Source organism: Janthinobacterium sp. JC611, from assembly GCF_018682595.1.
In the GTDB taxonomy this organism is placed as follows: Bacteria; Pseudomonadota; Gammaproteobacteria; order Burkholderiales; family Burkholderiaceae_D; genus Janthinobacterium.
Genome location: NZ_JAFLJN010000021.1, coordinates 619,951 through 675,971 on the forward strand (window position 1 = coordinate 619,951; position 56,021 = coordinate 675,971).

Genomic DNA, 56,021 nt, shown 5'->3' on the forward strand with positions numbered 1-56,021 from the left:
GACGGCCATGTCGTAGCGCTCGCGCATGCCCTTGCACAGCATTTCGCACAGGGCCGTCTTGCCCGAGCCGACGGGCCCGCCGATGCCCACGCGCAGCGGATTGGAGGATAGTGAGGTCATGTTTGCTCTCTCATAAAATGATTCAGGAACGGTACAGGCGGCTGTACTGCACTTCGTGCCGCATCGACAGCAGCGACAGGCCGGGCGCCCAGTTGCCCATCTCGTCGTCCTGCAAGGTTTGCGCCGCCAGGGCCGCCGCTTCCAGTTCCGGCCGCAGCGACAGCAGCAGGCGCTGGCCCGCCACCTGCCCCAGCGGCACGGATTTCACGCAGACGAGCACCTGGTTTTCCGCCCACGCGAACAGCATGGCCAGCAGCGCCTCTTCGCGCGGAATCGCCAGCGCCGCCACGGCGCACGCATAGGCCGTGGGCAGGGCCACTTCAGGCTGCCCCTGCAGCATGTCGATCAAGACGCCGTCGGCCACGCCCAGCTCGGCCAGGAGCTTGGTCAGCGAATAGCCCATCTGGATGGTTTCGGCGCGAAATTCCGCCGTGTCGCGCGAGGCGATGAAGCGCTCGCTCCAGCGCGCGACCGCGTGCAGGTCCTGCGCCTCGAACGCCTGCATCAGGCGCCAGCACAGGGGCGCTTCCCAGCGCGCCACCACCTGCGCCAGATGCTGGGCGATCCAGTCCCGCGCCGTGGCCGCGTCCTTCACCAGGCCCGATTCCAGCGCCGCTTCCAGCCCCTGCGAATAGCTGTAGGCGCCGATCGGCAGGGCCGGGCTGGCGAATTGCAGCAGATGCAGCAGGGCCGACGCCTGCATCATGCGGCGCCTGGCACGTCGCCCGGACGGTGGATTTTCTGCCGCAGCGGCACGGGTGCCAGCAAATGCTGGCCGTGGCCGTCGTGATGGCCATGGCCGCCGCCGTACGCGCCCGCCTCCGGCTCGAACGGCGCATCTTCTTCCATGACGCTGGCGTGCAAGCCTTCCAGCATCTCCTTCAGCACCACGTCCTTGCGGATGCGCAAAAAGCCGTCGCCCACCTGCGCCTGCGTGTGGCGGTTCCCCAAATGAAAAGCGCAGCGCAGCAGCGTGTGCGCATCCGCGCAGCGCACCAGGTAGGTCGGCTCGCGCGCGGCGACGATTTGCACCACCTGGCCTTCCGGTCCCGTCATGCGTTCGCCGTCGCGCAGCACCGTGCCGCGCACGGTGAACACGGCGACGTCGTCGCCATTCGACAGCACGGCGCGCAGCCGGCATTTTTCGCGCTGGTCGTAGGGCAGCACCAGTTGAGCAACGGCGGCGCGGTGATCGTCCGCCGCCAGTTTGGTATGCAAAGTGAGCATGCTTGTCTCCCGCTTAGAATAGAAAATAACGCTGCGCCATCGGCAGCACGGCGGCCGCCTCGCACACGAGCAGCTGGCCGTCGGCCCGCACGGCATAGGTTTCCGGGTCCACTTCCATGTGCGGCGTGGCGCCGTTGTGGATCATGTCGGCCTTGCGCAAGCCGCGCATGTTTTTCACGGCGATGACGGATTTATTCAGTTTGAGCTGATGCCCGATATCGAGCTCGCAGGCCGCCTGCGAGACGAAGGTAAACGACTTTTTCAGGCCGCCGCCGAAGGCGCCGAACATCATGCGGTAATGCACGGGCTGCGGCGTGGGAATCGACGCGTTCGGGTCGCCCATCTGCGCGGCGGCGATCATGCCGCCCTTGAGTATCATCGACGGTTTGACGCCGAAGAAGGCCGGCTTCCACAGCACGATATCGGCGATCTTGCCCGCCTCGATCGAGCCCACCACGTGCGATATCCCATGCGTGATGGCCGGGTTGATCGTGTACTTGGCGATGTAGCGCTTGGCGCGGAAGTTGTCGCTGCGCGCCGTGTCGGGCGCCAGCGCGCCCCGCTGCACCTTCATCTTGTGCGCCGTCTGCCAGGTGCGCATGATCACTTCGCCCACGCGCCCCATCGCTTGCGAGTCGGACGACATCATGGAAATGGCGCCGATGTCGTGCAGGATATCTTCGGCGGCGATGGTTTCGCGGCGGATGCGCGACTCGGCGAACGCCACGTCTTCGGCAATGGCCGGGTCCAGGTGGTGGCACACCATCAGCATGTCCAGGTGCTCGTCGAGCGTGTTGACGGTGAAGGGGCGCGTCGGATTCGTCGACGACGGCAGCACGTTGGCCTGCCCCACGGCGGCGATGATGTCGGGCGCATGGCCGCCGCCCGCCCCTTCCGTGTGGAACGTGTGGATGGTGCGGTCCTTGAAGGCGGCCAGCGTATGCTCGAGGAAGCCGCCTTCGTTGAGGGTATCGCTGTGCAGCGCCACCTGGATATCCATGCGGTCGGCCACCGACAGGCAGTTGTCGATGGCGGCCGGCGTGCTGCCCCAGTCCTCATGCAGTTTCAGGCCGATGGCGCCCGCGCGCACCTGCTCTTCCAGCGGCAGCGGCAGGCTGACGTTACCCTTGCCCATGAAGCCCAGGTTCATCGGGAAGGCGTCGGCCGCCGCCAGCATGGCGTGCAAATGCCACGGTCCCGGCGTGCAGGTGGTGGCGGCCGTGCCGACGGCCGGTCCCGTGCCGCCGCCCAGCATGGTGGTCACGCCGCTCATCAACGCTTCCTCGATCTGCTGCGGGCAGATGAAGTGGATATGCGTGTCGACGCCGCCGGCCGTGACGATCAGGCCTTCGCCCGCGATGATCTCGGTCGCGCCGCCGATGGCCAGGGTCACGCCGGGCTGGATGTCCGGGTTGCCCGCCTTGCCGATGCCGAAAATCAGGCCGTTTTTCAGGCCGATGTCGGCCTTCACGATACCCCAGTGGTCGAGGATGACGGCGTTCGTGATGACGGTGTCCATCACCTCTGCCGCGCAGCGCTGCGACTGGCCCATGCCGTCGCGGATCACCTTGCCGCCGCCGAATTTCACCTCTTCGCCATGGATCGCGTAGTCATGCTCGATCTCGATGAACAGTTCCGTGTCGGCCAGGCGGATGCGGTCGCCCTTGGTGGGACCGAACATCTCGGCGTAAGCGCTGCGGGGAATGCTGGCCATCTCAATCCTTTCCCGGTGGGGTGTCTTGCAGTTCGCCCATCACTGCGCCATTGAAGCCATAGACCTTGCGCTCGCCCGCCAGCGCCACCAGTTCCACCGTGCGCTGCTGGCCCGGCTCGAAGCGCACGGCCGTGCCGGCAGTGATGTTCAGGCGCATGCCGTAGGCGCGCCAGCGCTCGAAGGCCAGCGCCGGATTGACCTCGAAAAAGTGAAAGTGCGAGCCGACCTGGATCGGCCGGTCGCCCCGGTTGGCCACCACCACGGTGGCCGTGGCGCGCCCGGCATTCAAGCTGATTTCGCCTTCTTCCAATTGGTATTCGCCTGGGGTCATGAGGGGCTCCTGTCAATGTCGCTTGGTTGGTTACGGTATCGGGTGGTGCACGGTCACCAGCTTGCTGCCATCGGGGAAGGTCGCTTCCACCTGGATGTCGGGGATCATCTCGGCGATGCCGTCCATGACGTCCGCGCGCGAGAGTATTTTCGTACCGTCCGACATCAGCTGCGCCACGGATTTTCCATCGCGCGCGCCTTCCATGATGGCGGCGCTGATCAGGGCCACCGCTTCCGGATAATTCAATTTCAAGCCGCGCGCCAGGCGCCGTTCGGCCAGCAGGGCGGCCGTAAAAATGAGCAGCTTGTCTTTTTCGCGGGGAGTCAGGTCCATGGTTTTCCTTGCGTTTCTTTCCTGATCAAGTGTTCCAGATGCGGGGCACGACGGCGTCGCGTCCCAGCATGGCGGGGCGCAGCAGCCGCCAGGCGGCCAGCATGATGCGGCGCGCCGCCTCGCTGTCGCCGCACAGCAGGCGCACCACCACCAGCGCTTTCATGTGCGTGGCGCCAAACGCGGCACCGGCCGGCACGGCGATCTCGCGCACGGCCGCCAGCACGGCGGCCGATACGGGCGTGCCGACGGCGATCAGGGTGGCGCACACCGTGTGTCCCCCCAATCCCAGCGGGCTGGCCATCAGGGCGCCGCCGCCGGCCAGCTCGCCCTGCTCCCACCACAGCAGCCTGCCGCCGCGGCGGATCTGCACCTGCTGGCCGATGCTGCCCGTGTTGAAGATTTCGCCCGAGGCGCCGCGCCCCAGGCAGACGATGTCGCAGCCGATGTAGCCGGCGTCCGGAGCCAGTTCCACCTCGTGGCGCAGGCGCACGCAAGCCTGGTCGAAGAAGATGCTCTCCTGCGGCAGCCACTCGATGGCCGCGCCCCTGCCCGCGCGCAGCACGAGGTGCTGGCCCGAGACGTGGCCGTTGGCGCGGTACCATTTGGCGGCGCCCGGCGACGTGAGCAAGGCGTGCCCGCCCTCGCCCACCGTGGCGTCGACGGCCAGCTGATCGCCACCCACCACGCCGCCGGGCGGATGGATGATGATGGCGTGGCAAACGGCATCGCCTTCCGGATACAGGGGCTTTTGCACGCGCAAGGGACCGCTGTGCGTGCGCTCGACGAGGCGGCTGACGCCATCGTGCAGCGCAAAGCCCAGGCGCAACTGCGCCTGCCAGGCGCCGTGTGGGCTGGCCGCGGCCTGATTCGGCATGGCTGGATGGGTGCTGTCTGGCATGCGGGACTATCGCGTAAATAAGCGATTACCTAAGCAGGATATGTGCCAGCGCCAGGGAAAGGAAAAGTGAGAATCGTGCACCGCGCCGCAGCGGACGCACCGGCATGGTGCATCCGTTGCGGCGCGACGCTCACGCCAGGGGCAGCGTGCGCCGTTCGCGCAGCAGCGCCGTCAAGGCTTGCGCGGCCAGGGGACGGCTGAAATAATAGCCCTGCATTTCGTCGCAGCCGTGTTCCGTCAGGAAGGCCACCTGCTCGCGCGTTTCGACGCCTTCGGCGATGACGCGCATGTCCAGGTTGTGCGCCAGCGAGATGACGGAACGGGCGATGGCCGCGTCGCTGCTGCTGGTGGTGACGTCGTCGACGAAGGATTTGTCGATTTTCAGCACGTCGATGGGAAAGCGCTTCAGGTAGCCGAGACTGGAATAGCCGGTGCCGAAGTCGTCGAGCGAAATGCCCACGCCGATATCCTTCAGGCGCGTCAGGGCCGCCACCGCCTTGTCCGGGTCGCCCATCACCGTGCTTTCCGTGATCTCGATCCCCAGGCAGGCGGGCGCGATGCCGTATTTGCGCAAGGTCGCCTCGACGAAAGGCACCGTGCGGTCCTGCGCGAACTGTTTGCCGGACAGGTTGACGGCCACCTTGATGCTGCCCAGGCCCGCGTCGTGCCAGGCGCGGATCTGCGCGCAGACGCTTTCCAGCACCCATTCGCCGATGGCCGTGATCGAGCCGTATTCCTCGGCCAGCGCGATGAACAGGCCGGGCGGCACCTTGCCCAGCACCGGATTTTCCCAGCGCAGCAGGGCTTCGGCGCCCAGCATGGCGCCCGTGCGCAAGCACATCTGCGGCTGGTAGTGCACTTCGAATTCATCGCGGCCGATGGCGCCGCGCAGCTGCTGCTGCATCGCCAGGCGGGCGCGGATGTCGCTGCCCATGCGCTCCGTGAAGAAGGCGTAATGGTCGCGCCCCATTTCCTTGGCGCGCACCAGCGCCGTGTCGGCGTGGCGCAGCACGTCGTCGAGGCTGTCGCCGTCGGCCGGGCACATGGCGATGCCGATGCTGGTCGTCAGCGCCAGGCGCTCGCCATCGACGCTGAGCTCTTCGCGCAAGCCGGCCAGGATGGTTTGCGCCAGCGCCAGGGTACGCCCCAGCAGGGCATCGTCCTGCAGCAGGATCTGGAACTCGTCGCCACCCTGGCGCACCACCGTGTCGCCTTCGCGCACGCAGCCGGACAGGAAGCGCGCCACCACCTGCAGCGCCTTGTCGCCCACGGCCTGGCCGTGCGAATCGTTGATGTTCTTGAAGCGGTCCAGGTCCAGGCACATCAGCACCACCTGCTGGCTGTCGCGCACGGCGTTCGCGCGCGCCTGTTCGAAGCGCTCGCGCAGCAGCACGCGGTTCGGCAAGCCCGTCAGCGCGTCGTGGTAGGAGAGGAAATCGATCAGATGCTGTTCGGCCTTGCGCTCGCTGATGTCGAGGAAGACGCCGATGTAGTTGACGACGGCGCCGTCCGGGCCGTGCACGGTGGAGGCGCTGAGCAGGCAGGGATAGGTGTCGCCGCTCTTGCGCCGCGTCTGCACCTCGCCCGACCAGCAGCCGCTGCTGCGCAAGCCCTGGCGCATGGCCTGCAGCACCGCTTCGCCCGTGTGTTCGGCGTGCAGGCGCAGGATGTCCGTGCCCACCACTTCCTGCGCCGCGTAGCCGGTGATGCGCGTAAAGGCGGGATTGGCCGTGACGATGACGCCGGCCGGATCGGTGATCAGGATGGCGTCCTGCGTCGCCTCGAAGACCTGGCCCGACAGGCGCAGCAATTCTTCATTGGCGCGGCGGATCTGCACTTCGCGCGCCAGGGTGCTGGCCACCTGTTCCAGTTCGGCCGTGCGTTCGGCCACGCGCCGCTCCAGGTTGGCGCGCTCCTGCGCCAGTTGCAGCTGCGCCCGCGCCAGGCGCACGTGCGCATCGGTGCGGGCGAGGATTTCCTCGGCCTGGAAGGGCTTGGCGATAAAGTCGACGGCGCCCAGCGCGAAGCCGCGCACCTTGTCGTCCGTATCGTACTGGGCCGACAGGAAGATCACCGGCACCTGGCGCAGGGACGGTATCTCCTTCAGGCGCCGGCACACTTCAAAGCCGTCGAGGCCCGGCATGCGCACGTCGAGCAGGATCAGCTCCGGCGGGCGCGCCTGGGCCGTCCACAGGGCCAGTTCGCCGTTCGGCGCCTGGCGCACCGCATAGCCGGCGCCGCCCAGCAAATCGCTCAACAGCTTCAGCGAAGCCGGCGTATCTTCAACGATCAGTACTTCGCCCCTGGCATTCACTTCGGAAAAATCGCGGTGCATGTAGCAGTTCTCTCAGCTTTGGATGAGGCGCGGCGGTCGGTTGCCGCGCTGGACAAGACATTTCTTTGCGATGAACTACGTACTATCATCATAATCTTTATTGCAATTTAGCACCATCCATCGGCGGCACTTAGTCCGTCTTTTCAGTCAATCCGATGTTGTCAGCCCACACTTTTCAAGCGTGCGCCGGCACGCCCTCGTTCTTCAGCAAATCGCACAGCTGGCGGTACTGGTGCTGGTCGAGCATGGCTTGCAGCGGCGCCAGCACGGGTGCCGCCACCGGCGGCAGGGCCGCCAGCAGCAAAGCCACCCTGGCCAGATTCAATTCACGCAGCGCCACCAGCAAGGCCGCGCGCTCTTCCCCGGCCAGCAACAGCAAGTCTTGCGCCCGCAGTGCCGGCGGCGCCTCGGGCGCCGGCGCTGCGGTCAGCGGCATGGGCGCCTGCACGGGCGCCTCGGCCGCCTGCGCGGGAATGCTGAAGCGGAAGGTGGCGCCCTGCCCCGGCATGGACTCCAGCGTCAGTTCGCCTTTCATCAATTGCACGAATTCGCGCGAGATGGCCAGGCCCAGGCCCGTGCCATCCTTCGGTCCCGCGCTGTCGGCCTGCACGAAGGGTTCGAAGATGCGCTGCTGGTCTTCCGGGGCGATGCCGATGCCCGTGTCGCTGACGGCGAACGCCAGCATCCATTGAGCGCCATCGCGCCATTCGCCGCGCACACGCAAGGTGACCTCGCCGCCGCCGGCGAACTTGACGGCGTTCGACATCAAATTGAGCAGCACCTGGCGCAGGCGCGTCGCGTCGAGCAGCACGGCCGCAGGCACGTCCGCGCAATCGAGGCGCAAGGCCAGCCCCTGCTGCTCGGCGCGCATGCCCAGCATGTCCATCACTTCCTGCAGCAGGGGCGCCAGCGCCACCACGGCCGTCTGCGCGTGCAGGCGCCCCGCCTCGCCCTTCGACAGTTCGAGGATCTCATTGATCAGGGTGAGCAAGTGAGTGCCGGAGCGGTGGATGATGGCCAGGTTGCGCTTTTCATCGTCCTGCATGTGCGGAGAAGCGGCCATCAGGCGCGAAAAACCGATCACGGAATTCAAGGGCGTGCGCAGTTCATGGCTCATGTTCGCCAGGAAGGTGCTCTTGGCGCGGTTCGCCGCCTGCGCCTGGCTGACGGCCACCGACAGGGCGCTCGTGCGCTCGGCCACCAGTTCTTCCAGGTGGTGGCGGTGGCGCAGCAGTTCCAGCTCGGCCTCGCGGTGCGCCGTGATGTCGTAGTTCGAGCCCACCAGGCGCATGGGCCGGCCCTGGCCGTCGCGGAAGATCACGGCGTCGGCCTTGATGTAGCGGATGGCGCCATCGGGCCACAGGATGCGGTACTCGTGCGTGAAGGCCTGGCCGGCGCGCAGCGCGGCGCGCAGGGCCCGCTTGGCGGCCGGCACGTCGTCCGGCACCAGCGCCGCGCGCCAGATCGCCGCCGGCGCCATCGTGCTGTCGGCATCGGCCCTGAACTGCGCATACATCTGTTCATCCCACTGCAAGGCGTCGCTGACGACGTTCCAGTCCCAGATGCCGATACTGGCCGCGCCGGTGGCCATCTGCACCCGTTCCTCGCTGCGCTGCAAGGCGCGGTAGCGGCTGTCGAGCAGCGCCACCATCTCGCGGATGGAACGGTACAGCGTGCGCAGCTCGCCCAGGAACCACGCTTTCGGCGGCGTGCCGAACGCCTCGCCCTGCCCCGCCTGGATGCCAGCCGCATACTGGCCGATCGCCTTCAGTGGCTTGAGCATCAGACACCACATCAGCAGCCAGATGCTGGCCACCAGGATCACGTCGAGCGCCACGATCATGGCGCCGATGCCCAGCGCGCGCTGGCGCAGCTGCGCGTGCAGCAGGGCCGGCGTCGCATACACGGCCACGCTGCCGATGACTTGCCCGCCCATCGTCACGGGGCGCCGCTGAACCAGCCAGCCAGGTTCGGCGGACAGCGACGCGAAACTGCCGATGGCGCCAGTGGCCGTGCGGCGCAACACCAGCGCTTCCTTGCCGATGCCCGGCGTCAGGGAGCTGGCCACCAGCTCGCGCTTGCCCAGCGTGCTGCGCATGATGGCCTGCATCTGCTTTTCATCGAGATTCCACAAGGGCAGTTCGATGGCCACGGCCAGCTGGTCCGCGCTGACGGCCAGGCTGCGCTGCAGCTGCTGCCAGCGCTGTTCGCGTTCGGACTGGTAAAACAGCACCGCGAACACCAGCAGCAGCGCGGTGACGACAAAGGTCAGCGCCACGCTGACGGCCAGCACGATGGACACGCCGCCAAGGCGCGCGCCGCCGGATGCGTGAACCGTCATGCGTCTTCGCCCTGCGGCTCGCTGGCCAGCTGCGCCAGCAAGGCGCACAGCGGCTGGTATTGATGCTGTTCCAGCATGGCGGCGACGTGTGCGGCCAGCTGCGGCAGGCTGGTCGCCACGCCGGCCAGCACGATGGCGCTGCGCCGCAAATCGAGGGCATGCACGGATTCGAGCAGCGCCTGCCGCTCGGCCGCGCCCAGCTGGCCCAGTTCCCGCCGCAGATCGAAGGCGATCACCGGCACGCGCGGCGGCGTGGCGGCGGTACGCTGGAAACACACGCCCAGCTGCTGCTCCAGCATGGCGAACAGGTGCGCCTGCTCGATCGGCTTGCGCAGGAAGCCGTCGGCGCCGGCCGCCAGCGCCTCCTGCTTTTCTTCCTCGAAAGCGGAGGCGGTCATGATCACCAGGCGCGGCTGCACCAGCGCCGGCTGCGCGCGCAGCCAGCGCGTCAGCGCCAGGCCGTCCATGTCCGGCATGCGCCAGTCGCTCAGGACCATGTCGTAGCGCCGCGCCGCCAGCATCGCTTGCGCCTGCACGCCGCCGGCCGCCTCCTGCAGCTGGAAACCCAGCGGCGCCAGCAAGCCGGCCAGCAGCTTGCGGCAATTGTCGTCATCGTCGACCAGCAGCACCATGCGCCCGCGCTGGGCCGGCGGCAGGCGCGCCACGCGGCCCGGCGCCAGCGACGCCACGGCCGCTTGCTGCAGCAGCGGCGCGCGCAGCTCGAAACTGAAGCGGGAGCCGGCGCCCAAGGTCGATTCGACGCGCAGCTCGCCGCCCATCAGGCGCACGAATTCGCGCGAGATGGTCAACCCCAGTCCCGTGCCGGCCTGCGCCACCGCGCTGTCGGCCTGCACGAACGGTTCAAAGATGCGTTCCAGGTCTTCTTGCGCGATGCCGCTGCCCGTGTCGCGCACGGCAAACGCCAGCGCCGCCTGCCCATCGCCGTCCGTCCGGCAGGCCAGCGACAGGGTCACGCTGCCCTGCTCGATGAACTTGAGCGCGTTCGACAGCAAATTCAACAGCACCTGGCGCAGCTTGGCGCCATCGAGGCGCACCAGCGGCGGCACGCCGTCGCGCTCGAGCCGCAGCGCGATGCCCTGGTCGCTCGACCGCATGCGCACCATCTCGAGCATCTCATCGAGCAAGCCATTCAAGTCCACGGGACCGGCCTGCAGCTGCATGCGGCCCGCCTCGATTTTCGACAATTCCAGGATATCGTTGATCAAGGTCAGCAAATGATGGCCGGCGCGGTTGATGATCGCCAGGTTATGCTTTTCTTCCTCGAACATGCTGCTCGAATCGGCCATCATCTGCGAAAAGCCGATCACGGAATTCAAGGGCGTGCGCAATTCGTGGCTCATGTTGGCCAGGAAGACGCTTTTCGCGCGGTTCGCCGATTCGGCCTCGGTGACGGCCACCGACAGGGCCGCCGTGCGCTGCTGCACCAGTTCCTCCAGATGGTCGCGGTAGCCGAGCAGCTCCTGCTCGCTGTGCTTGCGCTCGGAAATGTCGACGATACCGCTGCGCACCAGGCGCCGCCCTTCCATCGGCAGGCGCACCAGCCGCACCTCGCAAGGAAAGACGCTGCCGTCGGCGCGCCGCACATTGCGCTCAACGAGGATGGGTTCACCCAGCATGGCGCGGCGCAGATGCTCTTCCATCATCAGTCCCAGCGGCAGGCCGTCGGGTTGCTCGCCCGTGTACAGGTCGAACGGCCCACGCGCCAGCAGCGCCTCGCGCGACATGCCCAGCATGCGCTGCGCGCTGCTGTTGGCGTCGATGAAGCGGTCCTGGTCCAGGTCGTACACGACGATGGCTTCGGGCGCATGCTCGACGAGGATGCGGAAGCGCTGTTCGCTTTCGCGCGCATCGCTCTCGGCGCGGCGCAGGCGGCGGCGCTGCAGCAGCAAGGCGCTCAGCAGGCTCGCCATGGCGAGGAACACGGCGCCCACCGACAGCACGGCGACGCGGTGTTCATGCCACAGCTGCGGCGGGCGGTTGAAAAACAGGGTATGCGGCGGCAGGCGGCTGATGTCGGCGTCCCAGCGCTGCAGCTGTTCCCAGTCATACATGGGCACCGGACGCGCCGGCGGCAGCAGGGCGCCGGGCGCGGCAGGCGCCTTGCCGGCCAATACGGCCAGCGACATCCGCGCCACCTGCTGCGCGGCCTGTTCGATAGGCAGGAGGGAGCCGCCCAGGATGCCCTTGCCGACCGTCGCGTTATACATGCCGAAGACGGGCACGTTCGCCAGCCGCGCCAGTTCCCCGGCAAACTGCACGGGCGTGGCGAGGTTGCCGTCCACGTCGCGGTTGACATTGCCCGCCACCAGCAGCGTATCGGCGGGCAAGTGCGCCACCGCCGCGCGCATCTGGTCCAGGCTCAGGTCATCGAGATAGCGCATGGCCACCTTGCCCTGCCACGCCTGCGCCGCCTGCCGCATGTCGCGTTTCAAGGCCTGGTCGGCCTCGCTGGCGCCGACGGCCATGACGATGGTTTTGGTCTCCGGGAACAGCGCCATGGCTTGCCTCAGGGTGCCGGGAAAATCGACGTTCGCCTTTTGCTGCCAGATGGATGCCGGGCTGCCGGCCGGCAAGGCCTTGCCCGAGGTGTTGATCGCCAGCACGGGCACGCCGCGCGCCAGCGGCGCCAGGTCCGACAGCAGAAAATCGAGCGCCGGCTGCTGCATGGCGATGATGAGGTCAGCCTTGCGACCCATCATCTGTGTGTATCTTAAAAGCAACAAATCCCGCATCTCATTGCGCAGCGCCGGGTCGCCCTGGGTATTCAGGTTCAGGTGCTCGACCATGATGTCTTCGCTGGCCAGGCCCGCGGCGGCCATGGCGGCCACATAGGTGCGCGTGTACGATTCGACGCCGGCACGGCCGTAATCGTAGGCATTGAGGAACAGCACGCGCTGGCCCTGCTGCTGCGCGGCCGGCATGGCGGCAGGGGCCGCGGCAACACAGAATACCAGCAGCAACGCGCGGCAGCAGCGGCGCACCGCTGCCCTGCCCATCCCGCCGCCAGGCACCTCACGCATCCTTCGCCATGCCCATGCTCACTCCCGCCTGTCACCATGTTTCAACTATGCGCTGACTGCTCAGCCACCGACACTTACAAAAACATGATAACGTCAACTGCAGGGGCAAGTCCATTCCTTAGGGCAATCTTTTCACGATACGTACGCTCGCAACGCCAGGCACCGTTACGCGGCCGTGCTACTGATCCCGAACAATTCCAGCTTCAGCCCTTGTATGCCGGACGGCACATAAATCGCAATCGCCTGGGCCTTGATCATGCTGTCATAAAGACTGCCCTTGTTATCGATCGAAAAGTAATACGTATTGGGCCGTACTGGGACCTCGGCGGGAACCTGGGCCATATGGCGCAACTCGGCGCCTGGAAGCGCCCGGCCCAATAAGAGGTCGATACTGTCCGGAGATGAAATCTTGAACTGCAACGGCACCGTGGCGATCAATTCCAGCGCCGGCATATCGGCGTTTACCGCAAGACAGAGTTCGGTCTGACGGTCAATCCGCTTGGCATCGAGCAAGCCGTGATAGTGGGTGTTTTGTTGCGCGTCGTTGGACAACGCAATCGGGAAGTAACGCGACAGGAGCACGGTATCGATCAGGTCGCGAATGATGCCATCGAGCTTGCCGAAACCGGGAGCCGCGTCAGCGTGACAATAGGCCGGCAAGTCGCTCAGCGTGTATTTTTTCGAAAACGTCATCAAGCCGCCAGCCAATGCCATCAATTTTTCGAACAGATATACGGGATGATGGTGCCGGTAACTGGCGCAATGATGGAGCGTGGCGCTGGCCGTGCTCAAGGTATGGAGCATCCAGAACGAGGAAGCATCGCCGCCATGAAATTCAACCGCATTGTGACCGGGCTGACGGAGGCGGCTGTACAGCGCCTCGATTTTCGCGCCCATGCGGTCGATCAGCGAATCGAGCATTTTCTGCAGCGCAGACTCGGCGTTGATGGCCAGGCCAGGCGGGATGAAGGAGGTGTCGATTTCAAAGCCGCCATTGCCGGCGCGGTACAAACGGATCACCGGGATGGCAAGATAATCATGCAGTGGGTCCAGTTGCGACAGCAGATGCACGCGTTTCTTCAGGTAAGCCACGTTTATGCTGACTGCCTCGCTGTACAGGTCCGGGGTTTCGATATCCGCCTGGACATAGCGCGCGCCTGCGGTGCTCACATTGCCGCCATGTGCCTGCAGCGCCGGAAGCGCGGCATAAAAAGTAAAACCATGTTCGCTGGAAGGCAGCTTGGACAGGTCAACCGCACCGGGCAATACATCGCCAAGCGGCGCTTCAAACAGCTCTCCATCCTGAAAGACGAGCGACATGCTGTCCGCCCGCAAGCTATTGTTGGCCAGTGCATCCGCATTCCAGCGAATGCCGTGCACGCCCCACAAATGTGGATTGATGAGTGAGGCCAGACGTTGCAGACGCGCCTCATGGTAGCGGTCCAGCTGCTGGAATTGCTGGGGACCGATGGCCAGGCCCTCGGACCAAAGTAATTTGGACGGCAATGTCATTGCGTTCTCCATGTTGACCGTTGGAATCATGCTGCCTAGCCAGTCTGATGTTGCCAGCTTGGAAGTCCTTGATATTGCGCAGCAACCCTGTCCAATTATTTGCGCAAACGCAATTTACCTTTGAGCAAACGCTCGGATACTGGCCATTCCGCCGCAGAGAAACAGGAAAAAAGATGGAGGACTTGCTGCCGTATTTCGAGCGCGAGCTGGTGATGCTGCGGCGCCATTGCCGTGAGTTCTGCGAACGCTATCCGAGAATCGCCGGCAAACTGCACATGTCCGGCGAATCTTGCGAAGATCCGCACGTCGAACATTTGATCGAATCGGTGGCCATGCTGGCGGCACGCATCTCGAAGCGGCTCGATGACGATTATCCGCAATTTACCGAAGCCTTGTTCGAAGCCCTGTTCCCCCATTATCTGCGCCCCTTTCCATCGTGCACCATCGTGCACCAGTCCCCTCCAGCGGCTGGAGCGGGCGTATTGCACCTCCCGGCCGGCAGCGAAATGGACGCAACGCCGGTGCGCGGCGTGCGCTGCCGCTTCAAGACTGTCTACGACATCACGACAGGGGTGTCGGTACTGGACAGCGCGGTTTTCGATACGGTGATCAAGCCGCCGCCAGGCGTACGCCTGGCCGCGTCGGCCAGCTCCGCACTGAACATCGGCATCCGGCATCTCGATGCGCCGCCCGCATCACTGCGCGTTTTCATCGATGGCGAAGCGTCGTTTTCCGCCGCATTGCGCGATGCCTTGTTCATGCATGCAGTCTGCGCGTTTGTGTCGATCGACGCGGGGCAATGGATCGCCTTGCCCACCTTGCCTGTGACGCCCGTCGGCTTCAACGACACGGACGCATTGATACCTTTCGGTGCCCGTTCGCAGCCGGCCTACCGCATCCTGAGCGAGTATTTTGCGTATCCGGAAAAATTCAATTTCTTTGACATCGATATCGCGGCGCTGGGTGCCGCCCTGCCGCCTGCTTGCCAGCGTTTTACCCTGCATCTGTGCATGGCAGGCTTGCGACCCGATTCCGCCGCGGCCCGCATGTTGTCCAGTATTTCCAGCGACAACCTAAAGCTGGGCTGCAGCCCGGCGATCAACCTCTTCCGCCAGGAAGGCGTGCCCATCGCCGTGACCCGGCAGAAAACCGACTATGCCGTGCTAGCCCATGCTACCCATGCCCATGGCTACGAAGTCGTCAATGTCGAGGCGGTGCGTCTATTGCGCCAACGCGGCGGCGAAAGCACGCTGACCGAATTTCGCCCGCTATACAGCCTGCGCCATGGCGAAGGTGCGGCGCAACAGGGCCATTACTGGGTCGTTCGTCACGACATGGCCTTGGCCATCAAAAGTCCTGGTCACGAAAAGAAAATCACGCTGGTCGATGGCGACTTCAATCCCTTGATCCAGGAAAAGGCCAGCCTGTCGTTGTCGCTGACCTGCAGCAACCGCGACCTGCCGCTGTCGCTCAAATACGGCCAGCCGCAAGGAGACTTGCAACCGTGCGACGGCGGACCCGCGCTGCACATGCTGCGACGCCCCTGCCAGCCGCGGCGCTTTTCACCTGGCGCTGGCTTGCACTGGCGCCTCATTTCTCACCTGACGCTGAATCATCATGCGCTGGTCCAGGAAGGCTTGCCGGCGCTGCGCGAAATGCTGACGCTGTATGACTTGTCCCAATCGGCAAGCTCGCAGCGCCAGATCGGCGGCATCGTCGCGCTGGCGCACTCGCCGACCACGACATGGCTGCGACACAGGCGCGGCACCTCGCTGGCGCACGGCGTGGAGGTACGCATCACGCTGGACGAGGAAGCGTTCGTCGGCAGCGGCATGCACCTGTTTGTGCAGGTGATCGATCACTTCCTTGGGCTGTATGTGCAAATCAACAGTTTCATCGAACTGGTGGTGCTGTCACTGCAAAGCGGAGAGGAGCTGATCCGATGCAAACCAAGAAGCGGACTGCAGAATCTGGTGTAATGCCGGACTTGCTGGCCGAGCCCTACCGCTACCAGTTCGTGCAGGCGGTGCGTATTCTGCTGTGTTGGCTACGTCGCCAGAACGTGTCCCATGCGCAAGCCTTCAGCCAGGTGTTGCGCTTCAAGAACAGCCTGTCCTTGCGTTTTCCAGCCAGTGAAATTGAGCAGCTCACGCTCGACGACAATGAACAGCTGACCCTGACACCGACGTTCATGCGTTTTCTGGGTGTCGGCGGCACCTTGCCCTTGCACCACTCGGAACGCATCGCCACCCACCGCTGGTCGAGCAAAGATGACGGCGTCTCGGCCTTTCTCGATATCTTTTCGCACCGCATGGTCGTGCTGTATTACCAGGCGTGGGAAAAATATCGCATCGAGTCAGCACTCGAAACCCGGGCACAAGATGAGCAACTGCCTTTGCTGATGGCACTGGCCGGCGTGCGGCGCACTGCACTGCCGTCGAGCGAGGAAACTGATGTCGTGACGCAGGACGTCGCGGCCTGGTACGCGGGCCTGCTGCGCTGTCGTCCCGTCTCCGCGCAAGCGATTGCCCCCGTGCTGGCCGAGTACTGCGGCGTACCAGTTTCACTGCAACAATTTGTCGGTGGCTGGGACTATCTGGAAAAAAACCGGCGCAGCCTGCTGGGCAGCGTCAACTTTACCCTGGCGCGCGGCGCAACTATTGGCCTGCGGCTGTGGCGCCAGGACATGCGCGTCTGCCTGCATATCGGCCCGCTGGATCCCGCCGGCCTGCAACGCTTCCTGCCGCGCAGCGCAGGCGCGGCGGCGCTGGCAAAGATGCTGGCGCTGTTCGGCGTACCCGACCTGCAATATGAAGTACGGCTGATATTGAGTCCGCCATGCATTACCCCCCTGCTCCTGAGCTCCAAGCCATCGGAAAGACGGCGCCTGGGCTGGACGACGTTCCTGCGGACAGCACAAGCCGAGGTACGCGGCGCTGAAGTACGTTATCTGCTGCAGTTGACTTGAGCACTTCACACCTGGAAAGCGAGGCAAGCATGAAACATGAGGGACGCGGCGTCATCCGGCTCGGCGACGCAACCGATCACGGCGGCAAGGTCACCAGCGCATCGTCCGGCAGCACCGTGATGGGGAAGCCGGCGGCGCTGGCCGATGACACGACCTTCTGCCCGAAGTGCAAGGGCAGCTTTCCGATCACGCCGGACGGCGCAGGCGCCAAACACATGGGCAAGCCGTACGCCTATGACGGCGATGCCACCGCCTGTGGCGCCCACCTGATCACATCGCTATGACGGAGGCAAGCCATGCATGCAAGCATCCAGGCGGCACTGTCGGCCTTCGACCTCGCCGCGCAGGAACGGCGCCTGCTGAAGATCGAGTTCCCCCATGAAGATGGACCGGCAAGCGCCATTCTGCTGGTCAATGCGCTGACGGCCAGGGAGGAGGTGTCGCGCGACTTCCGCTTCGAGGCCGAATTGCTGTCCGATGACGCGCACATCGCGCTCAAGGCCATGATGGGCCGCATGGTCACCATTTCCCTGGTGCGCGACGATGGTTCGCTCCGTTACTTTAACGGCTACGTGGGCGAGTTTTGCCTGCTGCGCGCCGATGGCGGCTTTGCCTGGTACCGCATGGTGCTGCAACCTTGGCTGGCCTTCGCCCGGCTGCGTCAGGACAATGTGTCCTTTCATGGCCAAAGCGTGATGCAGCTGACCGAAACAACGCTTGCCCACTATGAGCAGCGCGACTGGAAAACCAGCATCCATGGCGACGATCCGCAGCTCACCTGCGCCAACCAGCACAACGAGACCGACTACAACCACCTGCACCGCCGCTGGGAAGCGCTGGGCTGGCATTACTGGTACGAGCACCGCGCCGATGGTCATACGCTGAGGCTGGCAGACAACAGCACCTTGGCGGACATGATCGCCACGGTGTCCGGCGACGGCGCCATGCCTTTTCACTCCGCATCCGGTTCCATGGAAGACGATGGCCTGCAACAGTGGCAAGCCGTACGCCGGATCGGCTCCGGGCAGCTGACACTGGCCAGTTTCGACTATAAAAATCCCCAGCCGCGCCTGGCCAGCGGATACTCATTAAATCGCCAGGGCGATGTATTTGCGCACGAACTGTATGAAAACACGGGCGCTTATGGCTATAAGAATGTCGATGAGGGAGAAGCGCTGGCACAGCGCCGCATGGAAGAAAGCGACCATCTGCGCCAGTACTTCGAGGCGGCCGGCAATCACCGTGGTGCGCAACCAGGCCTTTGTTTCCGCCTCGATGGACACTTCAGCGGCGAGGAAAAACGCTATCAGCCGGGCCAGGAACGCCCCGACAACATTGCCGAACGCGAGTACCTGATCCTGTCGGTCGAACATAGCGCCAGCAACAATTATCAGGCGAGTCCCGGCACCCCCTCGCACTACGCCAACAATATGACGTGCGTGCGCCGGGACATCCGTTGGCGGCCAGGCCGTGGCTACAACAGCACGCCGTGCGTGGTTGCCGGCGTGCAGACGGCGCTGGTGGTCGGGCCGGCCGGGGAGGAAATCCATACCGATGCGCTGGGTCGCATCCGCCTGCAATTTCACTGGGACCGCCTTGGTCAATTCGATGAGCGCAGTTCACCATGGATACGGGTCATGATGCCGATGGCGGGCCCGCAAATGGGCCACATCGCCTTGCCGCGCGTGGGTCAGGAAGTTGTCGTGCAATTCCAGGACGGCAATATCGACCACCCGATCGTCATCGGCGTGGTCTACAACAGTGCGAACCTGCCGCCGTGGCAACTGCCGCAGCAGCGTGCCCTGTCCGGTGTGCGCAGCCGCGAACTGGGCGCCCGCAGCGCCAACCACCTGGTACTCGACGATACCAAGGGTGCCATCCAGGCACAGCTGCGCAGCGAGCAACAGGACAGCCGCCTCTCATTGGGCAACATCACGCGCATCGACGACCATGCCGGCCGCAAGGAGGCGCGCGGCGTGGGCTTTGAACTGGCCAGCAATGCCTGGGGCGCCCTGCGCGCAGCCAAAGGCATGCTGATCACCACAGAAACATCCACAGGAACGGGATCAGTCAAACAGCTCGACGAAACTCAGGCCCGCCTGGCGCAAGCGCGCCAACTGCAAGAGGGACTAGCCGGCATGGCCGTCGACGCAGGTGCGCAAGACGGCGCCGCGCAACAAGGCGCCGTGGCCGATGCCATCCAGCGGCAAAACACCGCCATCAAGGGGAGCGCGGGAGATTTCCCGGAGCTGTCCGAACCGCATTTGCTGCTGGCCAGTCCAGCCGGGATCGAGCTGAGCACGGCACAGTCGATCCACCTGGCCGCCAGCGAGCATGTGGCGCTCACCAGCAGCAAGCATATTTCACTCGCCAGCGGCGACAGCATCTTTGCCAGCATCGCCAAATCCTTCAGCCTGTTCGTGCACAAGGCCGGCATGAAACTGATCGCCGCCAGCGGCAAGGTGTCCATCGAGGCCCACAGCGACGAGGTGGAAATCCTCGCCCGGAAAGAGCTGTCGCTGATCAGCGAGGCGGACTGGGTCAACATCAAGGGCAAGAAAGGCGTACGCCTGCACGGCGCCAACCACATGCTGGAAATCAGCGACAAGGTGCAGTTCTTCACTTCCTCACCCGTACTCTTCAACGGCAACCTCGAAACCTTGGCGCCGAAAAGCGTGTCGCAGGAATTCAATGAACGGCCACACAGCAGTTTCGATCAGGAGGTCTTGCTGGTAAATGCCGACGATACGCCGGCCGCTGGCATTGCTTTTGAAATCCTGCGCGATGACGGCAACGTGGCTGGCAAAAGCAGTGACGACGGCTCGACGAACCTACAAAAATCCACCGGCATGGACAGCTATGTGATTCGATACAAGGGAGAACTGCCATGAGTAAATGTGATGACTTGAATAACCGCGGCAATCATCCTGCAAAATTTACTCAAGGCGTGGGAGGCTGGGCGGAACTCGCCGTTTCGATGACGGAAACAACAGATACCGCCCGACATGACGTCACTGTGCCGCCAGGCAAAGTAATTCCTGTCATTTTCCTGCCAGGCGTGATGGGCAGCAATCTACGAATGAGCAAGGTACGCCAAGAGGAATTGCGCCGGCCAGACAATCGGGCCTGGCGGCCAGACGATATGATGGGTGCAGGGGGCAAGACGGCTGTCCTCACAGGCAACGGCTTGGGTGGCTGGTTCAAAAGTGCGTCGCCACGGCAGCGTCAATTGGTGTTTGATCCCACTGAAAACGAAGTGGAGTACTACCACTATACGGAGAGCAACAGCCGCTTCGATCCAGATGGTGTGGAAACCAGGGCTGCAGATGCAAGGCATCAAAATGTGCCAGACAGCTTTACACCGATTCCTCCTTTGATGGGAACGAACAGGATCGCGACAACAACACGGCCGAATCAAGGTAGAGCCTGCGCATATCAAAGCCCGGCACAAATAGCCCGTTGGCGAGGATGGAGTGAAGTGTTATTTGCAGGTGCGTACGGAACAATGTTACGGGCTGCCGAATTGCATCTCAATAACATGATTTCCGACGGTAAGCCACATCCTGTCTGGCGTCAAACGAGTGGGCTTGGCGCACTGCTTTTGCAAGATCCCACAAATTTTGGCGCGTCATCTGGCAAAGCCATTAGCGTCAGCGATTTAAAGAAAATTTCTCCCTGTTGGTATCCCGTGCATGCGATGGGCTATAACTTTATCAAGAGCAATGGTGAATCTGCCGTCACGATTGCAGAACGACTACGCGGCCTGGTCAAAGGCTACCAGCAACGCGGCTTCAAATGCAACGAAGTCATCATCGTCACGCACAGCATGGGGGGCTTGCTGGCCCGTGCATTGATACACCCCAGCTATGGAAAGATGCTTGATGATAAAGATGTAAAAATCCTCGGCATTTATCACAACGTGATGCCCACCATTGGAGCCGCAGGGGCATATAAACGCATGCGTTTTGGCTTTCAGGAAAGAGAAGGTTCGATAGCAGAAATAGAAGCCAGCATTCTAGGCATCGACGGTATGCATGCTACCGCCATTCTGGCTAACGCACCAGCGCCACTGGAAATGTTGCCAGGTGCGGCATATGGCCAGAATTGGCTGAAAATTGTGGATGCACAGGATAAAGTTTTATGGAGCTGGCCTCGCGACAAGGCGACGGCACTAGACAGTATTTATCTTCAACCACCCAATGCATGGTGGCGACTAATCAATCCAAACTGGGTAAATCCAGCACGCATTCCACACGATAAAGGTGGAGGCCTTAAAATGGTAATGCGTCGATTAAAATTAGCTACGGAATTTCTATTCTCCATAGAAAAAACATTTCATCCGAATACTTATGCAAGCTATTGTGCATCGAGAAATTTTTTAAGTTACGGCGACGTCGTATTTAAATTAATTGACGGTCTTCACAGCGGCTCTAACGATCCATGGAATAAATTTGAGCCGCTACCTGAAAAATGGAAATTACTTGAAGATGATGCAAAAGGACAACTCTCGGTTCAAGCCGGAGGGAAAATATTAAAATTAAGGCTACAGCCAGCCAGTGCACGCGGTGATGGAACAGTACCATCAGATCGTTCGGCTCAACACATCGCCGGTACATTATTCATACACGGCATAACGGAAGCGACCGGCTATGAACACCAAAATAGTTACGCCGATCCGAATGTACTGGCATCCATGTTGTATTCCATCGTACAAATCGCAAAAAAAGGCAAATGGGATTAAATCATGAAGAACGATAAAGGAAGTGGAATAAATTCAATAGCTATATTTATAATAATATTTATTTCTGCATGCTCGCAAAAGAATCTAAATAAGGAAGCCAAGATGTCTGACAACTTAAAAATTAGCAAACGTCTTGAAGTACTCTTTTTAAAAACAAAAATTGTATGTTTCGGACGTTATTCCATTAAAGTCCCACAAGAGGCAGAATTGATATATGGCAACATATCAGCCCCTTCAAGAATTGATATCATAAAAGGAGGGGTTACTGCAAAAAATGAAAAAATAGCAGAAGATATAAGAAAAATAAAAACTAGTGATTCATCTTCTGAAATTATATACAACGGAAATGGGCCCATAGAAAATAGTTGGCAATTTCACTACTTCGAAAATAAATTTTCCAAAGAGGATGGCGACGTTTTTTTCAGAACATACATCAACAAAGGAGAAATTACATTCGGTCTTAGCGGCTCGATTCCAAAAGGTGGAACAGTTACAAGTGCGGTTGCCACACAGTCAACACGAGCAAATAGTTTACGTCTACGCGAAAAAGATGAAATTCCTGCAGAACCCGGCCATTGCTTAGAAGGTGGCTTTATGGGCGACAGCAATTATAATGATCAAGAGATGGCAGATGCTGGCTTATATTTCCCAAGTTTCCCGGATGTCACGTTTTCTATTACTTCAAATAAGGACGCCTACGGCGATTATCCTCCTGCTGAATATGATGCAAAAGTACGCGGGAAATTATCATTGCTTGCCCGCATCCAGGAAGCGAAAGACCAGCAAGGCAAGAACTACCCCCCTCGCACTCTGCTACGCGAAGGCAAGCGTGACGTGCAGCACTGGCATGGCGAGGAATCGTTGATACGGCGTACCGATGGCGTGCACGATTTTGAATGGACGCTGGTGGGTACGCCGCGCGATATCGCCTATCCAGCGGTATTGGAAGCATCCATGTACACCAAAGTCGCCCACAACATGGTCGGCGCCGCCGAAGCATCGTCGCTGACGGACGAGGAGGCCATCGCCTTGTGGGACAAGCTATTGTCCGGCCTGAAGTTCCGGGTGAAGGTGCCGGGTGCGCCGCCAGGGTCCTACTACATCGATCCGGACCAGCCGGCGCAGTGACGGCTGGGAAGCTCGTGCTGGCGTCTTGCAAGCCGTTGCGCTAGCATGAGTTTTTTCCCGAAAGTGCCCATGCCCATCACCCTGCGCCCCGCCCTGCCCTTTGACATAGCCGCCCTGTGGGCACTGCGCACGGTGGCCGTGCGCGTCGGTTGCGCCACGCACTATGCGCCGGAACAGATCGAAGTGTGGACGGCCTCTCCCGTGCCGGACGGCTATGCCGCCATGCTGGCCGCCGGTGGCGGCGTCGTGGCGATGCAGGGCGAGGCCATTGCCGGCTACGCCATGCTGGATATCGATAAACACGAAGTCGATGCCGTATTCGTCGATCCCGCCCTCGCGGGCCTGGGCATCGGCAGGCGGCTGCTGGCGGCGCTGGAGCAATTGGCGCGCCTGCACCTGTCCGCGTCGCTGAACGCCGTACCGTTTTACCAGGCTGCCGGTTTTGTTGCCTTGCGCGGGGAAGCGTATGCACACCCGAGCGGCATCAGCCTGGCCAGCGTGGCGATGGAAAAGGCGCTGGCCCCCGCCTGAGCCGTCAGCCAGGCGCCGCGCCTGCCTCGGACTCGGCCAGGCATTGCTGCAGCCTGGCGATCAGCGCGCGCACTTCGTCGTCGCCCAGGTCCAGCGGGTCGCCCTGCGCGCCGACGGCGATCAGGCAGATGGCCGAGCCGTCGTACCAGGCGTCGAGGCGTTGTTCACTCATACTGCTCTGCCTCCTGCTGCAAGTCCGCCAGCAAATCGTAGGGCGCCGCGATGCTGGCGCTGCCTTGCGGCACGGGAAACACGGAAGCCAGCTGGTCATTGCCCGCCATGCCGGGCAGCCACTTGTTCAGAAAATCGTCGAGCGCGATGGCGCGCGGCTGGCAATGCGCCCAGTCGCCGCTGGCGCACGCTTGCGCGAACGCCGCTTCCGGCCAGAACGGAATGGCCACCTTGCCATTGGCGTGCGCCGTGGCCCAGCCTTCTTGGTGCAAACCCCACACTTCTTGCGTATCGGCCGCCTTGCGCACGAAGTAGGCATGGCGTTCGGCGGGCGGCAGCCCCGCCACCTGCCTGAATTTTTCAGGGTGCATGGTCGCTCCCTGCCCCGTCCCATACGCGTAACTCTGGCCCGCACCAGCCCGTCACCATGTCGAGAGCGTCCAGTATCGCGTCTTCCAGCGGCCCCTCCTGAGCAGCAGGGCGCAATTCCTGCAGCAAGGCGGCCACTTGCGCCGCCGTCACGCCGCTGGCCTTGTAGCGCAGCAGGACGGCGCGCAGCGTGCATAAACCTGCCCTGGCGTCCAGCGCGGCCAGCAGGTCGCGGTCGATGTCGGCGATGATGGTGTGCGGCATCTCAATCCGCTTCCCACGCGATGGCGGCCGGCCGCGCGCCGCCTGTCCTGAAAAACGCGACGAAAGCCTGCTGGCAGTGTTCCACGTCCACGCACCACGCTTCCGGATACACATCCACCTGGCCATTGGCCAGCAGGTAGCTGCATTCCCCCGTTTCCTCCTCATCGCCCAGCGAGTGGAAACTCAGGTCGTCCTGCCCGGACAGATACATCAGCCAGGCGTTGCCGCCATTGCGCAGCATGCACAGGGCCGGGCCCTGCTCCGCGTCCGTGGCACTGGTCAGCCACAGCTCGCACTGGGCCAGGGCGCGTGCTTCCTGCAGCGCCTGTTCCAGCGCCAGCACACTGTTCAACGCGCGCGCCTCGCCATGCAGATTCAATTCCATCGTCATGTCTTGCTCCCGCTCAAATCGTTTGTCGCCAGCGCCGTGCTCAGGTAGAGCTTGCCGCTCAGCTCTTTCAATAAACTGCTCTGGCGCAAGCGGTCCATCACGGGGCCTTTCACTTCGGCCAGGTTCAGGCTGATGCCGCGCTTGGCCAGCGCGCTGTTGAGTTCGATCAAGCCCAGCAAGGCCGTGCTGTCGATCTGGTTGACCGCCGACAGCACCAGCACCAGGTGGCGCGCCGTCGGGTGGCCGCGCAATTCGTCTTCCACGCGCTCCGTGACGGCTTCGACGTTGCCAAAGAACAGGCCCGCATCTATGCGCAGCAGCAACACGTCCGGCAGGGTTTGCGCTTCATAGCGCTCCACGTTGCGGAAGTGCTCGCTATTCGGGATACGCCCCAGCACGGCGATGTGCGGACGGCTGGCGCGCCAGATCAGGGTGCCCATCGACAACAGCACGCCGATCACCACGCCCGCTTCCACGCCCAGCACCAGCACGCCGGCCGTCGTCGCCAGCAGGGCCAGCGCATCGCTGCGGTCGTAGCGCCACGACAGTTTCAAGGTATCCCAGTCCAGCAGGCTGGACACGGCAAAGATGATGGTGGCCGCCAGCACGGGCAGCGGCAGCAGGGCCAGCCAGCCCGTGGGCGCCACCAGCGCCAGCGCCAGCAGGCCGGCCGTGATGATGCTGGCCAGGGGGGTGTTGGCGCCCGCCTGGAAATTGACGGCCGAGCGCGAAATCGAACCGGTGACGGGAAAGCCACCCGACAGCGCGCTGGCCACGTTGGCCGCGCCCAGGCCCAGCAGTTCGCGGTTCGTATGCAGCTTTTCGCCCCGTTTTTGCGCCAGGGTCTGGGCGGCGGACATGCTCATCAGGAAGATGATGAAGGCGATCAGCAGCGCCGGCGACAGCAGCGTGCGCCAATGGGCGCCGGAGGTGGCCAGGTTCAGGCCCGGCAAACCGCCGGGCACGTGGCCCGTCGTTTGCACGCCCATCGCATCCAGGCCGCCATAGGCGACCAGCGCGATGCCGGCCAGCACCAGCGCCATCGGCGCCAGGCGGGCGCCCACGTCGGCCGCCACCTGGTTCAAGCCGCAGCGCCGCAGCAGGCGCGACGCGTAGCGCTTGGCCAGCCACAGGAACAGCAGGCCGGACAGCCCCAGCACGAGGCTGGGCGCATGCCAGTGGGGCAGCGTTGCCCCCAGCAAGGGCGCGATCTGGCCCCAGATGATCAGGATCGCCGCGCCATTGCTGAAACCGCTGATCACGGGGCGCGACAGGAAACTGGCCATGAAGCCCAGGCGCAGCACGCCGCACAGCAACAGGACGAGGCCGCTGATGAAGGCCAGCTGGGCGGCCAGCACGATGTACAGGGAGGAACCGGGGTCGGCCAGCGGCGCCAGCGCGGCGGCCGTCATCAGCGAGACGATGGCCATGGGGCCCACGGATTGCGTCATGCTGCTGCCGAACAAGGCGTACAGCACGGGCGGCAGGATGCTGGCGTAGATGCCCACCACGGGCGGCAAGCCGGCCACCAGCGCGTAGGCCATGCCTTGCGGCACCATCATCATGGCGACCACGATACCGGCGGTGATGTCTCCGGCCAACAGAGGACGCCGGTATTGCCTGAGCCAAAGCAGCATGAATGATCCCGAAATCTGAAAACCGAAGCCTATCATGCGACGAGGCCGGCTGACAGGGGGGCGCTCAATGTCGGGGCGGACGATGGCCACACGCCCCGCTTGCGCCACTCTGTTAGCGAGCGCACCGTCAGGCGCGCGCGCCCCGCCGATACTGGACTCCAGCATCCGGGAGCCAGCATGAACGAAAACAAGGATCAGTCCGCAGGTAACTTGCAGCGCAGCATACAGCAGGAGCAAGATCAGAAAGATAAACAGCCCGATGCCGCCAAGCCAGGCAAACGCGATAGCAAGTCCCCCGTGCAGACGGGCGCGCGCAGCCAGCCGGTCCCTCCTCTGCCCGCCCAGCACTTGGACAAACCCGGCATCGAGGCGCAGATGGCATTGAAGCCCCGCTTCCTGGCGCCCGACTACTGCGGCAGCGGCAAGCTGGCCGGCATGGTGGCCGTCATCACGGGCGGCGATTCGGGCATCGGCCGCGCCGTGGCCGTGCTGTATGCGCGCGAGGGGGCCGACGTCGCCATCATCTACCTGAACGAACATGCGGACGCCAACGAAACGAAGCGCTACGTGGAAGCGGAAGGCCAGAGCTGCCTGTTGATCGCCGGCGACGTGCGCGAGCAGGGCTTTTGCCAGGATGCCGTGCGCCAGGTGCTGGACAAGTTCAACCATATCGACGTGCTGGTCAACAACGCCGCCTTCCAGGAACATGCCGCGTCCTTGCTGGACCTGAGCGAAGAACGCTTCGACCTCACCATGAAAACCAATGTCTACGGTTACTTTCACATGGCCAAGGCCGTGCTGCCCCATTTGCAGCGGGGCGCCTCCATCATCAACACGGGTTCCGTGACGGGCTTGCAAGGCTCCAAGCATTTGCTCGACTACTCCACCACCAAGGGCGCCATCCACGCGTTTACCATGGCGCTGGCCGGCAACTTGCTGGACAAGGGCATCCGCGTCAACGCCATCGCGCCCGGGCCCGTCTGGACGCCCCTGAATCCGGCCGACCAGTCGCCCGCAGACATCCAGAAATTCGGCGCGGACACGGACATGCGCCGTCCGGCACAACCGGAAGAACTGTCGCCCGCCTATGTTTTCCTGGCCTCGCCCGCCTGTTCCAGCTACATCAGCGGCATCGTCCTGCCCGTTACCGGCAAGGTGGGGGAATAGGCGATGGCGCGCGCACTGTGGAAAGGCGCCATCAGCTACGGCCTCGTGCACATTCCCGTCGAGCTGATCTCGGCCAGCCTCGACCATGAGCTGGACCTGTCCATGCTGGACCGGCGCGACTTCGCGCCCATCGGCTACAAGCGCTACAACAAGCAGACGGGCAAGGAAGTCGAGTGGGACGACATCGTCAAGGGCTATGAATACAAGACGGATGAGTACGTGGTGCTGTCCGAGGAAGATTTAAGGCAAGCCAATGTGAAGGCCACGCAAACCATCGATATCCACACCTTTGTCGATGCCGCCGAGGTGCCGCTGACCTTTTACGAGCACCCGTATTACTTGCTGCCCGCCAAGGGCGGCGAGAAAGTCTATGCGCTGCTGCGCGAAACCTTGCGCAAGGCCAACAAAGTGGGCATCGCCAGCGTGGTCATGCGTACCAAGCAGCATTTGTGCGCGCTCGTGTGCGTGGGCGACGCCATCGTGCTCAACACCCTGCGCTATGCCGATGAAATCCGCCCCACGGATGACCTGGACTTGCCCGACAGCGACCTGAAGGCGGCGGGCATCAGCGACAAGGAACTCAAGATGGCCCTGTCGCTGCTGGACGGCATGAGCGAAGCGTGGGAACCCGGGCAATACCACGACAGCTACCGCGAAGACGTGCTGGCGCTGGTCAAGAAAAAGATCAAGGCAAGGCAGACCAAGACCATCACCCCGCCCGCAGCCGCGCCGGCAGAAGAGCATGGCGGCAACGTGATCGACCTGGTCGCCCTGCTGCAGCAAAGCCTGGGCAAGAAAGCGCCAGCGGCGCCGGCCCGCAAGCGCGCGGCCCCGTCCGCCTCCCGCAAGCCATCCCCGGCCAGGCGCAAGGCGGCCTGAAGCACGGGTGCCCGCACGGGAGGTTCTTCAATCATATAAATGAATTGACTTTAATCAAGCTTCTCGCTACGTTATGCACAGGCTTGCAACCCGACAAGCACTGTCATGCGTGCGAAAAAAATGGATGCCGAGTTAGATCAGCTTATCCTCAGCGGTGCCCCTGGCGGCGTGGTCATCACGAACGAAGACCATGCCGTCGTGCGCTGGACGGCCGGGGCGCAGCGCATTTTCGGCTATGCCGGCGAGGAAGCGCTGGGCCGCACGCTGTGGGAACTGATCTCGCTGCCGGGACAGGCCGAGGCGGCCCAGCTGATCGACGAGCAGCTGGCCCTGCAAGGCAGCTATGACCGCGAATCGCTGCGGCGGCGCAAGGATGGTGAACTCATCTACGTCGACGTAGTGTGCCAGGCCGCACACGCGGCGCCGGACGGCCCCCGCTACCTGATTTCCACCATGAAGGACACGACCTTGCTGAAGGCGGCGCGCGACGCCCAGTTCGTCGACGTGCGCTACCGCGTGTTGTTCGAATCGACGCCGGACAGCGTCATCATGGTCAATGCCACGGGCGCCATCGTGCTGGCCAACCAGCAGGCGCAGCGCCTGTTCGGCTACGCGGAAGGCGAATTGAGCGGCAGGAAAATCGATAGCCTGCTGCCGCAACGCCTGCGCCATGTGCACGTGGCCCACCGCGCGCGCTATTTCGACCAGCCGCGCACGCGCACCATGGGCGCCGACCTGGAATTGCTGGGTTTGCGCAAGGACGACGTCGAGTTCCCCGTCGAAATCAGCCTCTCGCCGATCCAGACGGAGATCGGCACCTTCGTCATCAGCGCCATCCGCGACGTCAGCGACCGCCGCCGTGCCGAACAGAAGTTCCGCGGCCTGCTCGAATCGGCGCCGGACGCCATCGTCATCGTCAACGGCGATGGCGAGATCGTGCTCGTCAATTCGCAGACGGAACGCCTGTTCGGCTATGCGCGCGCGGAGTTGCTGGGACGCAACGTGGAAGTGCTGATCCCGGCCCGCTATGCGATTGACCATCCGCGCCACCGGCAAGCCTTTTCCGCGGCGCCGCGCGCCCGCTCCATGGGCGCGGGACTGGAACTGTACGGCTTGCGCCGCGATGGCACCGAATTTCCCGTCGAAATCAGCCTGTCGCCGCTGGAAACGGACGAAGGCGTGCTGGTGTCGTCGGCCATCCGCGACATCACCGAGCGCAAGCGCATCGAACGCACGCTCAACGAACAGAAAATCGAACTCGAGCGGGCCAGCCAGGCGAAAGACCGTTTTCTTACCAGCATGTCGCACGAACTGCGCACGCCGCTCAACGCCATCCTCGGTTTTGCCCAGCTGCTGGCCAACGAAGCCCTGCCCGCGACCGTGCTGCAAAAGCGCACCTTCGTGCAAAACATCGTCACCTCGGGCCGCCATCTGCTGACCTTGATCAATGAAATCCTCGACCTGGCGAAGATCGAATCAGGCAGCCTGAGCCTGTCGATCGAGCCGGTGGCGCTGCCCGCGCTGCTCGACGACGTGCGCGTGATGGTGGAGGAACAGGCGCAGCAGCGCCAGATCGAGATGATCTTTTCGGCCTGCGAGCCGCTGACGGTCAGGGCCGACCATACGCGCCTCAAGCAGGTGCTGCTGAACCTGCTATCGAACGCCATCAAGTACAACCGTCCCGCCGGCAAGGTGGCGCTGGAAGTTTCTCAGCCCGCGGCGCAGCGCGTGCGCATCGCCATTCGCGACACGGGCAAGGGGCTGGACGAGGCGCAGCTGGCGGAATTGTTCCAGCCGTTTAACCGCCTGGGACAGGAGGCGGGCAGCGAGGAAGGCACGGGCATCGGCCTGGTCGTCACCAAGCGCCTGGTCGAGCTGATGGGGGGCGGCATGGGCGTGCACAGCTGCGTCGGCGTGGGCAGCGTGTTCTGGATCGAACTCGACACCATGGCCGCGCCGCCCGCAAGGATGCCGCTGGAGATGGATGCGTTGCCCGAGCCTGCCGGCGACGCCGGGAGCGATGCCGCCGGCGGCCAGGCGCTGCTGTTGTACGTGGAAGACAATCCGGCCAGCCTGCGGCTGGTGGAAGACATCGTCAGCTTCCTGCCGCATCTGCGCATGATCTCGGCCACCGACGCGCGCCAGGGTATCGCGCTGGCGCTGGAACGCCACCCCGATGTCATCCTGATGGATATCAACCTGCCCGGCATGAATGGCAACCAGGCGCAACGCATCCTGCGCAACGATACGCGCACGGCGCACATCCCCGTCATCGCCTTGACGGCCAATGCCATGAAGGGCGACATCCGGCACGGCCTGGCGGCGGGCTTTTTCCGCTACCTGACGAAACCCGTCGAGATTGCCCAGCTCAACGCGGCCATCGACGAAGCGCTGCAACTGGCGCGCGCCACCCAGCCGCTCAAGCCGCAGGAGTAAAGGCCAGCTTTTTCATCGCCGCATCGAGGCCCTTCGCGCTGCGCGCATAAGCGGCCCACGGCGCGTTGCCCACGTCGAGGCGGCGGTGGACATTGCCCACGTTCCATTGGTCGCCCGCCTTCAGCTCGTCGAGCTCTTCCCAGGCCAGCGGCACGGAAATGCCCAGCCCCGAACGCGTGCGGGCCGACCACGCGCATACGGTGGTGGCGCCCCGGCCATTGCGCAAATAATCGATGAAGATCTTGCCGACCCGGTTGCCTGGCCCGCTTTTCAAGACGAAGCGCTGCGGAATGAACTGGGCCATGTGCGCCACGATGGCTTGCGAAAACGCCTTCACCGTGTCCCAGTCGTGTTGCGGGCGGATCGGCACGACCACGTGCAAGCCCCTGCCGCCGCTGGTTTTCAGCCAGGCGGGCAAGCCCAGCTCCGTCAGGAAGGCGCGCAGCAGCAAGGCCGCTTCGCGGATGGCGGGCCAGGCCACGCCCTTGCCCGGGTCCAGGTCGAACACCAGGCGGTTCGGCGTGTCGTAGGCGCTGGCCAGCGCGTTCTGCGTGTGAAATTCCACCACATTCCACTGCGCCGCCGACAACAGCCCCTGGACGCTGGCCACTGCCAGCATCGGCGGGTGTTCCGGGTCCAGCCGTGCATCGAGCTGTTTGACGCCGGGCATGGTCGACGTATCGGCATGCTTCTGGAAAAACAGCTCGCCGCCCACGCCGGCCGGCGCGCGCACCAGCGACACGGGGCGCCCGCGCAAATGCACGAGCATCAGCTTGCCCACCAGCGCGTAATAGCGCACCAGGTCGATCTTCGTGGCGCCGCTCTCCTGGTCGATCACCCTGTCCGCATGGCTGACCTTGAAACTGGCCGGCAAGACGCTGTCGGGCATGGATGTGCTTGGCATCGGTTTCTCCCTGTCGATTCGCTGTGGCCGCTCGCGCACGATGGCGGCCGGCTGTTTATCTAAAACTGACCTCTGCCACCAGCCACGGCTTCACCCAGACGGGCTGGCGTCGCTGGCCAGCGCATCGAGGCGGCGGCCCGCATTTGAGCTTGATCCAGTCGCCGGAGCGGCGCGTGACGTAGGGCGAGCCACGCCGCTTACCAATCACCCCTTCCAGCCCCAGGCGGCAGGCGTGGGCCAGCAGTTGCCGCGGCGCGGCATTGAGCGCTGCGCTGAAGCGCACCAGCGGCGATGCGGGCAATTGTTCCAGCAGCCCCTGCAGCAGTGCCCTGCGCGCCTCGACGCTATGGGTCCGCAGATCGTGGCCATCGAAATACGCCACGTCGAACAGGTAATGATGACCTTGCCCGCGCCATACTGTTTTTCGGGGATCGCGCCTTCAAAACCGGCGTAGGCCAGGAGATGGTCTTCCACCTGCACGGCCATGCGCTTGTCGCGCGGATCGTAGCTGGGCCCTTTCGGCACGGCCCAGCTTTTCAGCGTGCCGTCCAGTTCCAGGCGAAAATCATAGTGCAAGCGGCTGGCCCAGTGCTTCTGGATGACGAAGGCGAGCCCGTCGCTCTCGTCCTCGTCGCCACCTGCAGGCTCGGGCGTGACGGCGAAATTGCGCTTGGCTTGATAGGTTTTCAAGGCGGCTTTCATGGCGGCCCATGTGGTGACGATGGTATCGAGTCTAGGCCGCCGCAGGCTTGGGCGCGGTACGCCAGCTAACAGAGCACCGGACCCGCCAAATGTAAGTGTTTGTAATTAGCCCGAATCGCTGTCAACGGCATTGCCGCACGGCGCGTTTTTGGCTCAGTGACAGGGGAAATGCATCTCCTGAACTACAAACCCACTTCTTGAGGAACTGCACCATGAAAAAAGTAATCGCTACTCTGATCGCCGGCTTGTTCGCTACCGCAGCCTTTGCTCAAACGCCAGCCGCTCCTGCCAAGGCCGAAGCCAAGCACACCAAGGAAGTGGCAAAAGCAGAAGCCAAGGAAACCAAGGCGGTAGTCAAAGCCGATGCCAAGGAAGCCGCTGTCGCCGCCGATGCGAAAGCCGATGTCGCCAGCGCCAAGGCCGACGCCAAAGCCACCAAGGCCAAAGCCCATCACAAAGCGAAAAAAGCCAAAGCCAAGGCTGACGAAGCCAAAACTGAAGCGACTGCGGCAGCAGCCAAGTAATTCCCTCCGCGCATTTTCCGCGCCACACAAAAAGACAGCTTCGGCTGTCTTTTTGCATTTTCACGCCGCATCTTGACATCAACGTCGCTTAAATCACCTGATTGTAAGAAAGTGTAAACAAGGTCAACCGTCACCTTCCGGGCCGCGTTTTCTGCTCAGTGACACGGGAATCATCCCGACACCAACAGACATACCAGACAAACCACCACCGAGGACTGCACCATGAAAAAAGCAATTGTTACCCTGATCGCCGGCCTGTTCGCTACCGCAGCCTTCGCCCAAACCCCGGCAGCACCTGCGGCCGCTCCGGCGGCTTCGGTACCGGCGAAAGTGGAAGCGGCCCACACCAAGGCCGTCGTGAAAGCGGATGCCAAGGAAGCGCAAGCCGTCGTCAAGGCCGATGCGAAAGAAGCGAAAGCCGTGGTCGCCGCGAAAACGGATGTCGCCAGCGCCAAAGCGGAAGCGACCACCACGAAAGCCAAGGCACACCACAAGGCAAAAAAAACCAAGGCCAAGGCTGACGCAAAAATGGCATCGGCCACCGCTGCAGCACCTACACCTGCTCCAGCACCAGCCGCAGCCAAGTAATCCCCCATACCATCACTTACCACTCGCCAGGAAAATAAAATGAAAAAAATGATCGCCACCCTCGTCGCCGGCCTGTTCGCTACCGCAGCCTTCGCCCAAACCCCAGCCGCTCCGGCAGCATCCGTTCCCGCCAAGGCGGAAGCGGCCCACACGAAAGCCGTGGTCAAGGCTGACGCCAAGGAAGCGCAAGCCGTCGTGAAAGCCGATGCCAAGGAAGCGAAAGCAGTGGTCGCCGCCAAAACGGACGTCGCCAGCGCAAAAACGGAAGCTGCCACCACCAAGGCCAAGGCGCATCACACTGCGAAAAAAACCAAGGCCAAGGCAGATGCCAAACTGGCGTCGGCCACCGCTGAAGCGGCACCTGCCGCAAGCAAGTAATCCAGTCCATCCGCACCCGATTTTTATTCGCACCATTACCTTATAGGATTTCATCATGAAAAAAGTTATCGCCACCCTGATCGCCAGCCTGTTCGCCACCGCCGCTTTCGCCCAGACGCCAGCCGCTCCTGCCGCACCGGCCGCTCCTGCAGCTTCCGCCGCCGTTGCGCCGGCAGCCAAGGCTGAAGCGCCAGCCGCCGTCAAACCGGCTGCGCACAAGAAAGCCAAGCATCACAAGGCGAAGAAAGCCGCACCGGCAACGCCTGCGACGCCTGCAACTCCGGCCGCAGCGGCAGCTTCCGCACCGGCAGCTGCGCCAGCCAAGTAATCGCGGCGGCAAGCAAAAAGACAGGGTTTTCCCTGTCTTTTTTTTCGTCCGCTTTTTCGTGCATTTATTTCGGCGTCAAGACCGTGTCGATCACATTGATCACGCCATTCGACTGGTACACGTCATAGGTGCTGATGTTGGCGCTGTTGCCGCCCTCATCCATCACGACGATGTTGTGCATGCCGTTCATGGCGAACATCAGCTTGCCGCCACTGGCCGTCGGCAAGGTGGCTTTGCCGTCGTGCATCTTGATTTCCCTGGCCAGCGCCTTGAAGTCGTATTTGCCGGGCAGCACGTGGTAAGTGAGGATTTTCGTCAGGGTGGCCTTGTTTTCCGGCTTGACCAGGGTCTCGACGGTGCCGGCCGGCAGCTTGCCGAAGGCCGCATTCGTCGGCGCGAACACGGTAAAGGGTCCCTTGCCTTTCAGGGTGTCGACCAGGCCGGCCGCCTTGACGGCGGCGACCAGGGTCGTGTGGTCGGCCGAATTGACGGCGTTGTCGACGATGTCCTTGGACGGATACATGCTCTGGCCACCCACCATGGTCGTCATGTCGGCGGCAAAGGGGGCGCTGGCGGCCAGCATGGAAGTGAGGGAGGTAACAAACAGTGCTGCGGGAATAAAGGTGCGCATGGTGATCTCTCCTGGATGACTGCGTTTGCGTGATTGCAGGAGTATTTACGCGGCATTTCCGCAAACGGATTCAACTGACCAAAACAAAAAAACGGCGCCGTGCAAGCGCACGACGCCGTTTTGACGATGTTTTCCTGGCCGCGGGCCGGAATACTCCAGCCCGCGGTGCCGGGAAACTAGTTGGCCGCCACTTGCGGCTCCGTTTCGCCCCAGCCGCCGCCCAGGGCGCGGATCAGCGCCACGGTGGTGACGGCGCGGTTGCCGCGCAATTGCACGGCGTTGCGCTCGATGGCCGCCAGGTTGCGCTGCGCGTCGAGCAAGTCCAGGTAGCTGGAACGGCCCGCATCGTACAGCTTTTGCGCCAGGTCGGCCGAGCGGCGCGCCGAGACGACGGCTTCGTCGATCTGCTGCGTCTGGCCCGACAGGATGCGCAGGCCGGCCAGGTTGTCTTCCACCTCGGCGAAGGCCACCAGCACGCTCTGGCGATACGTCGCCACCGACTCTTCCAGCTGCGCTTCGCTGCGGCTCACGGCCGCCTTGTTGCGACCACCGTCGATGATCGGCATCGACATCAGGGCGCCCAGCAGCCAGGAGCGGCTGCTCCACTTGAAGATATCCGAGAAGGTGTCGGACGCGCCACCGCCGGAGGCGTTCAGGCTCAAGGCCGGGAACATGGCCGATTTGGCCACGCCGATGCGCGCATTCGACGCTTCCATGGTGCGCTGCGCCGACGCGATGTCCGGGCGGCGCTCCAGCAGCGACGACGGCATGCCGGCCGGGATCACGGGCAGGAAGCCGCTGTCCTGCAGCGGATTGACGCTCGCCGTGAAGCTGGCGGCAGGTTTGCCCAGCAACACAGCCAGCGCATGCTCGCTGGTGGCGCGCTGGCGCTGCAGGCCGATGGCTTCGGCGCGCGCGGTCGACAGCTCCGTGCGGGCACGCGACAAATCGAATTCGCCGATGTCGCCCAGGTCATAGCGGCGCTGGTTCACATGCACGCTTTCCTCGCGCAGGCGCACCGTCTGCTCCAGGGTCGCCAGCTCGGCGTCCGTGGCGCGCAGCTGGAAGTAGGTCTGCGCCACGTCGGCCTGCAAGGACAGCAGCACCGAGCGATAGGTCGCCTCCACGGCCAGCGCGTCGCTGCGCGAGGCGCTGACGTTAGCCGCCACCCTGCCGAACAGGTCGACTTCGTAGCTGGCCGTCAGGTTGGCCTGGTAGACGTTGGTGGCCGCCACCGGCGCGCCGTTCGGCAAGCCGAGCGACACGGCGGAAGCGCGGTTGCGCTGGCCGCCCACGTTCACGCCCACTTGCGGGATGCGGTCCGCTTCGGCGATGCCGGCGATCGCCCTCGCCTGCTTGACGCGGGCGGCGGCCACCGCCAGGTTGGCATTGGCCTGCGTGGCTTCGCCGATCAGGCTTGTGAGAGCCGGATCATTGAAGGCCAGCCACCATTCGCCGCGCGCCTGGCGCTCGGCCATGCCCGTCTGGCCCTGCTTCCAGCGCGTGCCGTCGGCCGCCGTCTGCACGGCCGGCAAGGTTTGCGCTTCCTTGAACGCGGTGGGCGTGTCGATCTGCGGCTGCTTGAACTCGGGCGCCGCGCAGGCGGCCAGCAGCACGGCAGCTGCCATGGCCGTCAAGGCCGTGCGCAGGACGGTTACCCGCGTAGTTGCGTTGGTTTTCAATATATATCTCCTTCCAGGTCCAGCGCTGGCGCGACAGGCTTGGCGGCAGCGGCGGCTGGTTTTTTCTCAAAACGCTGCGCCAGGGTGCGCAGCAGTACGTAGAACACGGGCGTCAGGAACAGGCCGAAGAAGGTCACGCCCAGCATGCCGGCGAAGACCGCCACGCCCATCGCATGGCGCATTTCCGAACCGGCGCCGTGCGAGAACACCAGGGGCACCACGCCCATGATGAAGGCGATCGACGTCATCAGGATCGGACGCAAACGCAGACGGCACGCTTCCAGCGCCGCCTGCACGACGGTGCGGCCATGCTCTTCCAGCTCGCGGGCAAATTCCACGATCAGGATCGCGTTCTTCGACGCCAGTCCCACCAGCACGAACAGCGCGATCTGGGTAAACACGTTGTTGTCGCCGCCGGTCAGTTTCACGCCCAGCAAGGCGCAGAGGATGGACATCGGCACGATCAGGATCACGGCCAGCGGCAGGGTCCAGCTTTCGTACTGGGCGGCCAGCACCAGGAACACCAGCAGCACGCACAGCGGGAAGACATAGATCATCGTATTGCCGGACAAAATGTCCTGGTAGGTCAGCTCCGTCCATTCATACGAAATCCCCTGCGGCAGCACTTCCTTGGCGATGCGTTCCAGCGCGGCTTGCGCCTGGCCGCTCGATACGCCAGGCGCGGCGCCGCCATTGAAGTCGGCTGCGGCATAGGCGTTGTAGCGCTGCACGCGGTCCGGACCATAGCTGTCCTTGACGCGCATCAGCGACGACAGCGGGATCATCTCGCCCTTGTCGTTGCGTACCTTCAGCTGCGCGATATCCTGCGCATGCGAACGGAAGGCGGCATCGGCCTGCACGCGCACCTGGTAGGTGCGGCCAAACTGGTTGAAGTCGTTCACGTACAGCGAACCGAGGTTGATCTGCAAGGTCTGGTAAATGGTTTGCAGCTGCACCCCCATCTGCTTGGCTTTCACGCGGTCGACGTCGGCGAACAGCTGCGGCACGTTGATCTGGTAACCCGAGAACACGCCCGCCAGTTCCGGCGTCTGGTACGCTTTCGCGGCCAATGCCTGGGTGGCGTTGTACAGCGCGTCGTAACCGAGGTTGCCACGGTCTTCGATCATCATCTTGAAGCCGCCGATGGTGCCCAGGCCGTTGACGGGCGGTGGCGGGAAGACCATGATGAAGGCGTCCTGGATGCCGCCCAGGCGCTTGTTGATCTCGGCCGCGATAGCGCCGCCCGACAATTCCTTGGTGCCGCGCTCGTCGAATGGCTTCAGGGTGGCGAACACGATGCCGGCATTCGGTGCATTGGTGAAGTCGTTGATCGACAGGCCCGGAAAGGCGATGGTCGATTCGACGCCAGGCACCGACTTGATGACGTCGGACATGCGGCGCACGACATCTTCCGTGCGGTCCAGCGAGGCGGCGTCGGGCAATTGCGCAAAGCCCACCAGGTATTGCTTGTCCTGCGCCGGCACGAAGCCGGCCGGCACGGACTTGAAGGTGAAGATGGCGGCGACGACCAGCAGCGCATACACGCCCAGGGAAGCGCTCTTGCGGCCCAACACGCCTTTCACGCCCGCTTCGTAGCGGTGCGAGGCACGGCCGAAGAAGCGGTTGAACCAGGCGAAGAAGCGGCCGAAGACCATGTCCATGCCGCGCGTCAGCGCGTCTTTCGGCGCATCGTGCGGTTTCAGCAGCGCGGCCGACAGGGCCGGCGCCAGGGTCAGCGAGCTGAAAGCGGAGATCACGGTCGAAATGGCGATGGTCAGCGCGAACTGGCGATAGAACTCGCCGGACAAACCTGGCACGAAGGCGATCGGCACGAACACGGCGCACAGCACCAGGGCGATGGCGACGATGGGACCGCTCACCTCTTTCATGGCCTGGATGGTGGCGTCGCGCGGCGACAAGCCTTCCTCGATATTGCGCTCGACGTTTTCCACCACCACGATGGCGTCATCGACGACGATACCGATGGCCAGCACGAGACCGAACAGCGACAGCGTGTTGATCGAGAAGCCAAAGCCCAGCATCACGGCAAAGGTACCGACGATCGACACGGGAACGGCCAAGAGCGGAATGATCGAGGCGCGCCAGGTTTGCAGGAAGATGATCACCACCAGCACCACCAGGGCAATGGCTTCGAGCAGGGTATGGATCACGGCTTCGATGGACGAGCGCACGAACTGCGTGGGGTCGTACTCGATGCGGTATTCCACGCCTTGCGGGAAGTCTTTTTTCAGTTCGTCCATCTTGGCGCGCACGTCGGACGACAGTTGCAGCGCGTTGGCGTTGGGCGCCTCGAAAATACCCATGCCGACGGCCGGATTATTGTTCAGCAGCGAACGCAGCGAATAGCTGTTGGCGCCCATTTCCACGCGCGCCACGTCCTTCAGGTGCGTGACGGCGCCGTCGGCATTCGTGCGCACGATGATGGCGCCGAATTCCTCCGGCGTCTGCAGACGGCCCTGGGTATTGACGGTCAGCTGGAAGTCCGAGTTTTTCGCCGGCGAAGCGCCGATGACACCTGCAGCCACCTGCACGTTCTGCTCGCGAATGGCGTCGACGACGTCGTTCGCCGTCATGCCGCGCGCCGCCACCTTTTGCGGGTCGAGCCAGATGCGCATGGCGTAGTCGCCGGCGCCGAAGATCTGGATGTCGCCCATGCCGGGCAAGCGTGCCAGTTGATCCTTGACGTTCAGCACCGCGTAGTTACGCAAGTACATGTCGTCATAGCGCTTGTTCGGCGACACCAGGTGCACCACCATGGTCAGGTTGGGCGACGATTTCACCGTCGTCACGCCGATCTGGCGCACTTCCTCGGGCAGACGCGGCAAGGCGCGCTGCACGCGGTTCTGCACCTGCGTCTCGGCCTGCTCGACGTTGGTGCCGATCTTGAAGGTCACGGTCAGCATCATCGCGCCGTCGGACGTGTTTTGCGAGGACATGTAGAGCATGTTCTCGACGCCGTTGATCTGCTCTTCAAGCGGCGCGGCCACGGTTTCGGCGATCACTTTCGGGTTGGCGCCCGGGTATTGCGCGCGCACCACCACGGATGGCGGCACGACGTCCGGATATTCGGAGATGGGCAGGCCGAATATCGACAGCAGCCCGGCCACGAATATGACGATCGACAGCACCGCCGCGAAAATCGGCTTGTCGATGAAAAAGCGGGAAAAATTCATGTTTATTCCTTGGAAGTCGATGCTGCTTTCGCGGCGATCTTGGCGTCTTTTGCTTCAGGTTTTGCGGGAGCGACCGGCGCGGTCGGGTCGAAATCCATGGCCACCATCTGCGGCGTCACGGGCGCGCCGGGGCGCACGCGCTGCAAGCCGTTGACGACGATCTTTTCGCCCGCCTTCAAGCCTTCGCGCACCACGCGCAAGCCGTCCGAATTCGGGCCCAGCTTGACGGCGCGGTATTCGGCCTTGTTGTCGGCACCCACCACGTAGACGTATTTGCGGCTTTGATCCGTGCCGACGGCGCGGTCGGAGATCAACAGCGCCGTGCTTTGCGCCTGCGGGCCATTGCCGCCGTCGAGCAAGATGCGCGCGAACAGGCCGGGCACCAGCTGGCGCTCCGTGTTGGCGAAGGTGGCGCGCATGCGCACGCTGCCGGTGGCCGGGTCGAGCTGGTTGTCGACGAATTCCAGCTTGCCTTCGTGCGGGAAGCCCGTTTCATTGGCCAGGCCCACCTTGACGGTGACGGGCGTGCCCTTTTGCGCCGTGCCGGCCACGCGCAGATAGGTATCTTCATCGCCGTCGAAGCTGGCGTAGATGCGGTCCGTCGACACCACGGAAGTGAGGATGGCGGAAGCGTCGATCAGGTTGCCGACGGTGATTTCCGCCTTGCTGACGCGGCCGCTGATCGGCGCCTGCACCTGCGTGTAGGACAGGTTCAGCCTGGCCGCTTCATACGCGGCTTGCGCCGAGCGGGCGTTGGCGTCCAGCTCTTTCAGGCCCGAGGCCTTTTCATCGAATTCGCGCTGGGCGATGGCTTTTTCAGCCAGCAGCTTTTCAGCGCGCGACAGTTCCAGCTTGGCCAGTTCCGCCTTGGCGCGGGCCGAGGCGGCCGTGCCTTCGGCGCGCGACACTTCGGCCTGGAATGGGCGCGGATCGATGACGAACAGCACGTCGCCTTTTTTGACTTCGCTGCCCGGCTTGAAGTTGACGGCCGTGATGAAGCCGCCGACGCGCGAACGGATTTCCACGCGCTCGATCGCTTCCAGGCGACCCGAAAATTCCTGCGTTTCCGTGATCTGTTTTTCCACCACGGCCGCGGCCGAGATGGGCGGGCCGCCGGCGGCGGGCGCGTCGGGCACCTTGCTGTTGGCCGAATCGCAGCCGGCCAGGCTCACGGCCACCAGCCCTGCCAGCGCGAGCGAGGCAGCCAGGGGCTTCAGCAGAGTGGAAAATTGTTGAACGTTTTTCATTTTATTTCCCTGTTTTATGAAAATTTCTAATGGTATGGGCGGCAGGAAGCAACCCAACTGAAAAAGTGAAAGGTGGTGCCATGGCGCCCGACGGCGCTCGATCAAAGGTAAACAGGCCGCCAGCTGCTTGAAAGCGGACGGGGACGACGAAGCTGGCTGTGCGAACGCACAACGCAGGCAAGATGGGAACTACACTGCGTAGTGTAGCAACCGAAACTCAAAAAGTAAACTGATTAGTGTAAGTTTTTTATGGTGCCGCGAACGGCGGCGTCATGACTCGGGCTCCTGCCCCAGTCCGGCGACGAAACTGCTAATTTCGCTCAATACCTGCACCTTGCAGGCACACTCATTGCGTGCGGTCGCGTCTTGCAGCGGCGCGGCGGCCATGCGCCGCACGGTGGTCTTGATGCCGCAGGCGATCAGCTTGCTGCCGTATTGTTCAGCCTCGTCGCGCAATGGGTCGTCTTCGCTGGACAGGATCAAGGCTGGCGGCAGGTTCTTCAAACGGCTCGACTGCAATGGCGACGCATACGGATGGGTACGGTCAGCGGCATTCGGCAGGTAGCCACGGTAGGCGGCGGCGCATTGATCGGCCACTTCCGCCAGGTCCGGACAGGTCGGCAAGTGGCGCATCGAACACGTCGACAGGCCGGGGTCGAGCATGGGCATGATCAGCACCTGGCCCGCGAGCGGCGGTCCGCCCCGGTCGCGCGACATCATGGCGCATACGGCGGCCAGGTTGGCGCCCGCTTCGATGCCCGACACCACCATCTGCTTGCCGCTCCAGCCCAGCTTGGACTTGTTCTTTTTTGCCCACAGCAGCACGGCATGCGCGTCTTCCACGGCGGCGGGGAATGGGCGCACCTTCGCCAAGGTGTAGTTCGAGGCCAGCACCACGTGGTCGGGGTTGCTCAGCACGAGGCAGCGCAGGAAGTCGTCAGCGTCGTCGAGGTCGCCGTCGACGAAGCCGCCGCCATGGAAGAAGACGATCAGGCTGGGCTGTTTGGCGCCCGGCACGCCGGCCGTGTAGACGCGCGCGGCCAGCGCATCCTGCGCGCCCTGCACTTCAATGTCGCGTATCTTCAGGGCCTGGCCAGGCGCCAGCTCGACGGCCGTGTCGGCAACGCTCATTGCGCCACCACCGGCTGCACCGCGGCATCGAGTGCCGTGTCGTTCAGGCACAACAGCACGCCGCCGCCGACTTCATGGGTCAGGGCGCTATACCCGCTCGCTTCGCTTTGCGCCGCCATCGAGTATGCATCCGTCGAAACCATCGCGGCCAGAGCGAGCGAGCTCATAGCGAGAGCGAGCACTGCAAAGATTCCATTCCGATGACCCATGATTTTTCTCCTGTTGTACTTCCTGCGGCATCACATTTATGCTGCAGTACAACAACTATAGACTTGATCTACAATCTGATAAAGAGTGCAATGACGAATTGATTGTTCAGGATTCTGAATAATCGAGCGTAACATGATAGGAAATCAAGTGAACAAGCTGCAAGCCATGGAAGTGTTCATCCAAGTCGTCGATGCGGGCGGCTTTACGCGCGCGGCGGAAAACATGCAGTTGCCAAAAGCCACCGTGTCGACCCTGATCCAGTCGCTGGAAGCGAGCCTGTCGGTCAAGTTGCTCAACCGCACCACGCGCCACGTCAGCATCACCGCCGACGGCGCCGCGTACTACGAGCGCTGCGTGCGCATCCTGTCCGACGTGCGCGAGGCCGAGGAATCGCTGTCGCGCACGCGCTTGAGCCCCAGCGGACGGTTGCGCGTGGATGCGCCCACGGCGCTGGCCAGCGAACTGCTCATCCCCGCCCTGCCCGACTTTTTCGCCCGCTACCCGGACATCTCGCTGGAATTGGGCTGCAGCGACCGCCCCGTCGACCTGATCGAGGAAGGCGTCGATTGCGCCGTGCGCGGCGGAGAATTGGGCGACCTGAACCTGATCGCGCGCCGGGTCGGCGTATTGCATTTCATCACCTGCGCCGCGCCCGGCTACCTGGCCCGGTACGGCACGCCGCTGCACCCGAACGACCTGGCGCAGCACCGCGGCGTGAATTTTTTCTCCGCCAAGACCGGTAAAACCTTTGAGTGGGATTTCACGCGCGCCGGCGAACGCATCCAGATGTCCATGCCCAGCCATATCGCCCTGAACGACTCGAACGCCTACGCCGCCGCCGGCCTGGCGGGCCTGGGCATCGTGCAAATGACGCATTTCATGCTTGCGCCGCTGATGGAACAGGGCAAAATGGTGGAATTGCTCGATGAATGGGAATCCGACCCACTGCCCATCCACGTGATCTATCCGCCCAACCGCCATTTGTCCGCCAAGGTGCGCGTGTTCGTCGAATGGGTCGCCGACATGTTTACCAACCACCCGGCCACGCAGCTGAAGGGCAAGAGCAGCCTGCCCAGCGCGCGCGCCAACCTGACCGAGGCCCAGCCATGACCGCAGCAAGCACATCGCCGCACCCGCACCGCATCGTCTTTCTCGACCGCGACAGCCTGATCGCCAGCGTGCGCCGGCCCGCCTTCGCGCACAGCTGGGAAGAATTTCCATACACCAAGGGCAGCGAACAGACGCTGGCTCGCCTGCAAGGCGCCACGATCGCCATCACGAACAAGGTGCCGCTGCGCGCGGCCGAGCTGGCGCAACTGCCCGCGCTCCGGATGATCGCCGTGGCCGCCACCGGCACGGATATCCTCGACCTGCCCGCCTGCCGCGAGCGGGGCATCGTCGTGGCGAATATCCGCGACTATGCGCGCGCCACCGTGCCCGAGCACACCGTGGCCCTGATGCTGGCCCTGCGCCGCCAGCTGGTCGCCTATCGCGCCGACGTGGAAGCGGGCCTGTGGCAGGCGTCCGGCCGCTTCTGCCTGTTCGGCCACCCGATCCGCGACCTGGCCGGCAGCCGCCTGGGTTTGCTCGGCTATGGCGCGCTGGGCAAGGCCGTGGCGCAGCTGGGCCGCGCTTTCGGCATGCAAGTCATCGTGCACAACCGTTCGCCCATCGAGGACGAGGGGGTCACGCCAGTGGGCTTCGACGAATTGCTGGCCAGTTCCGACGTGCTGAGCCTGCACCTGCCCCTGACGGACAAGACGCGCAACATCATCGGAGCGAAGGAACTGGCGCGCATGCAGCCGACCTCGCTACTGATCAACACGGCGCGAGGCGGTCTGGTCGACGAGGCGGCGCTGGCCGACGCCTTGACCCGTGGCGTGATTGCCGGCGCCGGTTTCGACGTGCTCTCCAAGGAGCCGCCCCTGCCCGACAACCCGCTGTTGAACTTACGCCTGCCCAACTTCATCCTCACGCCGCACACGGCCTGGGCCAGCGGCGAGGCCATGCAAAAGCTGGCCGACATCCTGATCGGCAACGTGGAAGCGTTCGAACGCGGTGCGCCGACGAACGTGGTGGCATGAACCTCTTGCAGGAACTCAATGAACTGCTGCGTGAGGGCGACGACTACGACCGCCTCGACCTGTTTCTCGAAGCGGACGAGCTGATCGGGCAGCTGCGAATGGCCGACGTGCCCGCGCTGCTGGCCCTGTGGCAAACGCGCCCGCCATCCTGGCAGCAGCGTTTCACGCAAGCAAGCAGCAACATCGACGGCGCCGTGCTGCGCGCCCTGCTGGCCGGCTTGCTGCAAATCAGGGAGACACCGTACGGCGTGCTTGAACTGATGAGCCGCCTGCCGCCCGTCGCCGACGCCTCACCGCTCAGCGACGCCCTGCTCGCCTACGCCGAGCAAGCCTGGCATGCGGACCCGGCGCGGCAGCGGCAAATCCAGATCAGCTGCTGGAGCTGCGGGCTGTCGGGCCGGCTGTTGAAACGGCTTGGTTTGTCCTCATGGAAAGAAGCGGGCTTGTAGGAACTACGGCGCGGCCGGGCGCTCAAAGCTGAATCCCGGCGCATACGCATGATAGCCATCGAAATCGCCCTTGCCGATGGCCGCGCCGGCGCTACGGGCGATCGCATACGCCATGCTGAAGTGAAAATAGAAATTCGGCAGAATATACAAATTCAGATATTTGTCGGCCGGCAGCGCGATGTCGGCGAAGCCGGCGCGGTCGCGGCAGATGCGGCCTGGCGGCCCGTCGAAGCGCTCGCCGGGGATGGCCTGGAGGTAGCGCATGGTCTGCGCGATCTGCTCCTGCAGGCTGGCGGCGCCGCTGAAATCGGCCACGGCCAGCCCCGCCAGCGGGCAACAGCCGCGCAGCGAAAAGCTCACGGCCGCGCGCACTTGCTGGGCGAACGGCAGCATGTCCGGGTGCAGGCGCGCCGCCAGCAGCTGCGGCGCGGTTCCCGTTTTGTCGAGCATGGCGGCAAGTTGCGCCAGCGAACGGCAAAAGATCGCGGCGGGGTGGATCGGCATCGCGTCCGTCATGACAAGCCCTTCTGGGCGGCGACCTTCTTCAGCACGCGGATCAGCCGGCGTTCATGGCGGCCCACCGCATCCCAGTCCCACGCATCGACCGGGCCGAATGCTGGGTAATGGCACTGCCATTTTTCCGCGCGCTTCTGCGAATTGGCGCCCACGTGCGACGCCAGGCCCTTGCCGCTGGACAGACGCAGATACACGCGGATGACGCCCCAGCCTTCGCACACATGGCGATACGTGCGGCCACCGCACTGGGCCGGGTCCAGCGCGATACGGCGCGGGGCAAAGTGCCCGCCCATGTCCGGGTAATGCACGGCCAGGAGCACCACGCTGGCGCCTTCGGCCTCCAGCCTGGCCGCATACGCGCACAGCTCGGCCGCCGAGTGAAAATGCAGCGTGTCCTGTTCCACCTCCGAATACGCCTGCGCCACGGCCGCGCCGGGCCTGGCGAAGATTGCCTCGGCCATGGCCGCGATACCTGCTTCCGACATTGCCACCATGCTCCTCCTCAAGTTGCCGCATAGCACTGCAGCGATGGCCGCCATCCTAGCATGGCGTCAGCGCCGATGGCGGCTGAAAAAGTCCCAGATGACCTCATTCGCCTCGATGGCGCGCGTGGTCTGGCCGATGGGCAGGCCAATATTAAAAGCGTCGGCGCCGGGCCACGTGTGGCCGCCTTCCTTGACGGTCAGCAAGGCCACGCTGTACGCGCCGTCACCCTGCTCCAGATGAATCACCTGCGTGGCGTCGCCAGCGGGGCCGGATATCTGGCGCGGCTGCGGCGTGGCGCCTTCGATGCCGTTGTGCCTGCGCCAGTAATCGAACGTGTCTTGCGCCGACAGATAGCTGGCGGCCTTGCCCTCGAACAGCACCACCTTGTCGGCCGTGCCCTGTATCAGCAGCATGCCGACCTTATCCGTCTTCCGGTGATGCTGCCGCACCGGTTCCGGCATGGGCGCGCCCACCGAGGCGACGGCGGCGAACTGTTGCGGCAGCTCGGCCGCCAGGCGCAGGGCGAAGAAGCCGCCGCGCGACAGGCCCGTCGCATACACGCGCTGCTCATCGATGCGGTAATCCTGCTTGAGTTTACTCAACATGGCTTGCGTAAAACCGACATCGTCCGTGCCCGCCAGGTAATCCATGCCGAAACCCACGTTCCAATCCTGCTTGATGCCTTGCGGATACACAACGATGAACTGGTGCCGCTCGGCCGTCTTGTTCATCTGCGTGTACAGCATCTGTTCCGCCATGCTCATGCCGCCGCCATGGAAATTGAAGACGACGGGAAAGGCTCGCCGCGGCTGGCTTTGATAGGCAGCCGGCGTATAGACGATGTAGCGGCGCTTGTCGTCCTTGTGGACAATGCTGCTCACTTGCGCCAGCGCGGGGATGCTGGTGCAGGCCAGCACCAGCAGGCTGATCAGAAATTTCATGCGGTTTCCTCCGTTAATCAAGAACTTGCAGCTTACGCAGGCGCCGGTGAAATCGCGGTGAAATCCGGTGACTTTATGGCGCCTGGGACGCATGGATGACGACACGGTACTGTGTCGCACCGGGGTGGAAAACAATGTCCCATTGCATGGCTTGTGCCAGGCGCAGCAGCAGGTTCTGGCCGTGCGCGAAGCCCTGGACGCGTCGCGGCTGCCCCACCGGCACGGTATTGTCGATGCTCAGGCAACCTTGAGCGAACGCAATGCTGATGCGGCAATCGGGACCGCCATGGAACAACGCATTCGCCAGGCAATTATTGATAAGCAACATCGTCAGCTGCCCATTGCCCAGCACCTCGAGCCGCTCGGGCAAGTCCAGGGTCAGCAGGCTGGCATCCCAGCGGTATTCGTCGAGCAGGCGCAGCAGGCATTGCTCGATGCAGCCGCGCAACTCCACCACGTCGCCAGGCAGCTGCTCGGCCCGCGCCAGCGCGAACAGCACGTCGAGGGTGGCGCGCATCTCGTGCGTCGATTGCCGCAGCTGCGCCTGCTCTTGCCCGCCCAGCGCTTGCGCATAGTCCAGCGCCAGGGTGTTGTGCATCAAGGTCAGCGGCGTGCGCAATTCGTGGCTGACGTCGCGGGCGAAGGCCTGTTCGCGCTGCAACACTGCCTGCAATTCGGCGAAGGTGGTTTCCAGGCGACGCGCCAGGAAACCGATCTCGTCGGGACGATCGCGCCCGCTGAAATGGACGGCGCCGCCGGGCGCCAGAAGATGCGCTTCCCGGGCCAGCCTCTGCAAGGGCAGCACGAGGCGCCGCGCCAGCCAGTACGCCAGCAGCAAGGCCAGGGCGATCAACGCCAGCGCCACGCCAGCCACGACACCGCCCACTTCCCGCGCCAGGCGCGACACGACCAGCACGGGCGCCACGTCGGCCAGCAGATAGCTGCGCCGCGGCTGGCCAGCGGCGACGAGGTCCAGCGCCAGCACGTGATAATGCTGGCCCGTCGCGGTAAACACTTCCCCGCGCGGGGCCGACGGCGGCACTTGCGCACGCACCGCTTGAGGCAAGTCAAGGTAGCCGCCATAAACCGTGATGAGGTCGCTGCCGGAAGGCGTAAGCTTGCCGTGCTGCTGCCAGCGCATGCTGACGGCCGCCGCTTCGCGTTCGAGCAGGCGCTGCACCAGCATGTCTTCCGTCACGTAGGCGATCACCAGCGCCAGGCCCGTGTAGCACAGGCACAGCAGGATGGTGAAGCCGGCCAGGGCGGCGAACAGCTGGCGGCGGATCGACCTGCTCATGGCGGCGCCGCCGCGTCGACAGCAAGGCGATAGCCCAGCTGCGGTATGGTCACCAGCATGCCCGCCGCGCCAACCAGCTCCAGTTGCTTGCGCAGCGCGTAGATGTGCGATTTGAGGGCGTCGCTGTCGGGCGGCTGGCTGCCCCACAAGGCTTGCAGCAAGGCCGAGCGCGAGACGGCGTGCGGATGTTCGCGGCACAGCAGCAGCAATATCTTGAATCCCGTCTGCGTTAATGGCAGCGGTGCGTCGCCATACAGCACGCACCCTGCGCGCGTCTGCAAGGTGAACGGTCCCACGCGCATTTCCTGGTGCACGTGCAGCTGCTGCCGGCGCGCCAGCGCTTCGCAGCGCAAGGCCACCTCGCGCAAGTCGAAGGGCTTGGTCAAATAATCATCGGCGCCATCGCGAAAGCCGCGCGCCTTGTCTTCATACGCGTCGCGCGCCGTCAGCATCAGAATCGGCACATTGCTGGGCGCGGCCGCCTTGATGGCGCGGCACACTTGCAAGCCATCCATGTCGGGCAAGTTCAGGTCCAGCAGCACCACGTCATAGCGATTGCGCGTGGCCAATTGCACGGCCAGCGCGCCCGTGCCCGCATGGTCCGTCAGCCAGCGCAAGCCGTCGAGGAAGTCGAGCACCTGGCGCGCGATGGCCAGGTGGTCTTCCACCAGCAAGATGCTCAACGGTGGCTTGCTCATCGCGCGGCGGCAATGCGTGCGTATAGCCAGAAATTGCCGGATCTTCCACGAATTTGCCGGTAGCAGCGCAGATAGCCTTCACGCTCGAAAGCGCAGCGTTCGAGCACGCGGATCGAACGTTCATTGCTCTCCAACACAGTCGCCTGGATGCGCAGGAAACCGAGGCGCTGGAAGCCCCAATCCACGACGGCGTTCACGACGGACGTCGCCACGCCCTGCCCCCATACGGCGGGCGCCAGGTCGTAGGCGATTTCCGCCGTGCGATGTTGCGGGGAAATGGCATTGAAGCCGATCGTACCCGCCAGCTGGCCGCCGTCGCGCAGCACCACGGCCAGGCGGATCGACGACGCAGGCCCGGCCGATGCATAGTCATCGAAATTGGCCTGCAAGTCGTCGGCGCTGCGCAAGGCCCAGCTCGTGTGCTCGACGACGGCGGGGTCGGCCAGGTAGGCATACCAGGCGGGCGCGTCGCTACGTTCCAGCTGGCGCAAGGTCACCAGCGGGTGACCGCTGAGCGGAAGGGGCGACTTCCCGCTGTGGCTCACACGGCGCCCTTGCGCCGCGCCTCCCACTCGCGGCGCAGCAAACCGTACAGGGCCGAGTCGCTGACGTGGCCGCCGACGATCCAGCGCTCGGGCAGAAAACCTTCCTTGTTGAAACCCTGGCGTTCCAGGGCGCTGGCCGAACCGGCGTTGAGCGGGTCGATATCGGCTTCCAGGCGGTTCAGGTCGCGCTCGACAAACGCGAATTCCAGCAGCGCCGACAGCGCTTCGTGCATATAACCGTTGCCCCAGTACGGACGGCCCAGCGCGTAGCCGATCTCGGCGCGGCGGTTCTGGCGATGCTCGGAAAACAGGCTGCAGCTGCCCAGGTATTCGCCCGTCGCCTTCAGCTCGACGGCGAAGCGGAAAAATTCCTCTTTCTCGAAAGCGGCGCTGTCCTCGGCAATCTGGCGCGCGGCGCGGCTGACATCGGTCCACGGTGGTTCGCTGAAATAGCGCATCACTTCGGGGTCGGCATGCATGGCGAATTGCGCCGCCTCATCCGAAGGGTGCGGCTTGCGCAGGATCAATCGTTCAGTGGTGATGGTCTTGCTGTAGCTCATGGCACTCCAGTCTGGCGGCAAACGGATGAATGCTTATTATTCCATGCAACTATAACGATGTGGCAATTTTGTGACGGTGCTTTAATGTACTATGGCAATATTTCCACCATATCATTGATGCAACTTCATGATCCGCTTATGTACGCAGTAGCCGACGCAGCCAACACCGAAGCCAACCATGTCCATTCCTAAAATCCACCTCACCATGCCGCTCGCCGTCGGCGCGCTGGCCGTCTGGCTGGGCCTGAGCCTGGGCGGCCGCTGGCTGGAAGCGGCCGGCTACGCCTTGCCCGGCGCCGCCGTCACCGGCCGTATCGGCCTGTCGTGGGCGCTGGCCGCCCTGTTCGCGCTGGCGCTGCTGCTGGCGTCCAGTCGGCCGCGCGCGGCGGGCCTGTGCGCGCCGCAGCCATGGAAAAGCACGTGGCTGGCCTGGCCGCCGCTGCTGTATGCGCTGCTGATGCTGTTGCTGGCCTGGGCCGGCGGCTGGCCGCAGCCGCGCGTGCTGCTGATCGTCGCTTGCAATGCGGCGCTGGTGGCCATCTCGGAAGAGCTGATGTTCCGCGCCATCTTGCTGCAAGGCATGCTGGACCGCTACGCCGTCTGGCCGGCCGTCCTGATGTCATCGGCGCTGTTCGGCCTGGCCCATACCGCCAACGGCCTGGCCACGGGCGACGTCAGCGGCGCCTTGTGGCAGGCGGTGGCCGCCACCCTGCAGGGCGTCGGCTATGCGGCCATCCGCCTGCGCACCCGCTCGGTCTGGCCCATGGTGCTCGTGCATGGCCTGTGGGATTACGCGCTGGTGACGGCCACCCTGCCGCACCCGGCCGACGACGGCGCATCGATCCTGCCGTACATCGCCCTGCTGGCCGTGCTGCCCTTGTGCCTGTACGGCGTCTACCTGCTGCGCCCCAGCCAGCGGACGGCCATATCTCAACTGCAACGATAGGAACAGACATGGCGTTTTTTTCACGTGATTACGAGGTATTCCTGCTGCTGGCCGCGCCCGGCGCAACGCCGCTGTGGGATGCGGCGCAATGGACGCCGTTCGCCGCCAGCCTCGACGGCCTCATGGCGCAGGCCAGCGCGCGGGGCAAGGCCGGCGTGCGCAGTCATCAATACAATCCCAAGGGCAAGCCGATTGCCTTTGGCCGCTTGGGCTGGGACGACAAATCGCACGCCAAGTGGATGCACACGGCGGCCACGACGCAAGCGCGCTTCATGAGCCTGGAAGCATGGGCGCCCACCTGGACTGCCTGCGAAAAGGACGACCAGGCGCCCGATGTGTTCCTCGCGCTGGCCAACGAATCGCTGCTGGGCCTGGCCGGCAAGCCCCTGCAGTTTGGCCAGCGCCTGGTGTGCGCCATCGCCAGGGACATAGGAGCGGACGCCGCTGCCACCTTGCAGGCGGCGCTGGCGCAACTGGCCGCGCAGCAAGACGCCGTCGTCTTCGCCCACACGCGGCGCCAGTGGGGCCGCGCCTCGCCCTACGGCGGTTTCACGGATGCCATCCAGGATATGCTGATCGGCGGGCTGTTCCGGCAAGACGACCCGCATGCGCGGCCGCTCGATGACGCCACGTTCCGCGAAAAGTGGACCTTGCTCGACCTCCCCCATTCATGAACGGACTCCCATGCCACGCCTGACCTTCGCCATCCTGCTGTGCTGCAGCGTCCATGCGGGCGCCTTCGAACTGAGCGGCACCATCCGCAGCAACTGCCCACCGCTGCCGCAAGCCATCAGCATCGTTGCCGAGCGCATGCACGGCGAGCCGCAGATACATGGCCCGGTCGAAAATGGCCGCTACCGCATTGACGTACCGGAAGGCAGCACACTGGCACTGCTCCTGCAATCGCCCGGCTGGGAAGCGGAACCCAAGCTCATCTTCAGCGCGGCCACGGCGGGCGCGCTGGACTTCCTGCTGTATCGGACGGCGGTGCCGGAACCGGCGCTGGCGCAGGAATTGCTGGCCATGGAAAAGGATGACGTGGCCGCACGCACTGCCTGGCCGACGACAGGCTCCGACATGCAGGCACGACAGCGCATGCGCGAGACGGATGCGAGAAATGAAGCGCGCTTGCGGCAAATCATCGCCAGCAAGGGCTGGCCCACGCAAACGATGGTCGGCTACAAGGCGGCGGGCAGCGCGTGGCTGATCGCCCAGCATGGATCAAGTGCCTTCCTCAAAAGCAGCCTGGCCCTGATGCGAACGGCGGCAGAGCACGGGGAAATCACGCCTTCGAAGCTGGCACTGGCGATCGACCGTGACTTGACCAATGACAAGCTGCCGCAGCTGTACGGCAGCCAATTCCAGACTGGCAGCGATGGCAAGAGCACCGCGTTTCCCATCGCAGACCCGCAGCACCTGGAGGAGCGCCGCGCCAGCATGGGCATGGAGCCCTATGCGCAGTACCAGCAATCCTTCGAGTAGGGACGCGCCGGCATTGACAAGGCCATGTCCGCATGGCATCGTTACCCCATGCAATCGCCATTTCCTCCCCTACCATCGATTATTGCCGCCATTCCGACGATGGTGGCTTAGCAGCAGTGTGATTGCCAAAGCCGCCTGAGAGGCGGCTTTGATTTGCAGCAATTGGTCAAAGCGTCTCGCAGGCTTCATCCTTTTTAGCGAGCGACCATGTCCCCTGTTTCCAGCACCAGCAATTCCCCAACCTTGCACCTCGTGTGCGGCAAGATTGCTTCGGGCAAATCCACCCTGACCGCCCGCCTTGCGGAGGCGCCAAGGACCGTGCGCATCAGCGAAGACAGCTTGCTGGCGCAGCTGTATCCGGGCCAGATCGCCAGCCTGGCCGACTACGTGGCCTGCGCGGCGCGGCTGCGCGCAGCCATCGCCCCGTTGGCCTTGCAGATGCTGCAGGCGGGCGCGTCCGTCGTACTCGATTTCCCCGCGAATACACCCGCCAGCCGCGCCTGGATGCGCGACCTGCTCCAGCAGGCGGGCGTGCCACACGTGCTGCACTACCTCGACGTGCCGGATGAGGAATGCAAGGCGCGCTTGCGCCAGCGCAATGCCAGCGGGCTGCACCCGTTTTCCACCAGCGACGCCGAGTTTGACGCCATCACGCGCCATTTCGTGCCGCCTTCAGATGCCGAAGGTTTTCGTGTCGTGCGGATTGCCGCTTAAAACGTCCCCGGCAGCAGGATTTTCTTGTCCACCTGCTGCAAGTCGCGCAAGCCGCAAAAGGCCATCGTCAAGTCGAGTTCATTGCGGATGATGTCCAGGCACTTGGTCACGCCCGGCCCGCCCATGGCGCCCAGGCCGTACAGAAACGGGCGGCCGATGTAGACGCCCTTCGCGCCCAGCGCCACGGCCTTGATCACGTCCTGGCCCGAGCGGATGCCGCCGTCCATGTGCACTTCGATCTGGCTGCCGACGGCGTCGACGATGGCCGGCAAGGCTTCGATCGACGATTGCGCACCATCGAGCTGGCGCCCGCCGTGGTTCGAGACGATCAGCGCGTCGGCGCCGCTGTCCACTGCCAGGCGCGCGTCTTCGGGGTCCATGATGCCCTTGATGATGAGTTTGCCGCCCCAGCGCTGCTTGATCCATTCCACGTCCGCCCACGACAGGCTCAGGTCGAACTGCTGCTGCGTCCAGGCCGACAGCGACGACATGTCGGAGACGGACGTGGCGTGGCCGACGATGTTGCCGAAACCGCGGCGTTTCGTGCCCAGCATGCCCGCCACCCAGCGCGGCTTGGTGGCCATGTTGAGGATGTTGGGAATGGTCAGCTTCGGCGGCGCCGACAGGCCGTTGCGCAAATCCTTGTGGCGCTGGCCCAGCACCTGCAAGTCCAGGGTCAGCACGAGAGCGCCGCATTTCGCCGCCTTGGCGCGGTCGATCAGGCGGTTGATGAATTCGCGGTCCTTCATCACGTACAGCTGGAACCAGAACGGTTTCGTCGTGTTCGCCGCCACGTCCTCGATCGAGCAGATGCTCATGGTCGACAGGGTGAACGGCACGCCGAATTTTTCAGCGGCCTGGGCCGCGAGGATTTCGCCATCCGCATGCTGCATGCCCGTCAAGCCCGTGGGCGACAGGGCCACCGGCATCGATACCGCCTGGCCGACCATGGTCGAGGCCAGGCTGCGGTTTTCCAGGTTGACGGCGACGCGCTGGCGGAACTTGATCCTGGCGAAATCGCTGTTGTTGGCGCGGTACGTCGATTCCGTCCAGGAGCCGGAATCGGCGTAGTCGTAAAACATGCGCGGCACCCGTTTCTGGGCCAGCACGCGCAAGTCTTCGATGCAGGTGATGATACTCATGCGTTTCCTCGGTCGATGGCAAGTCGGACCATGATCGTGCATTTGCCCGCAATTGTCTATCCGGCAGGCAATGCCACCGAACCCGGCGCCACACTGACCAGTCGCGCCTTACCAGTCGCGCGCGCCGAGGATTTTCTCGCCCAGTTCGCTCAACCGCGCTTGCGGATAGCGCAGCGCTTCCTTTTGCTCGGGGTCGCCGGGAAACGCATAGCCTTGCGGCGCGCTGCGTTCGCGCCAGCTTTGCACGCGCCAGTCGCGCAAGGCTTGATTGTCTTCCTGCGCTGGCGTGAAGGAAATGTATTGCGCCAGGCGCACCTGGTCCGTGGACGTGTTCGGGCGGATGCCGTGCGCCAGCAGGCTGTTAAAGATCAACAACTCTCCTTTCTTCATGGCGATGAATTCCATCGGGTACGGCACCGTCGCCAGGTCTGGCTGCCAGGGGTTGCGGTCGAGCGGCACGCTCTCGCGCCACGCCAGCAAGTTGTTGAACAGTTCCGGATAGCATTGAAAACCGCCGCTCTCGGGCGAGGTGTCGGACAGGGCCAGCACGCCCTGCACGTTGACGGGCAGCGGGTCGAGCGTGGTGTCGGCATCCCAGTGGATGAAGCCGCCAAACTTGCGCTTGCCATTGTTCGGCGTGTTCAGGTTGGCGCGGTCGATGGTCACCCACAAATCCTGACGGTCCCAGATGTCGACGAAGGCATCATACACGCGCTGGGTCTGGCGGTTATCCCACAGGGTCTGGTTGTGATACGCCTCGACCATGCCGGAACCGTTGAGTTCCTTCATTGCATGGTCGCGCAACTGATCCCGGTTCCAGGTGGCGGCATCATGCTGGTCGAGTCCCTGGAATTCCCACAGAAAATCCGTCGTGCGGCGCACCTGTTCCGGCGGCACGGCATCCTTGACGATGACGTAGCCGTAGGTTTGCCAGTGCAGGAAATCGCTGTCGGACAGCACGCGCAGCGGCAGCCGTTTCCGGATGTCGCGCAACTGGGTTTGTTCCGTGTAGGCCACGGACGGATTGCCGGGACGGTCTTCGCCGTACTGATATCGCTTGTGCATCGCTGTCTCCTGTGTTGGTGTGAGACAGATTGTGCGATGGAAGATCAAGGGAAAATGCGTGCGCAGCAACCGATACTGATACTATCCTGACCATCACTCTCCTGAAAACGTCACGATGACGCCTTTATTTGAACAAGTCACGATTCCGACGGGCCACTCCTGGGGCTTGCTGTGGCGCGAACTCGACGCGATTCCCTTCCTCTGGCATTACCACCCGCAATTCGAGCTGACCCTGACGGTCAATGCGCGGGGACAACGCTACATCGGCGACCACCTGGGCGACTTCGAGCCGGGCGACCTGGTGCTGCTGGGACCGAATTTGCCGCACACGTGGTCGGCCAGCGAGCGCATCGACGGCACGCAGCCGATGCTGGCCGTCGTCGTGTGGTTTTCGCTGGAATGGGTGGAACAGCTGGCAGCCTGTTTTCCGGAATTGCACAGCGTGCGGCAACTGGCGCGCCGGGCCGGCCCTGCCCTGCATTTTTCGCCGGCAACGAGTGCGCGCTGCGCGGCCAGACTGCTGCAATTGCAGGCGCTGCCCGTGCCGCAGCGCCTGCCGCTGCTGCTCGACGTGCTGCTGGACCTGGCGGGCGATGGCGCCGCGCAGCCGCTGGCCTCGACAGCGCTGGCGCCGATGCCTGCCGATGTGCAGCAACAGCGCATGGAAATCGTCTTCGATTTCATGCACGCGCATTTCCGGGAAGAGATCGCACTGGAGACCCTGGCACAGAAGGCAGCCCTGTCCTTGGGCGCCTTCCACCGCTGTTTCAAGCGCCACGCGCATTGCACGCCGGGCGAGTACCTGGCGCGGCTGCGCATCGGCCGCGCCTGCCAACAGCTGATCGAGAGCAATCTCGCCATCGCCGTCATCGCGCAAGAGGCGGGCTACCGCAACCTGGCGCATTTCAACCGCCAGTTCCGCGCCGCCAGGCACGTCACGCCGCGCGCGTTTCGCCAGCAATACCGGCGCGGCGCCAGCGGCGCCGCGTAAATCCATTCGGAAACGAAAAAGGGGACCAGATTTTACAATCTGATCCCCGATA

The 56,021-nt window shown here is 63.7% G+C and carries 53 protein-coding genes and 2 pseudogenes (1 of these 55 running past the window's edge); 22 read left to right on the forward strand and 33 right to left on the reverse strand.

The annotated features are described in order from the left end of the window. The 11 genes from ureG to tssK form a co-directional block, all read right to left on the reverse strand. On the reverse strand, positions 1-120 hold the beginning of the coding sequence (gene ureG / locus J0O65_RS17220) for an urease accessory protein UreG (RefSeq protein ID WP_215408481.1). It extends 519 nt beyond the left edge of the window; the window shows 120 of its 639 coding nt (coding positions 1-120); its start codon is at positions 118-120; its stop codon lies beyond the left edge, outside the window. A 22-nt stretch (positions 121-142) separates the two neighbouring features. Beyond that, positions 143-823, reverse strand: coding sequence for an urease accessory protein UreF (locus J0O65_RS17225; RefSeq protein ID WP_215408578.1), 681 nt, complete (start codon positions 821-823; stop codon positions 143-145). Further along, positions 823-1,347, reverse strand: a complete 525-nt coding sequence (ureE, locus tag J0O65_RS17230) for an urease accessory protein UreE (RefSeq protein WP_215408482.1) — start codon at positions 1,345-1,347, stop codon at positions 823-825. The genes J0O65_RS17225 and ureE overlap by 1 nt, the downstream gene beginning before the upstream one ends. A 13-nt stretch (positions 1,348-1,360) precedes the next feature. Then, positions 1,361-3,061, reverse strand: a complete 1,701-nt coding sequence (ureC, locus tag J0O65_RS17235; RefSeq protein WP_215408483.1) for an urease subunit alpha — start codon at positions 3,059-3,061, stop codon at positions 1,361-1,363. 1 nt (position 3,062) lies between these two features. Then, positions 3,063-3,392 (reverse strand): urease subunit beta, encoded by a 330-nt coding sequence (locus J0O65_RS17240; RefSeq protein ID WP_035819980.1) that lies wholly within the window; start codon positions 3,390-3,392, stop codon positions 3,063-3,065. Positions 3,393-3,422: 30 nt separating this feature from the next. Continuing rightward, complete coding sequence (locus tag J0O65_RS17245) at positions 3,423-3,725, reverse strand: urease subunit gamma (protein WP_034751936.1); 303 nt, start codon at positions 3,723-3,725, stop codon at positions 3,423-3,425. A 25-nt stretch (positions 3,726-3,750) separates the two neighbouring features. After that, entirely contained in the window at positions 3,751-4,623 is an 873-nt protein-coding gene (locus J0O65_RS17250; protein WP_215408484.1) for an urease accessory protein UreD, read from the reverse strand. Between the two features lie 130 nt (positions 4,624-4,753). Continuing rightward, positions 4,754-6,958 (reverse strand): EAL domain-containing response regulator, encoded by a 2,205-nt coding sequence (locus tag J0O65_RS17255; RefSeq protein WP_215408485.1) that lies wholly within the window; start codon positions 6,956-6,958, stop codon positions 4,754-4,756. 175 nt (positions 6,959-7,133) lie between these two features. Further along, positions 7,134-9,299: a sensor histidine kinase gene (locus tag J0O65_RS17260; protein WP_215408486.1), complete on the reverse strand. Its 2,166-nt coding sequence runs from the start codon at positions 9,297-9,299 to the stop codon at positions 7,134-7,136. Next, on the reverse strand, positions 9,296-12,316 hold the full coding sequence (locus J0O65_RS17265) for a sensor histidine kinase (RefSeq protein ID WP_215408487.1): 3,021 nt from the start codon (positions 12,314-12,316) through the stop codon (positions 9,296-9,298). The genes J0O65_RS17260 and J0O65_RS17265 overlap by 4 nt, the downstream gene beginning before the upstream one ends. A gap of 189 nt (positions 12,317-12,505) precedes the next feature. Continuing rightward, complete coding sequence (gene tssK, locus J0O65_RS17270) at positions 12,506-13,852, reverse strand: type VI secretion system baseplate subunit TssK (RefSeq protein ID WP_215408488.1); 1,347 nt, start codon at positions 13,850-13,852, stop codon at positions 12,506-12,508. Positions 13,853-14,025: 173 nt separating this feature from the next. Here tssK and tssF point away from each other — a divergent pair, with 173 nt between their 5' ends. The 7 genes from tssF to J0O65_RS17305 are packed head-to-tail and all read left to right on the forward strand — an operon-like array spanning position 14,026 to position 23,220. Continuing rightward, positions 14,026-15,831, forward strand: coding sequence for a type VI secretion system baseplate subunit TssF (gene tssF, locus J0O65_RS17275; protein ID WP_215408489.1), 1,806 nt, complete (start codon positions 14,026-14,028; stop codon positions 15,829-15,831). Further along, positions 15,831-16,820 carry a type VI secretion system baseplate subunit TssG gene (tssG, locus tag J0O65_RS17280; RefSeq protein ID WP_215408490.1) on the forward strand — a complete coding sequence of 330 codons (990 nt, stop codon included), beginning with the start codon at positions 15,831-15,833 and terminating at the stop codon, positions 16,818-16,820. Before tssF ends, tssG begins: the two co-directional genes overlap by 1 nt. Before the next feature lie 29 nt (positions 16,821-16,849). After that, a complete protein-coding gene (locus J0O65_RS17285) occupies positions 16,850-17,104 on the forward strand; it encodes a PAAR domain-containing protein (protein ID WP_215408579.1) in 255 nt (84 codons plus the stop codon). Between the two features lie 12 nt (positions 17,105-17,116). Further along, on the forward strand, positions 17,117-19,711 hold the full coding sequence (locus J0O65_RS17290; protein WP_215408491.1) for a type VI secretion system Vgr family protein: 2,595 nt from the start codon (positions 17,117-17,119) through the stop codon (positions 19,709-19,711). Then, on the forward strand, positions 19,708-21,561 hold the full coding sequence (locus J0O65_RS17295) for an esterase/lipase family protein (RefSeq protein ID WP_215408492.1): 1,854 nt from the start codon (positions 19,708-19,710) through the stop codon (positions 21,559-21,561). Before J0O65_RS17290 ends, J0O65_RS17295 begins: the two co-directional genes overlap by 4 nt. A gap of 3 nt (positions 21,562-21,564) precedes the next feature. After that, positions 21,565-22,689 carry a T6SS immunity protein Tli4 family protein gene (locus J0O65_RS17300; protein ID WP_251373793.1) on the forward strand — a complete coding sequence of 375 codons (1,125 nt, stop codon included), beginning with the start codon at positions 21,565-21,567 and terminating at the stop codon, positions 22,687-22,689. 45 nt (positions 22,690-22,734) lie between these two features. Further along, positions 22,735-23,220: a GNAT family N-acetyltransferase gene (locus J0O65_RS17305; protein WP_251373794.1), complete on the forward strand. Its 486-nt coding sequence runs from the start codon at positions 22,735-22,737 to the stop codon at positions 23,218-23,220. Between the two features lie 4 nt (positions 23,221-23,224). Here the strand turns inward: J0O65_RS17305 and J0O65_RS17310 are convergent, their stop codons facing one another. Genes J0O65_RS17310 through J0O65_RS17330 form a run of 5 tightly spaced genes read right to left on the reverse strand, consistent with a single transcriptional unit; the run spans position 23,225 to position 26,052 of the window. Next, positions 23,225-23,392, reverse strand: coding sequence for a hypothetical protein (locus J0O65_RS17310; RefSeq protein WP_215408493.1), 168 nt, complete (start codon positions 23,390-23,392; stop codon positions 23,225-23,227). Further along, positions 23,385-23,762 (reverse strand): DUF2750 domain-containing protein, encoded by a 378-nt coding sequence (locus J0O65_RS17315; RefSeq protein WP_215408494.1) that lies wholly within the window; start codon positions 23,760-23,762, stop codon positions 23,385-23,387. The genes J0O65_RS17310 and J0O65_RS17315 overlap by 8 nt, the downstream gene beginning before the upstream one ends. After that, positions 23,752-24,024: a hypothetical protein gene (locus J0O65_RS17320; RefSeq protein WP_215408495.1), complete on the reverse strand. Its 273-nt coding sequence runs from the start codon at positions 24,022-24,024 to the stop codon at positions 23,752-23,754. Before J0O65_RS17320 ends, J0O65_RS17315 begins: the two co-directional genes overlap by 11 nt. Before the next feature lies 1 nt (position 24,025). Next, complete coding sequence (locus tag J0O65_RS17325; protein WP_215408496.1) at positions 24,026-24,415, reverse strand: Imm1 family immunity protein; 390 nt, start codon at positions 24,413-24,415, stop codon at positions 24,026-24,028. Then, entirely contained in the window at positions 24,412-26,052 is a 1,641-nt protein-coding gene (locus J0O65_RS17330) for a SulP family inorganic anion transporter (protein ID WP_215408497.1), read from the reverse strand. Before J0O65_RS17330 ends, J0O65_RS17325 begins: the two co-directional genes overlap by 4 nt. Positions 26,053-26,229: 177 nt before the next feature. On the opposite strand from J0O65_RS17330, the gene J0O65_RS17335 reads away from it, so the two are divergent. The 3 genes from J0O65_RS17335 to J0O65_RS17345 all read left to right on the forward strand — a co-directional run bounded on the left by J0O65_RS17335 (position 26,230) and on the right by J0O65_RS17345 (position 30,534). Next, the gene (locus J0O65_RS17335; protein ID WP_215408498.1) at positions 26,230-27,219 is read left to right on the forward strand and encodes an SDR family oxidoreductase; all 990 of its coding nucleotides are present in this window, start codon (positions 26,230-26,232) and stop codon (positions 27,217-27,219) included. A 3-nt stretch (positions 27,220-27,222) separates the two neighbouring features. Then, entirely contained in the window at positions 27,223-28,098 is an 876-nt protein-coding gene (ku, locus tag J0O65_RS17340; protein WP_215408499.1) for a non-homologous end joining protein Ku, read from the forward strand. A 105-nt stretch (positions 28,099-28,203) separates the two neighbouring features. Then, a complete protein-coding gene (locus J0O65_RS17345) occupies positions 28,204-30,534 on the forward strand; it encodes a PAS domain S-box protein (protein ID WP_215408500.1) in 2,331 nt (776 codons plus the stop codon). Here the strand turns inward: J0O65_RS17345 and ligD are convergent. Beyond that, positions 30,518-31,835, reverse strand: a pseudogene (gene ligD / locus J0O65_RS17350) (non-homologous end-joining DNA ligase); the annotation flags it as partial. The gene J0O65_RS17345 and the pseudogene ligD overlap by 17 nt on opposite strands. Positions 31,836-31,885: 50 nt before the next feature. After that, positions 31,886-32,140, reverse strand: a pseudogene (locus J0O65_RS28370) (DNA polymerase ligase N-terminal domain-containing protein); the annotation flags it as partial. A gap of 212 nt (positions 32,141-32,352) precedes the next feature. Between J0O65_RS28370 and J0O65_RS17355 the strand changes: the two are divergent. From J0O65_RS17355 to J0O65_RS17370, 4 genes are all read left to right on the forward strand, one after another. After that, positions 32,353-32,664, forward strand: a complete 312-nt coding sequence (locus J0O65_RS17355) for a hypothetical protein (protein WP_152251001.1) — start codon at positions 32,353-32,355, stop codon at positions 32,662-32,664. A gap of 222 nt (positions 32,665-32,886) precedes the next feature. Further along, the gene (locus tag J0O65_RS17360; RefSeq protein WP_215408501.1) at positions 32,887-33,252 is read left to right on the forward strand and encodes a hypothetical protein; all 366 of its coding nucleotides are present in this window, start codon (positions 32,887-32,889) and stop codon (positions 33,250-33,252) included. A gap of 39 nt (positions 33,253-33,291) precedes the next feature. Further along, a complete protein-coding gene (locus tag J0O65_RS17365) occupies positions 33,292-33,630 on the forward strand; it encodes a hypothetical protein (protein ID WP_215408502.1) in 339 nt (112 codons plus the stop codon). Positions 33,631-33,685: 55 nt separating this feature from the next. Next, positions 33,686-33,958: a hypothetical protein gene (locus J0O65_RS17370; RefSeq protein WP_215408503.1), complete on the forward strand. Its 273-nt coding sequence runs from the start codon at positions 33,686-33,688 to the stop codon at positions 33,956-33,958. 64 nt (positions 33,959-34,022) lie between these two features. Here J0O65_RS17370 and J0O65_RS17375 read toward each other — a convergent pair whose 3' ends face one another. The 6 genes from J0O65_RS17375 to J0O65_RS17400 all read right to left on the reverse strand — a co-directional run bounded on the left by J0O65_RS17375 (position 34,023) and on the right by J0O65_RS17400 (position 42,010). Further along, positions 34,023-34,589 (reverse strand): fasciclin domain-containing protein, encoded by a 567-nt coding sequence (locus J0O65_RS17375; RefSeq protein ID WP_502793573.1) that lies wholly within the window; start codon positions 34,587-34,589, stop codon positions 34,023-34,025. 176 nt (positions 34,590-34,765) lie between these two features. Next, positions 34,766-36,217 carry an efflux transporter outer membrane subunit gene (locus J0O65_RS17380; protein WP_215408583.1) on the reverse strand — a complete coding sequence of 484 codons (1,452 nt, stop codon included), beginning with the start codon at positions 36,215-36,217 and terminating at the stop codon, positions 34,766-34,768. A 50-nt stretch (positions 36,218-36,267) separates the two neighbouring features. After that, the gene (locus J0O65_RS17385; protein ID WP_215408504.1) at positions 36,268-39,465 is read right to left on the reverse strand and encodes an efflux RND transporter permease subunit; all 3,198 of its coding nucleotides are present in this window, start codon (positions 39,463-39,465) and stop codon (positions 36,268-36,270) included. Between the two features lie 2 nt (positions 39,466-39,467). Then, positions 39,468-40,712 (reverse strand): efflux RND transporter periplasmic adaptor subunit, encoded by a 1,245-nt coding sequence (locus J0O65_RS17390; RefSeq protein ID WP_215408505.1) that lies wholly within the window; start codon positions 40,710-40,712, stop codon positions 39,468-39,470. 270 nt (positions 40,713-40,982) lie between these two features. Beyond that, positions 40,983-41,843, reverse strand: coding sequence for an alpha/beta hydrolase (locus J0O65_RS17395; RefSeq protein ID WP_215408506.1), 861 nt, complete (start codon positions 41,841-41,843; stop codon positions 40,983-40,985). Further along, positions 41,840-42,010, reverse strand: a complete 171-nt coding sequence (locus J0O65_RS17400; protein WP_215408507.1) for a hypothetical protein — start codon at positions 42,008-42,010, stop codon at positions 41,840-41,842. The genes J0O65_RS17395 and J0O65_RS17400 overlap by 4 nt, the downstream gene beginning before the upstream one ends. Before the next feature lie 190 nt (positions 42,011-42,200). On the opposite strand from J0O65_RS17400, the gene J0O65_RS17405 reads away from it, so the two are divergent. Genes J0O65_RS17405 through J0O65_RS17415 form a run of 3 tightly spaced genes read left to right on the forward strand, consistent with a single transcriptional unit; the run spans position 42,201 to position 44,586 of the window. Further along, complete coding sequence (locus J0O65_RS17405) at positions 42,201-43,163, forward strand: LysR family transcriptional regulator (RefSeq protein ID WP_215408508.1); 963 nt, start codon at positions 42,201-42,203, stop codon at positions 43,161-43,163. Beyond that, a complete protein-coding gene (locus tag J0O65_RS17410) occupies positions 43,160-44,137 on the forward strand; it encodes a D-2-hydroxyacid dehydrogenase (RefSeq protein WP_215408509.1) in 978 nt (325 codons plus the stop codon). The genes J0O65_RS17405 and J0O65_RS17410 overlap by 4 nt, the downstream gene beginning before the upstream one ends. After that, on the forward strand, positions 44,134-44,586 hold the full coding sequence (locus J0O65_RS17415; protein WP_215408510.1) for a hypothetical protein: 453 nt from the start codon (positions 44,134-44,136) through the stop codon (positions 44,584-44,586). The genes J0O65_RS17410 and J0O65_RS17415 overlap by 4 nt, the downstream gene beginning before the upstream one ends. Before the next feature lie 3 nt (positions 44,587-44,589). Here the strand turns inward: J0O65_RS17415 and J0O65_RS17420 are convergent, their stop codons facing one another. From J0O65_RS17420 to J0O65_RS17450, 7 genes are all read right to left on the reverse strand, one after another. Then, positions 44,590-45,102: a DUF1993 family protein gene (locus J0O65_RS17420; RefSeq protein ID WP_251373796.1), complete on the reverse strand. Its 513-nt coding sequence runs from the start codon at positions 45,100-45,102 to the stop codon at positions 44,590-44,592. Next, positions 45,099-45,596, reverse strand: a complete 498-nt coding sequence (locus tag J0O65_RS17425; protein ID WP_215408511.1) for a hypothetical protein — start codon at positions 45,594-45,596, stop codon at positions 45,099-45,101. Before J0O65_RS17425 ends, J0O65_RS17420 begins: the two co-directional genes overlap by 4 nt. Positions 45,597-45,653: 57 nt before the next feature. Further along, on the reverse strand, positions 45,654-46,529 hold the full coding sequence (locus J0O65_RS17430) for an extracellular catalytic domain type 1 short-chain-length polyhydroxyalkanoate depolymerase (protein WP_215408512.1): 876 nt from the start codon (positions 46,527-46,529) through the stop codon (positions 45,654-45,656). 73 nt (positions 46,530-46,602) lie between these two features. Then, on the reverse strand, positions 46,603-47,826 hold the full coding sequence (locus J0O65_RS17435; RefSeq protein WP_215408513.1) for a sensor histidine kinase: 1,224 nt from the start codon (positions 47,824-47,826) through the stop codon (positions 46,603-46,605). Continuing rightward, positions 47,823-48,524: a response regulator transcription factor gene (locus J0O65_RS17440; RefSeq protein WP_215408514.1), complete on the reverse strand. Its 702-nt coding sequence runs from the start codon at positions 48,522-48,524 to the stop codon at positions 47,823-47,825. The genes J0O65_RS17435 and J0O65_RS17440 overlap by 4 nt, the downstream gene beginning before the upstream one ends. Beyond that, positions 48,521-49,069 carry a GNAT family N-acetyltransferase gene (locus J0O65_RS17445; RefSeq protein WP_215408515.1) on the reverse strand — a complete coding sequence of 183 codons (549 nt, stop codon included), beginning with the start codon at positions 49,067-49,069 and terminating at the stop codon, positions 48,521-48,523. Before J0O65_RS17445 ends, J0O65_RS17440 begins: the two co-directional genes overlap by 4 nt. Further along, on the reverse strand, positions 49,066-49,629 hold the full coding sequence (locus J0O65_RS17450; protein ID WP_215408516.1) for a GNAT family N-acetyltransferase: 564 nt from the start codon (positions 49,627-49,629) through the stop codon (positions 49,066-49,068). Before J0O65_RS17450 ends, J0O65_RS17445 begins: the two co-directional genes overlap by 4 nt. 178 nt (positions 49,630-49,807) lie before the next feature. On the opposite strand from J0O65_RS17450, the gene J0O65_RS17455 reads away from it, so the two are divergent. From J0O65_RS17455 to J0O65_RS17470, 4 genes are all read left to right on the forward strand, one after another. After that, the gene (locus J0O65_RS17455) at positions 49,808-50,575 is read left to right on the forward strand and encodes a CPBP family intramembrane glutamic endopeptidase (protein WP_215408517.1); all 768 of its coding nucleotides are present in this window, start codon (positions 49,808-49,810) and stop codon (positions 50,573-50,575) included. Positions 50,576-50,583: 8 nt separating this feature from the next. Further along, on the forward strand, positions 50,584-51,249 hold the full coding sequence (locus J0O65_RS17460) for a hypothetical protein (RefSeq protein WP_215408518.1): 666 nt from the start codon (positions 50,584-50,586) through the stop codon (positions 51,247-51,249). A gap of 10 nt (positions 51,250-51,259) precedes the next feature. Then, positions 51,260-52,057: a DUF6624 domain-containing protein gene (locus J0O65_RS17465; RefSeq protein WP_215408519.1), complete on the forward strand. Its 798-nt coding sequence runs from the start codon at positions 51,260-51,262 to the stop codon at positions 52,055-52,057. A gap of 207 nt (positions 52,058-52,264) precedes the next feature. Continuing rightward, positions 52,265-52,771 carry a P-loop nucleotide/nucleoside kinase family protein gene (locus J0O65_RS17470; protein ID WP_215408520.1) on the forward strand — a complete coding sequence of 169 codons (507 nt, stop codon included), beginning with the start codon at positions 52,265-52,267 and terminating at the stop codon, positions 52,769-52,771. Here the strand turns inward: J0O65_RS17470 and J0O65_RS17475 are convergent. Continuing rightward, positions 52,768-53,913: an alpha-hydroxy acid oxidase gene (locus J0O65_RS17475; protein ID WP_215408521.1), complete on the reverse strand. Its 1,146-nt coding sequence runs from the start codon at positions 53,911-53,913 to the stop codon at positions 52,768-52,770. The two genes, J0O65_RS17470 and J0O65_RS17475, sit on opposite strands and share 4 nt — an antisense overlap. A 108-nt stretch (positions 53,914-54,021) precedes the next feature. Beyond that, positions 54,022-54,978, reverse strand: coding sequence for a phytanoyl-CoA dioxygenase family protein (locus J0O65_RS17480; protein ID WP_215408522.1), 957 nt, complete (start codon positions 54,976-54,978; stop codon positions 54,022-54,024). 115 nt (positions 54,979-55,093) lie between these two features. Between J0O65_RS17480 and J0O65_RS17485 the strand changes: the two genes are divergently transcribed. Continuing rightward, positions 55,094-55,969 (forward strand): helix-turn-helix domain-containing protein, encoded by an 876-nt coding sequence (locus J0O65_RS17485; protein WP_215408523.1) that lies wholly within the window; start codon positions 55,094-55,096, stop codon positions 55,967-55,969. The last annotated feature ends 52 nt before the right edge of the window (positions 55,970-56,021 follow it).

Excerpts from the sequence above, each read along its gene's own strand:
- J0O65_RS17245 (WP_034751936.1), bottom strand. The coding sequence starts at position 3,725 with ATGGACCTGACTCCCCGCGAAAAAGACAAGCTGCTCATTTTTACGGCC.
- J0O65_RS17310 (WP_215408493.1), bottom strand. The coding sequence starts at position 23,392 with ATGAGTGAACAACGCCTCGACGCCTGGTACGACGGCTCGGCCATCTGC.
- J0O65_RS17420 (WP_251373796.1), bottom strand. The coding sequence starts at position 45,102 with ATGACGGACGCGATGCCGATCCACCCCGCCGCGATCTTTTGCCGTTCG.
- tssG (WP_215408490.1), top strand. The coding sequence starts at position 15,831 with ATGCCGGACTTGCTGGCCGAGCCCTACCGCTACCAGTTCGTGCAGGCG.
- J0O65_RS17295 (WP_215408492.1), top strand. The coding sequence starts at position 19,708 with ATGAGTAAATGTGATGACTTGAATAACCGCGGCAATCATCCTGCAAAA.
- J0O65_RS17250 (WP_215408484.1), bottom strand. The coding sequence starts at position 4,623 with ATGCCAGACAGCACCCATCCAGCCATGCCGAATCAGGCCGCGGCCAGC.
- J0O65_RS17315 (WP_215408494.1), bottom strand. The coding sequence starts at position 23,762 with ATGCACCCTGAAAAATTCAGGCAGGTGGCGGGGCTGCCGCCCGCCGAA.
- J0O65_RS17300 (WP_251373793.1), top strand. The coding sequence starts at position 21,565 with ATGAAGAACGATAAAGGAAGTGGAATAAATTCAATAGCTATATTTATA.
- J0O65_RS17480 (WP_215408522.1), bottom strand. The coding sequence starts at position 54,978 with ATGCACAAGCGATATCAGTACGGCGAAGACCGTCCCGGCAATCCGTCC.
- J0O65_RS17330 (WP_215408497.1), bottom strand. The coding sequence starts at position 26,052 with ATGCTGCTTTGGCTCAGGCAATACCGGCGTCCTCTGTTGGCCGGAGAC.
- J0O65_RS17390 (WP_215408505.1), bottom strand. The coding sequence starts at position 40,712 with ATGAAAAACGTTCAACAATTTTCCACTCTGCTGAAGCCCCTGGCTGCC.
- J0O65_RS17265 (WP_215408487.1), bottom strand. The coding sequence starts at position 12,316 with ATGGGCAGGGCAGCGGTGCGCCGCTGCTGCCGCGCGTTGCTGCTGGTA.
- J0O65_RS17360 (WP_215408501.1), top strand. The coding sequence starts at position 32,887 with ATGAAAAAAGCAATTGTTACCCTGATCGCCGGCCTGTTCGCTACCGCA.
- J0O65_RS17425 (WP_215408511.1), bottom strand. The coding sequence starts at position 45,596 with ATGGTGGCAATGTCGGAAGCAGGTATCGCGGCCATGGCCGAGGCAATC.
- J0O65_RS17285 (WP_215408579.1), top strand. The coding sequence starts at position 16,850 with ATGAAACATGAGGGACGCGGCGTCATCCGGCTCGGCGACGCAACCGAT.
- ku (WP_215408499.1), top strand. The coding sequence starts at position 27,223 with ATGGCGCGCGCACTGTGGAAAGGCGCCATCAGCTACGGCCTCGTGCAC.
- J0O65_RS17335 (WP_215408498.1), top strand. The coding sequence starts at position 26,230 with ATGAACGAAAACAAGGATCAGTCCGCAGGTAACTTGCAGCGCAGCATA.
- J0O65_RS17410 (WP_215408509.1), top strand. The coding sequence starts at position 43,160 with ATGACCGCAGCAAGCACATCGCCGCACCCGCACCGCATCGTCTTTCTC.
- J0O65_RS17385 (WP_215408504.1), bottom strand. The coding sequence starts at position 39,465 with ATGAATTTTTCCCGCTTTTTCATCGACAAGCCGATTTTCGCGGCGGTG.
- J0O65_RS17460 (WP_215408518.1), top strand. The coding sequence starts at position 50,584 with ATGGCGTTTTTTTCACGTGATTACGAGGTATTCCTGCTGCTGGCCGCG.
- J0O65_RS17485 (WP_215408523.1), top strand. The coding sequence starts at position 55,094 with ATGACGCCTTTATTTGAACAAGTCACGATTCCGACGGGCCACTCCTGG.
- J0O65_RS17325 (WP_215408496.1), bottom strand. The coding sequence starts at position 24,415 with ATGACGATGGAATTGAATCTGCATGGCGAGGCGCGCGCGTTGAACAGT.
- J0O65_RS17470 (WP_215408520.1), top strand. The coding sequence starts at position 52,265 with ATGTCCCCTGTTTCCAGCACCAGCAATTCCCCAACCTTGCACCTCGTG.
- J0O65_RS17365 (WP_215408502.1), top strand. The coding sequence starts at position 33,292 with ATGAAAAAAATGATCGCCACCCTCGTCGCCGGCCTGTTCGCTACCGCA.
- J0O65_RS17225 (WP_215408578.1), bottom strand. The coding sequence starts at position 823 with ATGCAGGCGTCGGCCCTGCTGCATCTGCTGCAATTCGCCAGCCCGGCC.
- J0O65_RS17355 (WP_152251001.1), top strand. The coding sequence starts at position 32,353 with ATGAAAAAAGTAATCGCTACTCTGATCGCCGGCTTGTTCGCTACCGCA.
- J0O65_RS17290 (WP_215408491.1), top strand. The coding sequence starts at position 17,117 with ATGCATGCAAGCATCCAGGCGGCACTGTCGGCCTTCGACCTCGCCGCG.
- ureC (WP_215408483.1), bottom strand. The coding sequence starts at position 3,061 with ATGGCCAGCATTCCCCGCAGCGCTTACGCCGAGATGTTCGGTCCCACC.
- J0O65_RS17320 (WP_215408495.1), bottom strand. The coding sequence starts at position 24,024 with ATGCCGCACACCATCATCGCCGACATCGACCGCGACCTGCTGGCCGCG.
- J0O65_RS17450 (WP_215408516.1), bottom strand. The coding sequence starts at position 49,629 with ATGAGCTACAGCAAGACCATCACCACTGAACGATTGATCCTGCGCAAG.
- J0O65_RS17415 (WP_215408510.1), top strand. The coding sequence starts at position 44,134 with ATGAACCTCTTGCAGGAACTCAATGAACTGCTGCGTGAGGGCGACGAC.
- J0O65_RS17375 (WP_502793573.1), bottom strand. The coding sequence starts at position 34,589 with ATGCGCACCTTTATTCCCGCAGCACTGTTTGTTACCTCCCTCACTTCC.
- J0O65_RS17370 (WP_215408503.1), top strand. The coding sequence starts at position 33,686 with ATGAAAAAAGTTATCGCCACCCTGATCGCCAGCCTGTTCGCCACCGCC.
- J0O65_RS17455 (WP_215408517.1), top strand. The coding sequence starts at position 49,808 with ATGTCCATTCCTAAAATCCACCTCACCATGCCGCTCGCCGTCGGCGCG.
- J0O65_RS17465 (WP_215408519.1), top strand. The coding sequence starts at position 51,260 with ATGCCACGCCTGACCTTCGCCATCCTGCTGTGCTGCAGCGTCCATGCG.
- J0O65_RS17260 (WP_215408486.1), bottom strand. The coding sequence starts at position 9,299 with ATGACGGTTCACGCATCCGGCGGCGCGCGCCTTGGCGGCGTGTCCATC.
- J0O65_RS17255 (WP_215408485.1), bottom strand. The coding sequence starts at position 6,958 with ATGCACCGCGATTTTTCCGAAGTGAATGCCAGGGGCGAAGTACTGATC.
- J0O65_RS17475 (WP_215408521.1), bottom strand. The coding sequence starts at position 53,913 with ATGAGTATCATCACCTGCATCGAAGACTTGCGCGTGCTGGCCCAGAAA.
- J0O65_RS17345 (WP_215408500.1), top strand. The coding sequence starts at position 28,204 with ATGCGTGCGAAAAAAATGGATGCCGAGTTAGATCAGCTTATCCTCAGC.
- J0O65_RS17240 (WP_035819980.1), bottom strand. The coding sequence starts at position 3,392 with ATGACCCCAGGCGAATACCAATTGGAAGAAGGCGAAATCAGCTTGAAT.
- J0O65_RS17435 (WP_215408513.1), bottom strand. The coding sequence starts at position 47,826 with ATGAGCAGGTCGATCCGCCGCCAGCTGTTCGCCGCCCTGGCCGGCTTC.
- tssF (WP_215408489.1), top strand. The coding sequence starts at position 14,026 with ATGGAGGACTTGCTGCCGTATTTCGAGCGCGAGCTGGTGATGCTGCGG.
- J0O65_RS17440 (WP_215408514.1), bottom strand. The coding sequence starts at position 48,524 with ATGAGCAAGCCACCGTTGAGCATCTTGCTGGTGGAAGACCACCTGGCC.
- J0O65_RS17400 (WP_215408507.1), bottom strand. The coding sequence starts at position 42,010 with ATGAGCTCGCTCGCTCTGGCCGCGATGGTTTCGACGGATGCATACTCG.
- J0O65_RS17380 (WP_215408583.1), bottom strand. The coding sequence starts at position 36,217 with ATGGCAGCTGCCGTGCTGCTGGCCGCCTGCGCGGCGCCCGAGTTCAAG.
- ureE (WP_215408482.1), bottom strand. The coding sequence starts at position 1,347 with ATGCTCACTTTGCATACCAAACTGGCGGCGGACGATCACCGCGCCGCC.
- J0O65_RS17430 (WP_215408512.1), bottom strand. The coding sequence starts at position 46,529 with ATGAAATTTCTGATCAGCCTGCTGGTGCTGGCCTGCACCAGCATCCCC.
- tssK (WP_215408488.1), bottom strand. The coding sequence starts at position 13,852 with ATGACATTGCCGTCCAAATTACTTTGGTCCGAGGGCCTGGCCATCGGT.
- J0O65_RS17305 (WP_251373794.1), top strand. The coding sequence starts at position 22,735 with ATGAGTTTTTTCCCGAAAGTGCCCATGCCCATCACCCTGCGCCCCGCC.
- J0O65_RS17395 (WP_215408506.1), bottom strand. The coding sequence starts at position 41,843 with ATGAGCGTTGCCGACACGGCCGTCGAGCTGGCGCCTGGCCAGGCCCTG.